The following is a 56,511-nucleotide window of genomic DNA, read 5'->3' on the forward strand; positions in this document are numbered from 1 at the left end:
TCCAAGTCGAGCGCGCGGGAGGGCTTCCGCTTCCTGCGCCACCTGGTCGGACTGCGCACCGCGTCGCCGGTCGCCCGCATGGTCGGCTTCGGGCTGATCGGGGCGACCGGGGTCCTGCCCAACCTGCTCGGGCTGTGGGCCCTCACCGCCGCCGGACTGCACTACGTGCCGGCCGAGATCCTCGCCAACCAGCTCGGCGTCGCCTGGAACTTCGTCCTCATCGAGCATCTGCTGTTCCGTGACCGCCGGGCCCATCGCCGCTGGTGGGACAGGGCCGGCCGGTTCGCGCTGCTCGCCAACGCCGATCTCGTGCTGCGCATCCCGCTGATCGCGCTGTTCGTGCACCGGCTCGGGATGGGCGCGCTGTCCGCGACCGCGCTGGCCCTGGTCACGACGTTCGTCGTGCGCTTCGCCGGTACCGAAGCGCTGGTCTACCTCCCCCGCCGGAGGCCGCGGGGGAGCCGCACCGCAAGGAGAGCCGTGTGAACAGACGCCGCAGACGGATCGCGATGCCGGCCGTGACCGGCCTCACCGCGGGCCTGTTGCTGACCGGCCCGCAGCCCGCGTCCGCCGCCGACCTCGTCAAGAACGCCGGCTTCGAGACGGCGGGCACGGACGGCATGCCGTACTGCTGGGAGAAGTCGGGCTGGGGCGACAACGACTTCGCCTTCGCGCACACCTCGGACGCGCACACCGGCGCCAAGGCGATGAAGGTGACGCTGACCCGCCGGGCCGACGGCGACCGCAAGGCGCTGATCACCGAGTCGGCTCAGTGCGCGCCAGCGGTGACGCCGGGCAGGCAGTACGACCTGTCGCTCTGGTACAAGTCGACGACCCCCGACACCTCCCTCACCCTCTTCCGGCACGACACGACGGCGGGCTGGCAGTACTGGACCGACCTCAAGACGCTGGACATGGCGTCCGCCTACACCGAGGCCACCGTCCGCACCCCCGCGGTGCCGGCCGGCACCGACCGCGTCACCTGGGGCGTCTCCGTCTACGGGACGGGCTCGGTGACCACCGACGACTACACGATGGATCAGGTGCCGGACGTCCTCCCGCCCGCGACCTGCACGGGCACCGCCGACAGCTGCGCGAACGGCCGGTGGGACGTGCTGTCCACCCAGAACCCGGTCCGCTCCATGCACTCCGTCGTCCTCAACAACGGCAAGGTGCTGCTGATCGCCGGCTCGGGCAACAGCGAGGAGCAGTTCGACGCCGGCACGTTCACGTCGGCGGTGTACGACCCGGCGAACGGCAGCTACCAGGTCGTCCCCACACCGAAGGACATGTTCTGCTCCGGGCACGTGCAGCTCCAGGACGGGCGCGTGCTCGTGATGAGCGGCAACAAGGCCTACCCGGTGGCCGGCGGGCACGGCTACGAGGGCTTCAAGGACTCCTACGTCTTCGATCCCGTCACCGAGACGTACAGCAGGACCAACGACATGAACGACGGCCACTGGTACCCGTCGGCCACGGTCATGGGCAACGGTGACGTGCTGTCCTTCGGCGGGCTGCGCGAGGACTCCACCGGATCGGTGACGGCCGAGCTGTTCTCGCAGGCCGAGCAGCGGTGGCAGCCGCTGTGGAAGGTCAACCAGACCTGGTCGTACTGGGGTCTGTACCCGTCGATGATCCTGATGCAGGACGGCCGCCTCTTCTACTCGGGCAGCCATGTCTTCGGCAACAACATCCCGGGCACGGGCTCGGCGGTCTACGACTACGACGCCAACACGGTCACCCAGATACCCGGTCTGCAGAACAAGGACCAGCGCGACCAGTCGGCGAGCGTCCTGCTGCCCCCGGCGCAGGACCAGAAGGTCCTCACTCTCGGCGGCGGCAACATCGACTCCAACCCGGACGGCAACCGGCTCACCGACATCATCGACCTGAAGGCCGCGAACCCGTCCTACGTCGCCGGACCGCCGCTCCCGCAGGGCACGGTGGACCTCGGCAACGGCCCGGTCGCCGAGACGGGCAACCAGGGGAAGATGTACGTCTCCGCGGTGCTGCTGCCCGACGGCAAGGTGCTGGAGACGGGCGGCGCGCTGCACAACCGGGCCGACCCGGTCTTCGAGTCGTCGCTCTACGACCCCGGCACGAACACCTTCGACCCCGTCGCCGCCGACCCGCAGGCCCGCGGCTACCACTCGTCCTCGTTCCTGCTGCCCGACGGCCGGGTGATGTCGACCGGCGACAACCCGGGCAACGGCACCTGGAACCACAACGTGTCGATCTACAGCCCGCCCTATCTCCTCAAGGGCGCCCGGCCGGCCATCACGTCGGTCATCGACACGGAGTGGACGTACGGCGACACCCAGCGCATCACGGTCGACCGGCCCATCGCCAAGGCGGAGCTGATCCGCCCGGCGGCGGTGACCCACTCCTCCGACCCGAACCAGCGCTTCGTGGACCTCCCGCTGTCCGTCGACGGCGCCAACGTCGACCTCAACGTGACGAGCAACCCGAACCTGGCGCCGCCCGGCTGGTACATGCTCTTCGCGGTGGACGCGAACGGGGTGCCGTCGGTCGCGAAGTGGGTGCACCTCCAGGGCCCGGCCCAACTCGCCGCGGACTCCGCGTCGGCGTTCTCGGTGTCCTCGGGCACCGGGGTCGCACCGCACGTGCACTCCTTCGCCGACGACCTGACCGGCAAGGTCACCGGCCCCGGGAAGAAGAGGACCTCACAGCAGGTCTCACCCACCGTCTCCGGCTGCGACCGGCACTACGGGTCGATCAACGTGTGCGTGCCGACGGCGTTCCCGGCGACGGTGAAGAGGACGACGGCCGCCCGCTGTTCCTGGCTCAAGACCAACGACTACGGCCGGCTGAAGGTCAACGGCAAGGACGACCCGCTGGGGCTCGACCCCGACCGGGACGGCCTCGCGTGCGGGAAGGGAGATCTGCGCAAGGCCTAGGGCCTGTCCCGGCTAGGGCCTGCCCTGTCCCGCGAACTCCGCCAGGGCGCGCTCCACGATGGCCACCAGCTGCTCGTGGTGCGCGCCCTTCCAGTACGCGCGTCCGCAGGACAGGCACTGCGCGAACACGTCGTACGACTGCCGCGTGCCGTGGCGCAGCTGGTCGGCGACCTCCTCCTTGGTGGCCTTGCGCAGCAGACCGTTGCAGGCGGTGCACCTCGTCCAGGGAAGCAGCTCGGGCGCGAACCGGTCGAGGACGTCGCGGAGCTGCTCCTCGGGGTCGGTGCTGTAGACGAACGCGCCCGCCCACAGTTCGCGCCGCCGCAGCAGGCCCCGGTCCCGGCTCAGCATGACGCGTTGTTCGGCCGCCGACCGGGTGGCGAGCGCCGGGTCGCCGATGTCGGTCGACTCGTACGCCGTGTCCACGCCGAGCAGACGCATCCGGCGGGCCAGGGTGCCGAGGTGGACGTCGAGGAGGAAGCGCAGCGGCGCTTCCGGGATCCGCTGGGGGCGGGCCACCGGGCGGACGGTCACCGACTCGCCGGCTGCGGGGATGTGCGAGACCGGTACGGCACGGCCGTCGACGAGCAGGGTGCCGACCTCGGTGAGGGGCACCCCGAGCGACTCGACGACATGGCCGAGGGTGGAGACGCCGTCGACGGCGAGCGCGGTGGCTCCGGCGCGCCGCGCGGGCGGGACGAACAGGGCCAGCTCCGGGGCGACTTCGACGCGGATCTCGAATGCGTTCACCTGGTCAGGATGGCACGGCCCAGGGGCGGGGGGTCAGCTGTTCTCCTTGCTCAGGCCGTGCTCCAGGACGTCCAGGGTGCGGTCGAGGAGGGCGCCGAAGTCGCCCTCCTGGCCGTGCTCGCCCCAGTACAGGGCCGTCTCCATCAGGCCGCCGAGCAGGGACATCGTGTAGACGCGGACCTCCAGACTGTCGGGGTCGCGGCCGGAGCGCTCGCCGATCGCGACGCAGAGCATGCGGCCGAGGACCGACATGCTCTCCATCATCCGCGAGCGCACCGCCGGGACCTGGACCATCAGGTGGGTGCGCATCCGGGCCACGTCCGGGTCCTCGTCGAAGCCGATGCGGGCGCCTTCCCGCATCACGTACCGCATGGTGTCCGCCACCGCCTCGTGGGCGGGCCGGGAGCGCAGCAGCGCCAGCAGGATCGGGTCCTGCTCGTCGGTGAGGATGATGTCTTCCTTGGTCGGGAAGTAGCGGAAGACGGTCGACGGCGACACCTCGGCGCGCTCGGCGATCTGGTCGATCGTCGTGGCGTCGTACCCCTGTTCCTCGACCAGCGCGTAGGTCGCGGCGCGGATCGCCTCGCGGGTCTTGGTCTTCTTGCGCTCCCGGAGACCCGGCTGCGGGTGGTCGGCGGGAGAGCTGGTGCGTGCGGCCGTCATGGGCTCATTGTCGGGCATCGGCGGCGGGGGTGACCAAGCCGGGACCGGTGTCCGGGGCCCCGCCCTCCACCGCATCGCTCCTGTCGACCTGCGCCGTTCCCGGCAGGAACGCGGCCGCCAGCAGCGCGGAGGCCAGGGCGGCGATGCCGCACACCAGCAGCACCAGGCTCATGCCGTGGACGTAGGCGGAGTTGGCGGAGGCGGCGAGATCGGTCAGGTTCGCCTTCTCGGCGATCACATGGGCGGCCACCACCGAGTCCCCGGCGGTGCCGGCGGCCCCCGCGGGCAGACCGGTGACGTCGAGGCGGTCGCGGAAGGCGCTCGCGAGCAGGCTGCCGAGCAGCGCGATGCCGATGGCGGCGCCGACCTGGCGCAGGGTCATCAGCAGGCCGGAGCCGCTGCCGGCGCGGTCGGTGGGCAGGGTGCCCAGGGCGCCGGCCATCGCGGGCACGATCGAGAAGCCGAAGCCGAACCCGACGATCGACAGCCACAGAGCGGTGAAGCCGTAGCCGGAGTCGACCGTCGTCCGGCTGGCCAGCAGCATGGCGAAGGCCAGCACCACCAGGCCCGCGCTCACCACCGCGCGCGCCCCGAACCGGACCACGACGGGCTGCGCGGCCCGCGCGGCGACGATCAGACCGCCCATCATCGGCAGCAGCCGCACCCCGGTGCCGAGGGCGTCGTTGCCGAGGACGGCCTGGAGGTACTGCGGCAGGACGAACAGCAGGCCGGACAGCACGAACATGAGAAGCGTCGCCGCGAGCGTGTTGAACAGGAAGCCGCGGTGGGCGAGCAGCCCCATGTCGAGCATGGGCCGCGCGGCCCGGCGCTCGCGCAGGACCAGCGCGGTGATCAGGACGACGGCGGTGGCGTCCAGCGCGAGGACCAGCGGGTCGCCCCAGCCCCGGGTGGGCGCCTCGATGATCGCGTAGATGAGGGCGCCGAGACCGGCCGCGGTGAGCGCGGTGGAGACGATGTCGACCCTGGGGGAGGCCGGGTCGCGGGTCTCGGGCAGCAGGAAGACGCAGGCGGCGATGCCGATCGCGGCCATCGGGATGTTGATGAGGAAGACCGAGCCCCACCAGAAGTGGTTGAGCAGCCAGCCGCCGATGATCGGCCCGAGCGGCAGGCCCAGCGTCGAGCCGGCCGAGACGATGCCGACGGCCTTGGTGCGCTCCTCGGGCGCGAACAGCGAGGGGAGCACCGACAGCGCGAGCGGCGTGACCAGCGCGGCCCCGACGCCCATCACGGCACGGGCGGCGATCACCGCGTCCACGTCCGCGGCCAGGGTGCCGACCAGCGAGCCGACGAGGAAGATCCCCAGCCCGGTGATCAGCATGTTCCGTCGGCCGAAGCGGTCGCCCAGCAGGCCGGCCGGGAGCATCAGGGCCGCGAAGACGACGATGTACGCGTCCGCCATCCACTGCTGCTGACCGGTGCCGGCGCCGAGCTGTTCCGCCATCGTCGGGAGGGCCACGTTGAGGATCGTCGTGTCGAAGCCGAGCGTGAGCATGCTCGCGACCAGGGCCCCCAGGGCCCACCAGCGGCGGGGGTCGGGCCCCACCGCGGCAGAGTTCGTGACAGTAGCCATGAAATGGGAGTAGCTCTCAAAAGATGGCGTGTGTCAATCGCTATGGACTCCCGGTATGCGGAACCGGCGCACGGAAAAGGGCCACGGCTCGGAAGCCGTGGCCCGGAGGGGGGCGGAGCGAAGGCGCTGAGGGGGGAGCGGAGACGCTATCCGTGCTGGTAGGCCACCAGGGAGATGCCGACGTAGTGCACGACGAAGGCGGCGAGGGTCAGTGAGTGGAAGACCTCGTGGAAGCCGAACCAGCGCGGTGACGGGTTGGGGCGCTTGATGCCGTAGATCACGCCGCCCGCGCTGTAGAGGAGGCCGCCGACGATCACCAGGACCATGACGGCGATGCCGCCCGCCCGCATGAAGTCCGGCAGGAAGAAGACGGCCGCCCAGCCCATCGCGATGTAGCACGGGGTGTAGAGCCAGCGCGGGGCGCCGACCCAGAAGACCCGGAAGGCGATGCCCGCGATCGCCGCGGCCCAGATGCTCCACAGCAGCCACTGCCCCTTCGACTCCGGCAGGAGCAGCAGGGTGAGCGGTGTGTAGGTGCCCGCGATGATCAGGAAGATGTTCGCGTGGTCGAGTCTGCGCAGGACGCCGTCCATCCGCGGGCTCCAGTCGCCGCGGTGGTAGAGGGCGCTCACCCCGAACAGGAGGCAGGCCGTCAGGGCGAAGATTCCGCAGGCGATGCGGCCGCGGGACGAGTCCGCCAGGGCGGTGAGGACCAGTCCGGAGACGAGAGCGGCCGGAAACATGCCGAGGTGCAACCAGCCGCGGAGCTTGGGCTTGATCTCTTCCGACAGGGAGTGCGCGACGGACGCGGGGCCGACGGCCGGCGAGTCCGTGGGCGCGTCGGGGACGGACGCAGTCATGGACGAATCGTACCTACGGAACCGTAACTTACGTGTCGGTCCGGCGTATCCGGGTGTCAAGAGTGGCCATCGTCTCACGGGGCCGGGTCAAGAGGCCGTCGGCTGAACGTCATGTGGACGCAAAACGGCGCCGCTACACGTGGCCATCCTCACTCCGCTCACCTGTGAGGCCCTCTGGACATATGGGCGGTACCATCGGATGATCAAATGAGTGCGGTCGACACCGGATGAGCGCCAAGGTCACCATCCGAAGCATCCGGGTCGCAGCCCCCACGGGGCCTCCAGACAAAAAATCCCTCATTTAGGAGCAATCGTGGCGCGCGACATCGCGGCTCCCCCCGTCATCCCCACCGACCACCAGGAACTCGTCTCCTGGGTGAACGAGATCGCCGAACTGACGCAGCCGGACAACGTGGTCTGGTGTGACGGATCCGAGGCCGAGTACGAGCGACTGTGCGACGAGCTCGTGGAGAAGGGCACCTTCAAGAGGCTCGACCCGGTCCAGCGCCCGAACTCCTACTACGCGGCCTCCGACCCCACCGACGTCGCCCGCGTCGAGGACCGCACCTTCATCTGCTCCGAGAAGGAGGAGGACGCCGGCCCCACCAACCACTGGAAGGCGCCCGCCGAGATGCGGGAGATCTTCTCCGGGGAGAAGGGGCTGTTCCGCGGCTCCATGCGCGGCCGCACGATGTACGTCGTCCCCTTCTGCATGGGCCCGCTGGGCTCGGACCTCTCCGCGATCGGCGTCGAGATCACCGACTCCGCCTACGTCGCCGTGTCCATGCGCACCATGACCCGCATGGGACAGCCGGTGCTGGACGAACTCGGCACCGACGGCTTCTTCGTGCGTGCCGTGCACACGCTCGGAGCGCCGCTGGCCGAGGGCGAGGCCGACGTCCCGTGGCCCTGCAACAGCACCAAGTACATCTCCCACTTCCCCGAGAGCCGCGAGATCTGGTCCTACGGCTCCGGCTACGGCGGCAACGCCCTGCTCGGCAAGAAGTGCTACGCCCTGCGCATCGCGTCCGTCATGGCCCGCGACGAGGGCTGGCTCGCCGAGCACATGCTGATCCTCAAACTGACCCCGCCGCAGGATGATCCTGAGGCCCGAAGGGCCTCGTTCGAGGGTGGTGGTGGGCGACGGGAGAGCGAGTCCAAGTACGTCGCCGCCGCCTTCCCGAGCGCCTGCGGCAAGACCAACCTCGCCATGCTGGAGCCCACCGTCTCCGGCTGGACCGTCGAGACCATCGGCGACGACATCGCCTGGATGCGGTTCGGCGAGGACGGCCGCCTGTACGCCATCAACCCCGAGGCCGGCTTCTTCGGCGTGGCGCCCGGCACCGGTGAGCACACCAACGCCAACGCGATGAAGACGCTCTGGGGCAACTCGGTCTTCACCAACGTCGCCCTCACCGACGACAACGACATCTGGTGGGAGGGCATGACGCAGGAGACTCCCGCCCACCTCACCGACTGGAAGGGCAACGACTGGACGCCGGAGTCCGGCACCCCGGCCGCCCACCCCAACGCCCGCTTCACGGTCCCCGCCGCGCAGTGCCCGATCATCGCGCCCGAGTGGGAGGACCCCAGGGGCGTGCCGATCTCGGCGATCCTCTTCGGCGGCCGACGCGCCTCCGCGGTCCCGCTGGTGACGGAGTCCTTCGACTGGAACCACGGCGTCTTCCTCGGCGCCAACGTGGCCTCCGAGAAGACCGCCGCCGCCGAGGGCAAGGTCGGCGAGCTGCGCCGCGACCCCTTCGCCATGCTGCCGTTCTGCGGCTACAACATGGGCGACTACATGGGCCACTGGGTCGACGTCGCCAAGGGCAAGGACCAGTCGAAGCTCCCGAAGATCTACTACGTCAACTGGTTCCGCAAGAACGAGGCGGGCAAGTTCGTCTGGCCCGGCTTCGGCGAGAACAGCCGCGTGCTGAAGTGGATCGTGGAGCGTCTGGACGGCAGGGCCGAGGGCGTCGAGACCCCGATCGGCATCCTGCCGACCAAGGACGCCCTCGACACCAAGGGCCTCGAACTGGCCGACTCCGACCTGGAGTTCCTCCTCACCGTGGACAAGGAGGTCTGGCGCGAGGAGGCCTCCCTGGTCCCCGAGCACCTCAACACCTTCGGCGACCACACCCCGAAGGAGCTGTGGGACGAGTACCGCGCGCTGGTGCAGCGCCTGGGCTGAGGCCCACCGAGAACTCCGCGGCCGGCACGGGATTGCCCTGACCAGTGATCGTCACGGCCGGCCGCGGTGCGATGCGGCGAGCCGCGTACAACGGCGTACGCGGCCATGGGCCTGTCGTCGTCTCCCCGTCCGCCCCGACGAGGAGACGACGACAGGCCTTCGCCTATGTGGGGCCCTGGTCGGGCGAACGGTCCCGCAGGTACCGCGTGTGCGTCTCCTGGCGGCGCGCCTCGATCTCCCGCAGCCCTGCCGTCAGCCGCTCGGCCTCCTCCTGGAGAAGCGTCAGCTGGCGCTCCAGGTGCCGCTCCGGTGGTTCCTGGCCGGGGGCCATCCGCGTCCACCAGCGCGTCCGCACGAAGCTGTCCACGGCCTCGGGCAGGTCCTGCCGTACGGTCCGGGAGAGCGCGTGGACGCCCTCCGGGTCCTGGGCGAGGACCTCGGCGACCCAGCCGGGCTCCAGCAGCGCGGCCAGCAGGCCGGTGAGTTCGGCGAGACGGCCGGCGGCGGCCGGCGGCAGCTCGATCTTGGCGAGATACCCGCCGAGCCGCTCGAAGTCGTCGCGCACCGCGTCCAGCTGGGCCGACGGATCCGGGAAGTCGGGCAGCGGCGGCCGCTCCGGCGGGGCGACCAGCGCGCCCGCGCCGTACAGACCGGCCACCACGACGGGCCAGTACGCGCCCGCCGCCCCCGTGAAGGCCGGCACCAGTGCGGCCAGTCCGGCCGCGCTGCCCGCGATGTTCTTGCGGGACTCCAGGTACCCGACGAACCTACTGGTAGCCACGGATCTCCTCGAAGGCGCCGTCCAGCGAGCCCTGCTGAGCGTCGAAGAGCCGGCCGCCGGTCAGCTCGGCGATGTGCTCCAGTTCCGAGCGGTCGGAGTCGCCGAAGAGAATGGGGAAGACGGGGATCGCCCTTGCGGCCGGGGTGAGGTCGTCCCGGTAGAAGGCGTCGAAGTCGTCGGCGTCGTCGCCCTTGGTGTTCTCGCCGTCCGTCATCAGCACGATGGAGGTGAAGGTGTCCCGGTCGGTGCCCAGATGGCCGTAGGCCTTCTCCAGCGAGGTGTAGATCGCGGTCTCGCCGTCGGCCGTGAGCTCCTCGGTGTCCTCGCGGATCGCGGCCAGTCCGGACTGCGGGTCGGCGGGGCTGACGACATGCGTGGCGACGCTCTTCACGTCCGACCCGAACGGCATCAGCGTCACCTCCTCGCGGTCGCGGAAGTCACCGGTGAGGTCGGCGAGGGCGTCCTTGAGCCGGCTCAGCCGGTCGCCCTCCATCGAGCCGGAGGTGTCGAGGACGTACACGGTCCGCGACGGGCGGCGCAGCTCGTTCTCGTAGGCGTCGAGCAGCCCGTCGGCGACGGAACGGCTGCCGGGGAAGGGCAGTTCGCGCCGGCGGGCGGTGTCGAGACCGGCCGCGGGCGGTACGGAGGCGACGACCGGACGGCGGTGCGTCCGGGTGGTGATCAGCCGCTGGACGGCCTCGGTGCGCAGGGCGTCGGTGACCCGCTTGACGTCGTTGCGGGTCGTCGCGTCGGTCCCGGCGAGGGAGGAGAGCGGGTAGTCGGCGGTGACGACACCGTCCGTGGGGCGGATCACGGTCAGCCCCGGGACGCCCTTCAGCACGGACTCGTAGTTGAGCAGCGCGTCGACGTCACCGCGCCGGGTGTACGCAGCCGCCAGCCAGCCCGACGACCCCGAGGTCAGCTGCTGCCCCTCGAAGAACTCCTTCAGCCTCGGCGTCGCGGCGGTGACGTCCGCGCCGGTGAGCGCCGACTGGGCCCCCGAGAGCGCCGAGGCGACCGAGATCAGCGTGGCGAAGCCGGAGTTGGAGCGGGCCGGGTCGGTCATGCCGTAGGTGAGCTTCCCGTCCCGCACCGCCTGCTCGATCTGCGTCCAGGTGACCTGGCCGGCCTGCCAGCCGAGGGCGCCGAGCTTGGCGGTCCGCACGCCGAGGGCCACCGGGCTCGACATGATCGGTGTCTCCGAGACGACCTTCCTCGCCGCGTCGGGGCGCAGCCGCAGATAGTCGTCGGAGGACAGCCACAGGGCGTCGTACTTCCCGTCGGCGCCGCCCTTCGCCAGCAGGTTCACGGCGTCCAGAGTGCCCGTGTAGGTCGGCCTGACCTTGACGCCGGTGTCCTTGCGGACCTGTTCGAGCACCGGCGCCATGTCGCTCAGCTCGCTGGAGGCGAGGATCCGCAGGGTGCCCGGCTCGTGCGCGCCGGGGTCCTCGGCGCCGCTCTGCGGCGAGCAGGCGGTCAGCAGGAGGGCGAGGGCCGTCCACGCCAGGAGGGAACGTCTCATGCGGGCCCGCCTTCCAGGGCGCCCCGCGAGCGGCTGCGGTCCAGACAGGCGCTCGCCTGCCGGAGTTCGGCCGTCAGGTTCTCCACGGTCACCGCCATCGCCTCGGTGGCCTGCGCCTTGTAGGTGTCGATGGCGTCGAGGGTGCGGTAGATCTGCTGGAAGGCGGAGCGCAGGGTCTCGGCGCCGACCGCCGGATCGGCGGCGATGCGCTGGATCTCCCCGCTCTGGGTCGCCAGCATCTCCGCGTTGCCCCGGACGAGGTCCTCGGTGGTGCCGCGCAGCGCGTCGACCTGTTCGACGACCTTCTTCTGGTGGTCCAGCGCGGAGGCCAGCATCACGGAGATGCGCAGCGCCGCGACCGTGGTCGTGGCCGCTCGGTCGACGCCCTTGATCAGCTCGTCGTTGTTGCGGCGTACGACGTCCATGGCCAGGTATCCCTGCGCGCAGACCGCGAGCTGGGTGAGCAGGTCCTGGTGCTTCTGCCGGACCGGGAAGAGGACGTCGGCGCGCAGGCCGCCGGCCCGCTCGGGGTCGGTGGCCTCGGCGTCGGCGATCCGCTGCCCGACCGCCGCGTCGAGGGCGTCGGTCAGCACCACGTACTCCTGGAGCTTGCCCATCGTCTCCCAGAGCCGGACGCGTTCGGTCTGCAACGCGGCGTTGTCGCGCCGCAGTTCGTCCTGGCCGCCGCGCAGCGAGCCCACGATCCGGTTGAGCGTGCCCTGTGCGGAGGCGTACTTGGCGACGTGGTCGCGCAGCCTGTTCCCGCCGGGCAGCCGGGACAGGAACTTCCGCCCCTTGGAAGCCGGCAGGTCACGCGGGTCCAGGTCCTCGACCACGCGCCGGAGTTCGACCAGCGAGCCCGCGACCTGCGACCGGGCGTCCCCGCCCTGGTCCGGCAGGCTTCTGAGGGTCCGCTCCAGCATGCGGTTGGACTGCGCGGCGGCCGTGCGCATCTCACCGGCGCCGAGCGCGGTGATCTCGCCGACCTTGCCGGCGAACTCGGGCGAGCGGGCGTCGAGTGCGGCGAGCCCCTCGACGTACGCGGCGGCCTTGGCCGCCATGTCCGTGACGACGCGGTCGTCGACGGGCACGAGCCCGCCGGCCTTCTCGCGCGGCACGGCGGCGACGGCCTCGGGCGGCGTGAGGGTGAAGGTGCTGTCGTCGGTCATGTGCTGTTCCCCCTATCCGCGCGCCCGTCGCGCCAGCTCGTGCAGCACCGTGGAGGTGGGCACGGGCGCCTGGCGGACGCCGGTCAGTTCCTGCTTGAGGTAGGTGCCGGCCGAGGCGAACTCGGCGGTGACGCCCTGCGGACGGAACCCGTGCCGGATCTCCAGCTTGCGCAACTCCGGCTCGCTGGAGAGGAGTTGGGCGAGTGCACTGCCGTTCTCGGTGAGCGGCACCGCGGTGTGGTCGCTGTTGACGGTGGTGTCCGGGTAGAGCACCACCAGGTCGTCCGGCTGCTGCCCGTCGGCCAGGAGTGAGGCGACCTGCGACTCGTAGACCAGGACGAGCGGGTTGCCGGCGCCGCTGACGAAGTCCCGGAAGGCCGCGTCCGTGCTGGACTGCTGGGCGCCCTGGACGCTGACCAGCTTGTGCAGCAGGGGCGCCGTGCGCTCGACCTCCGCGTCGCTCGCGACCACCTTGCCGCCGCCTGCCACGTAGGACGCGGCGGCCAGGTAGAGGGCGCCCGAGCTGGAGGTCTCCGGGTCGGTGCTGGACAGGTAGAGGGTGCCGGTCAACTCCCCGTACTTCTGAGCCCCCTTGAGCTGCTGCCAGGTCCGGTCGGCGCGGGCCGCGTCGAGGTAGCGGGCCATCTTCAGCGTGCCGCGGTGTGCGGCGTCGAGCGTTGCCAGGCCGTTGCCCGCGAGCACCCCGGCGGCGTTCTTGTGCGCCACGACGACGAGGGGCGAGTAGAAGGGGCGCGGGAGGGTCCCCCGCACCTTGTACTTCGCGGCCAGCTCGGTGGCGGGCGCCTGGCTGGAGGGGAAGGCGAGGTCGTACCCCTCGAGGTCCAGCCCCTCCATGGCCCAGGACCCGGAGGTCTCGGCCTCGACGGTGAAGCCCTTGGCGGCGAGGGCCTTCACCACGTCCGGATCGGCGAAGAACTCCGCCTTCTCCGACCCGATCACCATCCGCACGGTCTTCGTTGCCGTGCCCTTGTCCTCATCACTGCGGCCCGCGACGACGGCGACCACCACACCCGCCATCAGCAGTACCGCGAGGACGATTCCTGCGATTCGTCTCACAGGGGGAGCGTGCTCGCGGAACCCCACGTTCCCGGGTGGTCCGGGTGAACGGGGGGTGAAGGGGGTGCCCCGGAACGCAACAGGAAGGGGAGGTTCCCGTTGGTTCGTGACGGCCGCTCAGTCCGTGCGGTCGCAGGCCTTGCCGTAACGCCGGAAGTCGTCGGTCTCCACGGTCCAGGGGCCGAAGGGGACCTTGTCGCCATAGATGTAGGAAACCGTGCGGGTGTAACGGCCCGCGCACGGCTCGGAGTGCACTTCGACCGTGCCCTTGCGCGGGTCGACGATCAGGTAGTGGGGGATTCCCATGGCGGGATAGTCGGCGATCTTCTCGCGATAGTCGTTGTCCGGGTTCGACGGCGAGACGATCTCGACGGCCGCGAGCACCTGGCCGGCGTCGACGGCGATGCCCTCCTCGTCGAGGGCGTCCTCGGGGATGACGACCGCGTCGGGCAGACGCATACGCCCGGCCGCGGGGTTCTCGATCTCGGGACCGGACGCGCAGATGTAACCAGGGTGAGTGGTGAGGAGCTGTTCGTCCAATTGCTTGCAGATACGGCGGATCGTGCCCTCGTGACGCTTCGACGGCCACACCATCGCCAGTATCGGACCGGCCGGACCGATCTCGACGCTCCAAGCCCCTTCGAGCCCCTCGGCGTAGGCCCCGAGTTGTTCGGCGATCGCGCGCATCTTCGCGTACTCCATGCCCATATCCGCATGGTAGGGAGAAAAGATGGCGCCCGGTCCGCGCGTCGCTGCGGGTGCACGCGGACCGGGGCCGTTCACGGTCCCCGGAGGGGAGCCCCGGCCAGGGGTGGTGCCGGGGAGGGGCTCACCGGGAGGGTGACCCCGGTGAGGGGGTTCAGCCGGCGGTGCTCAGCTCCTTGTTCTCCGCCAGGGCGGCGGCGTGCGCGTCCATGCGCTGGGCCGCCAGGATCGCCGCCGCGGTGTCCGCGCGGGACGCGGCGACGAGGAGGGCGCGGCCCGCCAGGGCGTGCGCCCGCTCGTGCAGGACCGCGAGGCGCGGGTCCGCCGGGTCGGCGGCGAGGGCGGAGCGGACCGGAGTCCGACCGTCCCGCAACCGCGTCACCTGCTGCGCGAGCCGTGCGGCCGCGGTGTCCAGGTCGGCGGACGGTGCCGCCGCGCGGAGCTCGTCGGTGACGGCGAGCAGCGCCGCGAGATGTGCTGCGAGCTGGATGTCCAGCTCCTCCTCGCGGGAGCGGTGGGGGAAGTCCGAGGGCTTGCCGGCCATCGTGGTGTGGGCGGACCCACGGGAAGCGGGGGTGCGGATCGGCTCGTACATGAGGATGGCCTCCTGTGCTGTCAGGAAACCATCCTAGCTTAGATCTCGTCTAAAGTTGAGTCGTCCATAAAGCCGCCGCTAGGGCTGGCTGTACCCGTCCAGGAAGCGGGCGATCCGGCCCACCGCGTCCCGCAGGTCCGTCGCCGTCGGCAGGGTGACGACCCGGAAGTGGTCCGGCTCCGGCCAGTTGAAGCCGGTGCCCTGGACGACCATGATCTTCTCCTGGCGCAGCAGGTCCAGGACCATCTGCCGGTCGTCCTTGATCTTGAAGACGGTGGGATCCAGCCGCGGGAAGAGGTACAGCGCCCCCTTCGGGCGGACGCACGTCACGCCCGGGATCTGCGTCAGCAGCTCGTACGCCGTGTCCACCTGTTCCTTGAGCCGCCCGCCCGGCAGCACCAGGTCCGTGATCGTCTGGCGCCCGCTGAGCGCGGCCACGACCCCGTGCTGCCCCGGCATGTTCGCGCACAGGCGCATGTTCGCCAGGATCGTCAGACCCTCGATGTAGGAGTCGGCGTGCGCGCGCGGACCGGAGATCGCCATCCAGCCGACCCGGTAGCCGGCCACCCGGTACGCCTTCGACATGCCGTTGAAGGTGAGGGTGAGCAGGTCCGGGGCGACCTTGGCGGTCGGGGTGTGCGTGGCGCCGTCGTAGAGGATCTTGTCGTAGATCTCGTCCGAGCAGACCAGGAGGTTGTGGCGGCGCGCGATGTCCGTCAGTCCCCGGATCATCGCCTCTTCGTACACCGCGCCCGTCGGGTTGTTCGGGTTGATGATCACGAGCGCCTTGGTGCGGTCGGTGATCTTGCGCTCGACGTCGGCGAGGTCGGGCATCCAGTCCGACTGCTCGTCGCACCGGTAGTGCACGGCGGTGCCGCCGGACAGCGCGACGGCGGCGGTCCACAGCGGGTAGTCGGGGGCCGGTACGAGGACCTCGTCCCCGTCGTCGAGCAGCCCCTGCATCGCCATGACGATCAGCTCGGACACGCCGTTGCCGATGAAGACGTGCTCGACGTCCGTCTCGATGCCGAGTGTCTGGTTGTGCATGACCACGGCCCTGCGCGCGGCCAGCAGGCCCTTCGCGTCGCCGTAGCCGTGTGCCGTCGAGACGTTGCGGAGGATGTCCTCCAGGATCTCCGGCGGGCAGTCGAAGCCGAAGGCGGCCGGGTTGCCGGTGTTCAGCTTGAGGATGCGGTGACCAGCCGCTTCCAGGCGCATCGCCTCCTCGAGAACCGGGCCCCGGATCTCGTAACAGACGTTGGCGAGCTTGGTCGACTGGATCACCTGCATGTCTGGGAGCTTACGGCCCGGTAATGCTTCCGGGGGCGTGTTTCCCGCCACGTGAGACGGGTGGTTTGGGTCGTTATCGCCGGTAGCTGTCCCAGGAGTCGCTCCTGTCCCTACAATCCGCGGCATGTTCAGGCCAGGTGAGAGTGGCGTGCCTCCGGTGCGGCCGATCGTGTACGACCCGTCCGCCGAGACCGATCCGGCCTCGTACGAGCGGTACGCCGATCCGGCGGCCGCCCATGGGTGGGAGAACGCCTACGACGAGACCGCCGAGCTGCCTCGGGTTCGCCCCGCGGAGGGGGAGCCGGGCGGCCGCGCGGACCGTCGGCGCGCCGCGCGCCGTACGGTCGGCCGGCCTTCGCGCCGCGTGCTGGCCGCCGCCGGGGCGGTCGGGGCGGTGGCGCTGGCCGCGGTGGTGGCGGGGATGTCCTTCTCCGGGGATCCGGCCGGTGACCAGCGCGGCAAGCAGGGGGGCACGCGCTCGGCGCCGGACGACGCGGTGAGCCCGTCGGACGGGCCGGCTTCGGCCGCGAGCGGCTCCGCCGGGTCCGCGGGGGCGACTCCGTCCGCCTCGGTCGCCCCGGTGCCGTCCTCGGGGGGCACGGCGTCCGAGGGGCCCTCCGCCGGGTCGTCGGCCGACGCCGTCACGAGCCCGGCGGCGAGTGTCGCGCCCTCCGCCTCGGCGCCCGGCTCCGCGAAGGGCAATCCCGGGAAGGGCCGGGGCCGGGACAAGGGGGGCAGGTAGGCCGGGGCGCCCCCGGAGCCGCGCCCCCCGCGGCTGAAAAGCGACCCTTGTTCTCTCCCCTCCATGCACTAACAATGCGCATGACAAAACAGCGGGCGGCCGGAAGATCTCCGGTCGCCTTGTCGTAAGAGGGGACCCCCACATGAGAAAGCCTCTCGTTGCCGCGCTCTTCGCCCTGGCCATCGCCGGGGCGGGGGCGGCACCCGCGGTCGCCGCGCCGGTGAGCGCGAAGCCCGCCACGGCTTCCGCGGCCTCGGCCTCCGCGATCGCGGTCAAGGCGGACACCAAGGCCGCCGCGCCGACGCTCCAGGCCGTCAACCTCGCCGGGACCGTCGCGCTCAGCAACTGTTCCGGCTCGGTCGTCCGCTTCCCCAACTCCCTGGACACCGACCCGGCGCTGGTGCTCTCCAACGGCCACTGCCTGTCGACCGGCTTCCCGGAGCCCGGCGAGGTGCTCGTCAACCAGGCCTCCAGCCGCACCTTCGGCCTGCTCAACTCCGCCGGCACCCGGGTCGCGACGCTGCGCGCCAGCAAGCTGGCCTACGGGACGATGACCGACACGGACATCTCGATCTACCAGCTCACCAGCACGTACGCCACGATCAAGAACTCGTACGGGATCTCCGCACTGACCGTGCAGGACACCCACCCGACCGCCGGCACCGCCATCACCGTGGCGTCCGGCTACTGGAAGACGCTCTACAACTGCAACATCGACGGGTTCGTGTACCGCCTGAAGGAGGGCGACTGGACCTGGAAGGACTCGGTCCGCTACACCTCCGCCTGCCAGACCATCGGCGGCACCTCCGGCTCGCCGGTGATCGACCAGTCCACCGGCAAGGTCGTCGCCGTCAACAACACCGGCAACGAGGACGGCGCGCGCTGCACGGAGAACAACCCCTGTGAGGTCGACGCGAGCGGCAACGTCACCGTCCGCCAGGGCATCAACTACGCCCAGGAGACCTACCTGATCCCGGCCTGCTTCACCACCGGCAACCAGCTCAACCTGAGCGCGAGCGCCTGCACCCTGCCCAAGCCGTAGGGCTCGGGCCACCGGGCGCGGCGTTCCGTCACATGGGACTGCGACGGACCGCCCGCCCCGCCAGTGCGTCCGTGCGCCGGCCGTCCTCGATGACGAAGCGGCCGTCGATCAGGACGTGGGGGATGCCGGTGGGCAGGGTGCGCGGGGCTTCGTAGGTGGAGCCCGCCGCCACGGTGTGCGGGTCGAAGAGCACCAGGTCGGCGCGGTGGCCCTCGCGGACCAGGCCCCGGTCCGGCAGGCGCAGGCGGGCCGCCGGGCGGCCGGTCAGGTGGGCCACGCACTCCTCCAGGGACAGGACCCCCGACTCCCGTACGTAGTGGCCGAGGTAGCGCGGGAACGTGCCGTACGCCCGCGGATGCGGCTTGGCGCCCGTCAGGACGCCGTCCGAGCCGCCCGTGTGGACGCGGTGGCGCATGATCGTGCGGACGTTCTCCTCGTGGCCCACGTGCTGGAGGATCGTGGGGGCCAGCCGGTCCTCCAGGAGCAGCCGGCGGGCCGTCGTCCAGGGCTCCTCGCCGCGCAGGAGCGCCGACGCGTGGACCGTGCGGCCCACGTGGTCCGCCAGCCGTTCGTCGCCCACGCCCGAGATCTCGATCGTGTCCCAGTCCACCGGCACCCCGTGGCAGCCGTCCGCGCCGGTCACCTCCAGGTCGTGGCGGATGCGGGCGGCCGTGTCGTCGTCCGCCAGGCGGCGCAGGATCTCCGGCGGGCCGCCCTCGCTCGCCCAGCTGGGCAGCAGGGCCGCCAGCGTCGTGCAGCCGGGGGTGTAGGGGTAGGTGTCGAGGGTGATGTCGGCGCCCGAGTCGAGGGCTTCGTCCAGCAGGGTCAGCAGCTCCGGGGCGCGGCCCTCGTTCACGCCGAAGTTCATGGTGGCGTGGGCGAGGTGCAGCGGGCAGCCCGCCTCGCGGGTCAGCTCGATCATCTCCGCGTACGCCTCGAGTGCGCCGGCCCCGTAACTGCGGTGGTGGGGGCAGTAGTAGCCGCCGTACCCGGCCACCACCCGGCACAGTTCGGTCAGTTCGGCGCCTCGCGCGTACATGCCGGGCGTGTACGTCAGCCCGGAGGACAGGCCGACGGCGCCCTGTTCCAGTCCCTCCGCGACCAGCCGGCGCATCCGGTCCAGCTCCCGGTCGGTGGCCGGGCGGTCCTCCCAGCCGACGACCAGGGCGCGGACCGTGCCCTGGGGGATGAGGTAGGCCGCGTTGACGGCGATGCCCCGGCCCTCGAAACCGTGGTCGAGGCGGTCCAGGTACTCGCCCACCGAACGCCAGTCGAGGTCGAGGTCGTCGCCGTAGCCGTTCCAGCCCGTGATGGCCCGGCGGACCCCTTCGAGGGTGCGGTCGTCGACCGGGGCGTACGACAGCCCGTCCTGGCCGAGGACTTCGAGGGTGACGCCCTGCGCGGCCTTCGCGCTGTGGTCGGGGTCGCGCAGCAGGGCGAGGTCGCTGTGGGCGTGCATGTCGATGAAGCCGGGGGACAGGACCAGCCCCTCCGCGTCCAGCTCCCGTACCGCCTTCGGGCGCTGGCAGCCGGCGGCCGCCGCCTCCTTCACGATCGAGACGATCCTGCCGCCGTCGACCACCACGTCCGCGCGGTAGGAGTCCGCGCCGGTGCCGTCGACGACGTCCGCGTCCCGGATGACGAGGTCTTCCACGCTGCCACTCCCTAGAAGAACGTGCGGATGTAGTCGACGACGGTGCCGTCCGCCTCGGCCAGCGGGATCAGCGGCCACTTGTCGAAGGACGTGCAGGGGTGGGAGAGGCCCAGGCCGACCCAGTCGCCGACCTCGACGTCCGCCCCGGCGTCGGTGCGCAGCCAGGCGTGCTGGTCGGAGAGGGCGGTCACCGAGACGCCGGTGGCGGGGCGTTCCGTGCCGTCGCGGCGGATCACCTGGGCGAACGGCAGGTCCAGGTCGTAGGCCGCGTCCCGCTTGCCCGCGTTGACGAAGGCCTGGTCGGGCGCGGGGCGGGAGACGACCTGGGTCCACAGCCGGAACGCGGGCTCCAGCGCGCCCTCCTCGGGGACCCGGTTGAACGGGGTCAGCCTGCGGTAGTGGCCGTCGTCGTGCGAGACGTACGCGCCGGAGCGCAGCAGCTTCAGCACCGGCAGGGAGAGTCCGGGGATCCGGGCGAAGACCTCGGCGACCGTGTCGAACCAGGCGCTGCCGCCCGCGCTGACGACGATCTCCTCGGCGTCCGCGAACCGTCCGGCCTCGTCGAAGCCGACGGCGAGGGCGACCAGGCGGTCCAGCCAGGCCCGCACCCGCTCCGGGTCGGCCCGCGGCACCTCGCCCTCGTAGCCCGCGACCCCGACCAGCCGCAGCGTCGGCGCGGCGGCCACCGCGTCCGCCACCGCCGCGCACTCGGCCTCCGTGCGGACCCCGGTGCGGGCGCCCTCGCCCGCGGCCAGTTCGACGACGACGTCCAGGGGGCGCCGGGCGCCGCGCAGGGCGGTGTCCATCAGCTCGACCCCGCGCACCGAGTCGACGTAGCAGACGAGGTGGAAGGCGGGGTCGGCGTCGGCTTGCGCGGAGATCCAGCGCAGGGCGGCCCGGTCCACCAGTTCGTTGGCGAGGAAGACCCGCTGGACGCCGTGGGCGCGGGCCACCCGCACCTGGTGCGGGACCGCGAGGGTGATGCCCCAGGCGCCGCGGTCGATCTGGCGCTGGAAGAGCTGCGGGGCCATGGAGGTCTTGCCGTGCGGGGCGAAGGCGAGCCCGTGGCGGGTCGCGTAGGTCTCCATGAGGGCGAGGTTGTGTTCGAGGCGCTCGGCGGAGAGGGCCAGCACGGGGGTCGCGAAGCCGTCGGTGAAGAGGTTGCGGCGCTGGGCGGCCAGCTCGCCGACGGTGAGGCCGTCGGCGTCCGGCGGGAGGCCCTTGAAGCGGTGGTCGACGCGTTCCCCGGCCAGTCGGGCGAGCGCCTCGAGTGCCTCGGTACTCATGGAACCTCCTGATCAGGAGCGTTGCACAGGTTGCAACGTCCATTGCATATATCGCTTACTGCTGTCTAACATCTCGGCCAACGCGGGGTCAACGGAGCATCCCCCAGCCTTCGGCCGGGGGGACCCCCATCTCGCTTCGCCCGCCCGCACCAGCACAGGAGCCATGACGATCGTGACCGCCACCGGACCCTGCAACGCCCCCGACGCCGTGGACGTCGTCGCGCTCGGCGAGTCCATGGTCACCTTCCTGCCCTCCCGGCCCGGCCGCCTCGCCGACGTCCCCTCCTTCGAGCGGGGCATCGGCGGCGCCGAGTCCAACGTGGCCTGCGCGCTGGCGGCGGCCGGACACGCGGTGCGCTGGGTCAGCCGGGTGGGGGCGGACGGGTTCGGCGACCATCTCGTCGAGACCATCGGCTCCTACGGGGTCGACGTGACCTCCGTACGGCGCGACCCCGACCGCCCGACCGGCGTCTACTTCCGCACGGCGGGCGACCGGGCCACCGACGCGCACGAGGTCGCCTACTACCGGGCCGGGTCGGCGGCCTCCGCGCTGTCCGTCGACACCGTCGGCCTCGACGCCGTACGGGCCGGCCGGGTGCTGCACCTCACCGGGATCACCGCGGCCCTCTCCGCGGACTGCCTGGGCCTGCTGCGGGAACTGACGGCCCCCCGGCCCGGCGGCCGGCCCCTCGTCTCCTTCGACGTCAACCACCGGCCCCGGCTGTGGACGGACGGCAACAGCCCCCGGGTCCTCCTCGAACTGGCCCGCGGCGCCGACCTGGTGTTCGTGGGCGAGGACGAGGCGGCCGAGGTGTGGGGCCTGGGCGGCGTCGACGCCGTGCGGGCCGCGTTCCCCGACCCCGAGACGCTCGTCGTCAAACAGGGGGCGCTGGGGGCGACCGTCTTCGACCGGGAGCGCGTCCTGCACGTCCCCGCCCCGCACGTCGACGTCGTCGCCGCCGTCGGCGCGGGGGACGCCTTCGCCGCCGGGTTCCTCTCCGCCACCCTGCGCGGGCTGCCCGCGCGCGACCGCCTCCGGCACGGGCACCTGATGGCCGCCGCGGCCCTCACCGTCCCCGGTGACCTGGCCGTGCCGCCTTCCCGCGACCACGCCGACCGGCTCGCGGCCCTCGACGACGCCGCGTGGGGGAGACTTCGACTCGGCCCCGGCTGGACGCACGCCGAAGACCGGGCCGACGAGGAGGTACCCACCCCATGAGCCAGACCGTCGACCGAGCGCTGAGCATCCTGCCGCTGCTCGCCGAGGGCCCCGCCGACCTCGGACAGGTCGCCGACCGCCTCGGCGTGCACAAATCGACGGCCCTGCGGCTGTTGCGCACCCTGCACGAGCACGGCCTCGTCTACCGCCAGTCCGACCAGCGCTACCGCCTGGGCGCCCGCCTCTTCGCCCTCGCCCAGGAGGCGATGGAGAACCTCGACATCCGTGAGATCGCGCATCCGCACCTCGCCCGTCTCAACGAGACCTGCGGGCACACCGTGCACCTCGCCGTCTACGAGGAGGGCGAGGTCCTCTACATCGACAAGGTGGAGAGCCGCTACCCGGTGCGCATGTACTCGCGGATCGGCAAGCCCGTCGCCATCACCGTGGCCGCCGTCGCCAAGCTGCTCCTCGCCGATCTGCCCGAGCCCGAACGACGGGTGATCGCCGAGAAGCTCGACTACCCCCTCTACACGGCCCGTTCGACCCCCAACGCCCCCGCCTTCCTGCGCGAGCTGGAAAAGGTGCGCGAACAGGGCTGGGCCACCGACCTCGGTGGCCACGAGGAGTCCATCAACTGTGCCGCCGCGCCGATCCGGGGCGCCGACGGCCGGGTGGTCGCCGCGATGTCGGTCTCCGCGCCGAACGTCGTCGTCACCGCCGACGAACTCCTCGCCCTGCTCCCGCTGGTACGCCGCACGGCGGACGCGATCAGCGGCGAGTACTCCGGCAGAACCCCGATCGCGGAAGCCCCGAAGGAATGAGCCCGGCATGACCGAGAAGACCGCCCTCACCCCCAGGACCCACACCACCCCGCCCGCGAGGTTCTCGCACGGGGTGAGGAAGGGCAACATCCTCCAGGTCGCGGGCCAGGTCGGCTTCCTGCCCGCCGAGGAGGGCAGGCCCCCGACGCCCGCGGGCCCCACCCTGCGCGAGCAGACCCTCCAGACCCTCGCCAACGTCAAGGCGATCCTGGAGGAGGGCGGCGCGAGCTGGGACGACGCGATGATGATCCGCGTCTACCTGACGGACACGGCGCACTTCGCCGAGTTCAACGAGCTCTACAACGCGTACTTCGGGGAACAGTCCCTCACCGCCCCGCCCGCGGCCCGCACGACGGTCTACGTCGGCCTTCCGGCCGGGCTCCTGGTCGAGATCGACGCACTCGCCGTCCTCGGCTGACGCACACATCGCCGACCTGACCCGCCCGACCTGACCTGCTCGACCGGCCTGATCGGCCCGGCCTGTCGACCGGCCTGACGGTCCGTCCGGTCCGGCCGACGCTCCGGCAACTCCCGCACACCGCACCGCCTCTCACCGCACCGCCTCTCACCGCACCGCCTCACGGCGTGGCGTCCCCGTTCGCAGGGGACGCCGCGCCGCGATCCCCCCTGCCCCAAAGCACCGTGAACCCCAGCAGAGGACCCCCGAATGCCCCTTCCGCTCGCGGCATCCACCCCCGCGGAGACCCCACCCCACACCGGCGGACTGCTTCTCCTGATCGACGGCACGGCGGGCCTGCTGACGGTCGCCGCCCTCGGCATAGCCCTGCTCCTCTTCCTGATCATCAAGGTCAGGATCCAGCCCTTCGTCGCCCTTCTCGCGGTCTCCATAGCCGTCGGTCTGCTGGCCGGGCTCTCCGTGACCGAACTCTTCGGCACCGTTCAGCGGTCGGACGCCGTCTCCACCATCGAGTCCGGGATGGGCGGCATCCTCGGCCATGTCGCGATCATCATCGGGCTGGGCACGATGCTCGGCGCGGTCCTCGAAGTCAGCGGCGGCGCCGAGGTGCTGGCGTCCCGGCTGCTCGGTGTGTTCGGCGAACGGCGGGCGCCCCTCGCGATGGGCCTGACCGGCCTGATCTTCGGCATCCCGGTCTTCTTCGACGTGGGCATCTTCGTGCTGGCCCCGATCGTCTACGCGGCCGCCAAGCGGGGCGGCAGGTCGATCCTGCTGTACTGCCTGCCGCTGCTCGCGGGGCTGTCGATGACCCACGCGTTCCTGCCCCCGCACCCCGGCCCGGTCGCGGCCGCCGGCCTGCTGCACGTGGACCTCGGCTGGGTCATCCTCATGGGGGTCGTCTGCGGCATCCCGGCGGTGCTGGCGGCCTGGGTGTTCTCGGCCTGGGTCGGCCGCCGCATCTTCGTCGCCGTGCCGCAGGACATGGTCGAGGCGGCGGCGGAGGCGAAGCGGGCGGTCGTCGAGGAGCAGCGGGCGCAGGGCGTCGTCCCGCGCGAGGACCCGGTGCCGCTGGGCACGGTCCTCGGGATCATCGGTACGCCGCTGGTGCTGATCCTGGCCGCCACGTTCTCGTCCATCGCCCTGGACCCGTCCACCTTCCGCTCGGTGATCGAGTTCTTCGGCAGCCCGTTCGTGGCGCTGACCATCGCCCTGCTGCTCGCCTACTACCTGCTCGGCATCCGGCGCGGCTGGTCCCGCAAGTCGCTGGAGACGGTCTCGACGGCCTCGCTGAAGCCGGTCGGCAACATCCTGCTGGTGGTCGGCGCGGGCGGGATCTTCGGTGCCGTCCTGAAGGCGAGCGGGGTGGCCCAGGCACTGTCGGACACCTTCAACGACGTGGGCCTGCCGGTGATCGTCCTGTCCTACCTGATCTCGGTGGTGCTGCGCGTCGCCCAGGGCTCGGCGACGGTGGCGATCGTGACGACGGCGGGCATCGTGGCGCCGCTGCTCGCCGAGGGGGACCACTCACAGGCCTTCGTGGCCCTCGTCATCATGGCGATCTCGGCGGGCTCGATCTTCGCCTCGCACGTCAACGACGGCGGATTCTGGATGGTGGCCAAGTACTTCGGCATCAGCGAGCGCGACACCCTCAGGACGTGGACCGTGCTGGAGACGGTGCTGTCGGTGGCCGGCTTCGTGATGGCGGCCGGAATGAGCCTCTTCGTGTAGGACTCCGGTAACGAAGTCAGGGGCTGACTGTGTCCGGCACAGGATCTTCGACCATACTGCCCGCTGTGGAGCAGCGCATAGGTTCGAGCAGCCAGCCCCTGGAGGGCGCCGGGTTCGACCCGGCATTCATCCCCGGGCTCACGTCGCCCGTGACCGCGGAGCCGGAGGACACGAGGCCGGCCGAGGACGACGGCGTCGACGCCGTCGAGCCCGAGGCGGGGAAGGGGGAGTCAGCGGCGTCGGAGCGCCCGGACGCGTCGGCGGAGCCGGACACGTCCGACGGGTCCGACGACCGGTCCGACGGGTCCGACCGGTCCGAAGAACCGGACGGCTCCGCCGAGTCCGCCGACTCCGTCGAGGGCCCCGTCTTCGAGGCCTCCGACCGCCGTGCGCGGATCGCCGCCGACGCCAGGGGCGTCCGGCTCCGCCTCGACGAGGAGTCGTGCGAGTTCCGCTGGGACGAGATCGGCGCGGTCGAGACCGAGACGCCGCGCTTCGGCAAGCGGTTCACCATCACGGTGCACACCCCTGACCGCCGCTGGTACCCGATCGAGATCGAGGCGACGGCCAGGTCCCGCTTCAAGGAGTGGGAAGAGCAGCTGGACGCGGTCCTCGACGCCTACTTCGAGGACGGGGAGGCCGAAGCGGAAGCGAACGCCGACGACGAGGCCGTCGAGGCCGACGCCGCGAACGCCGCCGACACCGACACCGACGCCGACGCCGACGCCGAGGACACCGGGACCAAGGCCGCCGAGGCCGAGGACGACGAGGTCAAGGACGCCGGCGCCAAGGCCGCCGACTAGACGCAGTACCGGACGCGGTACCTAGACGCAGTACTGCGACTGTTTCCCGATGGACCGGTACATACAGTCCGCGTTCTCGAGAAGCTGGAGCACCGCGTCCCGGTTACGGGAGGTCTCCCGCTCGATGATCTCGTCGGGCGGGTAGAACCCCCCTCCGGAGGCCGACGACGGGTACATCTCGAAGGTGTACGAGAAGATCTTCTGCGTGCCCCAGAGATAGTCGTCGATCGACCCGTCGGTGATGTACAGGTCGCTCGACTGCTCCGGGGTGTACCCGTTGCTCGCGGCCATCTTCTGACCGACGGCCTTGAACGCGGCGTTGTCGTCCGCGGTCATCCCGGTCGCCGTGTCCGCGGTGGTGTAGCCGAACGGCCACAGCACCAGCTGGCTGTACGTGTGGAAGTCGATCCCGGCGGTGATCTGCTGCTTCCCGCCCACGATCCGGCTGCGCACGAAGTCGGCGACGACCTTCACCTCGGGCGCGGACTCGGCGGCCGCGCCCCGGTAGGTCTCGGAGGACGTGGACCCCGAAGAGCCGCCGCAGCAGCCGAACCTGTAGTTCCAGTTCCGGTTGAGGTCCGTACCGACGTACGAGCTGCCGGAGTTGGGCTGCCGGTTCTTGCGCCACGAGCGGTAGGAGCCGGAGGCGATGTCGTACTCGCCGCCGTCCGGGTTGAGGTCGGGGACGATCCAGATCTCGCGGCCGTTGACCATGCTGGTGACGCGGGAGTCGGAGCCGTAGCCGGCGCCCAGCTCGCGGATCAGGTACAGCGCCATCTCGACGGTGAGGTGCTCGCGGGCGTGCTGGTGGTGGGTGAACAGCACCTCCGGCTCGGCCTCGTCGGTGGCGACGTTGTCGCTGATCTTGACGGCCACGATGTCCCGGCCCTGGTACGACTTGCCGATGACCCGCTTGCTCATGATGCCCGGGTAGGCGGCGATGCGCTGGTCGATCTCCGTCGTCATCTCGGCGTAGTTGTGGTACTTCGAGTCGGCGGTCGGGAAGTCGAAGAGCCGTACCTCGTCCTCGGCGACCCGGTCGGGCGCCGAGCCCAGCAGGGACACCTCGTACCCCTGCGCACGCAGCTTCCTCACCTGGTCCGCGCGGCCGGAGACCACGACGGTCTCCTCGTCGGCCTCGTCGACGCTCACCCCGGACGCGGCGATCGCGGTGCGCATCCGGGGGGTGCTGTGGTGGACGTGGATCTCGTACTGGCGGATGTCGTCGGCGGAGGGTGCCGCCTTCGGTGCGCTGCCCGCCGCCGCTTCGGTGACCGTCGCCGAGACCGGTGCGGCGAGAGCGAGGGCGAGCAGTGCGGCGAGGACGGCGGTCCGTTTGCCGCTGCGGGCGCTTGTGGCGCCGGCGCCTGAGCCGCGAATGCGAAGTCGCATGAACTCTCCTTGTGGGGAGCCGGGTCGTGGGGGGCTGTGCGCTTGCTGTGTGCGGCGGTGCGGTGCCGCTCATCGTCGGGGCGTGGCATGAACAGGTCAAGGGGCGACAAAGGGCCGTTGGCCGAAATCATGCGGAATGCGACGAGCGACCGGCCGCGCAGTTTATCCGCGCCCGCGCGGGCCGGCCGGTATCCGGGGTTTGACCGGAGTGTGGGCACATCGGGTGGAGATCCCGCACGCACCCTTGCCGGAGCGGCCGCTCTGGGTTTTCTTGACCTCCATGGCGGACACCACGGGACCCCCCACGGGAAACTCCACACACACCGAGGCACCATCCGGCATCGACAACACCTCCCCCCGCAGATCCAGTTGGAAGTACATCGGCCCCGGCATCGTCGTCGCCGCGACCGGCGTCGGCGCAGGCGACCTGGTGGCCACGCTCATCGCCGGCAGCAACTTCGGCTACACCCTGCTCTGGGCGGCGGTCGTCGGCTGCCTGGTCAAGATCTCCCTCGCCGAGGCGGCCGGCCGCTGGCACCTCTCCACCGGCCGCACCCTCTTCGACGGCTGGGCGAGCCTCGGCCGCTGGACGACGTGGTTCTTCGTCGTCTACGTGGTCGTCTGGGGCTTCGTCTACGGCGCGGCGGCGATGTCGTCGAGCGCGCTGCCGCTCCAGGCGCTGTTCCCGGACGTGATGGACCTCGAGTCGTGGGCCATCGCCTGCGGTCTGGTGGGCCTGGTGTTCGTCTGGTTCAACAAGTACGCCGTCTTCGAGAAGGTCATGACGGTCCTGGTGGGCGTCATGTTCGTGGTGACGGTGTACCTGGCGATCCGGGTCACCCCCCATCTCGGCGACGCCTTCGCGGGCCTCCTCCCGGTCCTGCCGGACGAGAAGGACTCCGTCCTCAACACCCTCGGCCTGATCGGCGGCGTCGGCGGCACCATCACCCTCGCCGCGTACGGCTACTGGGTGAACGCCAAGGGCTGGACGGACACCGGCTGGATGAAGGTGATGCGGCTCGACAACCGGGTCGCGTACGTGACGACGGGCGTCTTCGTCGTCGCCATGCTCTTCGTCGGCGCGGAGCTGCTGCACTCCGCGAACGTGGCGATCGCGAGCGGCGACAAGGGGCTCATCCAGCTGAGCGACATCCTGGAGGCGAAGTACGGCACGGCGACCGCCAAGTTCTTCCTGATCGGCTTCTTCGCCACCTCCTTCACCTCCCTGATCGGCGTCTGGCACGGCGTGAGCCTGATGTTCGCCGACTTCGTGGCCCGTTACCGCGGCCGCGGCGACGCGAGCGGGGCGGAGGTCGCCTCCGGTGAGCGGGAGCGCTCCTGGCCCTTCCGGGCGTATCTGCTGTGGCTCACCTTCCCGCCCGTCGTGCTGCTCTTCCAGGGCGAGCCGTTCCGTCTGATCATCCTGTACGGCGTGCTGGGCGCGGCCTTCCTGCCGTTCCTGGCCGGGACGCTGCTGTGGCTGCTCAACTCCTCCCGCACGCCCGGGGAGTGGCGCAACGGACCGGTGAGCAACGCGATGCTGGCGCTGGCCGGCCTGCTGTTCCTGGTGCTGTGCGTCAAGCAGGTCTGGGACCAGCCGTGGTCGGAGTTCTTCTGATGATCGCCACGGCTCGAACTTGCGTAACTCAAGTTTGAGTTTCGCAAGCATCTCTCCTAGGCTGCTGCTCCCCTAGGAGAGGTGCCGTCGCCGTGGCTGTGACCGTGCTGGACGACAAGACCGCGCTCGTGCTGATCGACCTCCAGGCCGGCACGCTCGCCGCCCCCACCGTGCCGTACCCGGCGGCGGACGTGGTGGCCCGGGCCGCCGAACTCGCCGACGCCTTCCGCGCCGCGGGCGCCCCGGTCGTCCTGGTCCGCATGTCCACCTCGCCCGACGGCGCCGACGCGGTGCCCGGCCGCAGCGAGGCGGCGCGGCTGGCCGGCGGCCGTTCCCGCCCCTACGACCTCGGCCCGATCGCCGAACCGCTGACCGGTCACGAGGGCGACATCCTGGTCACCAAGCGGGCCTGGGGCGCCTTCCACGCCACCGACCTGGACCTTCAGCTGCGACGCCGCGGAGTCACCCAGATCGTCCTCGCCGGCATCGCGACCAGCCTAGGCGTCGAGTCGACCGCCCGAGCCGCCCACGAGCACGGCTACCACGTCACGTTCGCCGTCGACGCGATGACCGACATCGACGAGGACGCGCACCACCACCGGGTGTCGTACCTGTTCCCGCTGATCGGCGAGCCGGGCACGACGCGGGAGATCCTCGACCTGCTGGCGGGCGTCCGAGCCTGAACCCGAGGGCCAGTCCATTCGCAGGCGCGCGGACCGGTACAGACGCCCGGTGCGCGCCGCCGCGAACTCGGCGTACTCGTCCGCGCGGGCGGCCTGCCTCATGAGTGTTCCCCCTGTGTCGGTGCCGTGCTGCCCTCAACTCCCTGATGCGGTGGGGCGCGGGAAATGTTTCAGGGGAGACCGAAAGTGGCCGCACAGGATCGCGGGGGTACGTTTTCGTTGTGACAGACCAGCCGCCGTCCCCGCCGCCGCCGGGCTTCGGCCCGCCCCCGCCGCCGTATGCCCCGCAGCACCCGCAGCACCCGCCGCACTACGCCCCGCAGTACGCCCCGCAGGCGGAGCCGCCGCCCGGTCCGGAGTTCCTCGCGGTCGACAAGCACAACTCGGTCGTCGTGGACGCGGCGGGCGTCGCCTTCGAGACGTACGACATCACGGTCGAGTTCCCCTGGCCCGAGGTCCGCAGCGTCCACTACAGGGCGAGCCCCAACGGCAAGGCCCTCATGGTCGCCGTCGTGCACGTGGACGGCAGGGTCTACGAGTGCGTGGTGACGGCGAAGCCGAGGGAACGGCTGCAGGGCTGGTTCGCCCAACTGTCCTGGACGCTGGGCCACTACCGGCCGGCGGGGTACTGACCCGGTACCAGGCGGCGGCCGCGCCGACGTACGGGAGGGTGCCGCCCACGGTCGTCCCGTGGATGACACCCTCGGCTACCGGCTACCGGCTACCGGCTACCGGCTACCGGCTACCGGCTACCGGCTGCCCGCACCTCGGCCGCTGTCCGTGACTCCGCCCGGCCCCGCCGCTACGGCAGCCCGTGCACATGCGGGCCCACGGCCGCCGACCAGGCGTTGCCCGCCGACGCGTCCCAGTTCGTCGACCACGTCATCGCGCCGCGCAGCGCGGGATAGGTCTTCGACGGTTTGAAGGAGCCGCAGCCCGTGCCCTTGGTGAGGCAGTCCAGGGCGTTGGCGACCACCGTCGGCGACACGTATCCGCTGCCCGCGCCGCTCGTCGAGGCCGGCAGGCCGAGGCCCACCTGGGACGGGTCCAGGCCGCCCTCCAGCTGGATGCAGGCCAGCGCCGTCAGGAAGTCCACCGAGCCCTGGCTGTAGACCTTGCCGTCGCAGCCCAGCATCGAACCGCTGTTGTAGTACTGCATGTTGACGACCGTGAGGATGTCCTTCACGTTCAGCGCCGTCTGGAAGTAGCCGTTCGACGTCGACTGCATGTCGATCGTCTGCGGGGCCATCGTCAGGACCAGCCCGGAGCCCGCCTTCGACGACAGCGACCGCAGCGCCTGCGACATGTACGTCGCGTTCAGGCCGTTCTCCAGGTCGATGTCGACACCGTCGAAGCCGTACGTCTGCATCAGCGTGTACACCGAGTTGGCGAAGTTCGTCGCGGACGTCGGGTCGCTCACCGACACGGTGCCGTTCTGGCCGCCCACCGAGACGACGACCTTCTTGCCGGCCGCCTGCTTCGCCCTGATGTCCGCCTTGAACTGGTCCACCGTGTAGCCGCCCAGGCCCGCGGAGTCCAGGTTGAAGGTCACGGCGCCCGGCGTCGTCGTCGCGTCCGCGAAGGCCACGGCGATGATGTCGTACTGGGAGGAGACGTCGGAGATCTTCTGCACGGTCGCGCCGTTGTCGAAGTTCTGCCAGTAGCCGGTCACGGCGTGCCTGGGCACGGTCCCGCCCCCGGTGTTGCCGGTGGTCGTCGTTCCCGTGACCGCCGTCGACTTCACCGACTCGCCGGCCGCGTTGGTCGCCGTGACCTGGAAGCTGTACGACGTCGAGGCCGCGAGGCCGGTCACGGTCGCCGAAGTCCCGGTCACCGCGGTCACTTTGGTGCCGCCGCGGTAGACGGAGTAGCCGGCCGCGCCGGAGACCGCGTTCCACGAGAGGGACACGGACGACGAGGTCGCGCCGGACACGGCAAGACCGGCCGGGGCGCCGGGCACCGTCGGGGCCGGGTCGGTGCCTCCGCCGCCGTCGGGGCCGTACACCGACACGTCGTCCGCGTAGTACGCCGCCTGGCCGTACCAGCCGTGCGTGTACACGGATACCGATGTGGTCGACGCACCGGTGGTGAAGGTCGTCGACAGCTGCTTCCACGACGCCGAGCCGGGCGTCCAGGTCGACACGTCCGTCGTGCCCGTGCCGGTCACGCCCAGATAGGTGTAGCCGCCCTGGACCCATGCGCTCAGCGTGTAGGTCGAGTTGGGCTTCACGGCCACCGTCTGGGCGCACCGGGCGTTGTCCTGCCCCGCCGGGGTCGCCTTCAGCGCGGCCGCGCCCGCGTGCGCCGGCGCGGAGACGGTCGTACCGCTGGCCGCCGAACAGGTCCAGTTGGTCAGGCCGGACTCGAAGCCGGCGTTCCTCGCGTTGTTCAGGTCCGCGGCGGACGCCTGAGCCGCGCCCGTCATGGACAGGGCGAGGGCGGCGGCGAGGACGCCCGCGGCTCCCGACCCGAGTCGTGTCGTTCGTTTCAGTGGGGACATGACAGTAAGTTGGTCCAGACCAATTCCGTTGTCAAGAGGTCCGGCCGTGGAGGGCCGGTGGAGGGCGCGCGTGCGTAACCTGCCCCGATTTGGCGGTACTTGCGCGAAGAAGAGTTGCTTGGCAGCCGGGGAAAGCTGTTCTCCGGCCACAGAGGCGTGGATACAGTGCTGAGGTAGTCACGCAATGAAGTCACCCCGGTGCACCGGAGTAACGCCGGTGGGCCGGACCGCGGGAATCGGGGAGCTGCGCGTGCCAACAGCCATTGCCGTGACCGGAGCCGACCTGGCGCTGCCGCCGCAGGACGAGCGCACCCTGCCCGCCACCGTTCTCGCCGACCTCGACCGACAGCCGCTGGACCGTGCCCTCGCCGCCGTCCAGGCCCTCGTCGATCAGTACGGACACGTGATCGTCGTGTACTCGCGGTCCGTCCCCGCCGCCGTCGAGCAGCGACTGCACACCATCCGCTCCCTCCTGGAGAGCGACCGCATCGCGCTCTTCCGCCCCGACCTTCCGCCGCTCGCGACGGCCGTCCTCGCCCGCCAGCTGCGTCAACTGGCCGGCTGTGACCTCGGCCCCGGCGTCCTCGCCTGTGCGGGCCGGCTGCTCACCCACTACCTCCACGCGGGCGCGCTGCTCGGCTCGGTCGCCCGCCTCGACCGGGTGCCAGTGGTCGGCCTGACGTCGCATGCCAGGTCATGGGTTCCGGGTAGTCAGTTCGGTGTGCTCGCCCACCCGCAGCCCGAACTGGTCAAGGCCACCCCCGAAACAGTGCTGCCCGGACCGGAGTTCGGCACCTGGCTGCTCGTCGCCCGCGGACAGTTGCAGTCCGACTGGGTCACCGACGTCCTCGCCCCCGCATGGAAGGTCCAGGGGCTGCGCGAGACCCACCTGCCCGCCGAGTCCGCCGACTGGTGGGGCACCGGCAAGGCGATCGAGTTCTGCGCCTACCTGCCCGACCTGTCGGTCCTCTACCAGCTGGTCACGTCCGTGCGGCAGAGCGTCTGCCACTGGTGCGGCATCGACGTCATCGGCGACCGCTGCGTCTTCTGCTCCGCGACCCCGCCGCCCGCCTCCGACCTCACCGCCCGTCCCGCCGCCCGCGCGCTCACCGCGGGCGACTGAACCCGCTCGACCTGCTCGACCACCCGACCCGCATGCCTGTTCCCGTCCGCTCGACCCGACCCCCAACGAGGTTGCACGGTTCATGAACTCCCGTCAGCGCCGCGGCGTGATTCTCCTGCTCCTGTCGGTCCTGTGCGCCCTCGGTGCGTTCGCCGGCGTCCTCTCCGTCATCGACGACGTGAAGTCCAAGGTCGGCCCCGAGGTCACGGCGTACGAGCTGCGCTCCGACGTGGCGCCCTACACCACCCTGGACGCGGGCCAGTTCAAGAAGATCGAGATGCCGGAGCGCTGGCTGTCGGAGAACGCGGTCACCGACCTCGCCGCCATCCGCGGCAAGATCGCCGTGACGACGCTGAAGAAGGGCTCCCTGCTCCAGACCGACATGATCGTCGACCAGCCAGCCCTCCAGCCGGGCCAGCAGGAGGTCGCCATCATGGTCGACGCGGCCACCGGCGTCGCCGGCAAGATCACCCCGGGGTCGTCCGTCAACGTGTACGCCACCTTCGAGGGCGCCCGGGAGAGCGACCCGGACCAGTCGAAGATCATCGTCACCAACGCCCGGGTCCTCGACGTCGGCCGGATCACGGCCCTCGAGCCGGACGAGAGCGACCGGAACCGGTCGGCCACCGACGCGGTCCCCATCACCTTCGCGCTGTCCACGCTCGACGCCCAGCGCATCACGTACGCCGAGTCCTTCGCCAAGCGCGTCCGCCTCGCCCTCGTCGCGCCCGGCGGCGACACCACGGTCCCCGACCAGGACCGTACCTACGAACTCGTCACGGACAAGTGAGAGGCCGCCGCCCATGCCCACGAGGATCCTCCCGGCCGTCGGCGACGCGGACGCGGTCCGTTCCCTCACCACCCTGCTCAGCCAGCTCCCGGACGCCGAACCTGTCGCCCCCGTCTCCGACTCCACCCAGCTCGTGGACACCCTCGCCCGGCTCGCCGCCGAGTCGGTCGACGAACTGCCCGAGGTCGTCGTCGTCCACGAACGCATCGGCCCCGTACCGGCGCTCGAGCTGGTCCGGGAGGTCGCCCTGCGGTTTCCCGCGGTCGGCGTCATCCTCGTCACCACCGACGTGGGGCCCGGACTGTTCGCCGCCGCCATGGACTCCGGCGCCCGCGGCCTGGTCACCCTCCCGCTGAGCTACGAGGACCTCGCCAACCGCGTCCAGGCCGTCGCCCAGTGGTCGGTCGGCGTACGGCGCCATCTCGGCCACGGGGCCGACGTGTTCACCGGCGTCGGCGGCACCGTCGTCACCGTCAGCGGCGCCAAGGGAGGCGTGGGCACCACCCTCACGGCCGTACAGCTGGCCCTCGCCGCGCAGGCGTCCGGCCGCCCCACCGCCCTCGTCGACCTCGACCTCCAGTCCGGCGACGTCGCCTCCTACCTGGACGTCCAGTTCCGCCGCTCGGTCGTCGACCTGGCCGCCATCACCGACATCTCGCCCCGCATCCTCGCCGAGGCCGTCTTCCGGCACGAAAGCGGCGTGGCCCTCCTCCTCGCCCCCGCCGAGGGCGAACGCGGCGAGGAGGTCACCGACCGCGCCGCCCGCCAGATCATCGGCGCCCTGCGCTCCCGCTACGAGGTCGTCGTCGTCGACTGCGGCGCCCAGCTGAGCGGCGCGGGCGCGGCCGCCGTCGAACTGGCCGAGCGGGCCCTGCTCGTCACCACCCCCGACGTCGTCGCCGTCCGCGGCGCCAAACGCACCGTCCGCATGTGGGACCGGCTCCAGATCCGCAAGGCCGAGGAGACGACCGTCGTCGTCAACCGCCACACCCGGAGCACGGAGATCCAGCCCCCGCTCATCCAGAAGATCACCGGCACGGCGATCGCCGCGACCACGGTCCCCGCCAACTTCCGGGAACTCCAGGCCGCGGTCGACGCCGGCCGGGTGCACGCCCTCGACGGCAAGGGCGCCGTCCGGCAGGCCCTGTGGGCGCTCGCGGCGGAACTGGGCCTGGTCAAGGCGCCGGAGACCGCCCTCGTGCGCAGGGCGGGCGGCCGGGCGCGCGGCGGGGACCGGGGCGCGGCCGGGTTCCGGCGGCGGAGGGAGTGAGCGGCATGCGGGGACATCGGGCACGCGACCGGGGCCAGGTCACCATCGAGTTCCTCGGCATGACACCGCTGATCATCGTGACCTTGGTGGTGGTGTGGCAGTTCGTCCTCGTGGGGTACACGTTCACGCTCGCGGGGCATGCTGCCGACGAGGCGGTGCGGGCGGGGACGGCCGCCCCACCGGGGGAGCGGCTCGCGGCGTGCCGGCAGGCGGGCCTGGACGATCTCGGGGACGCGTGGAAGGGGAACGCCGTGGTCGATTGCGGTGGCAGCGGCTATGTCACGGCGGACGTCTCCCTCAAGGTCCCGGTCCTGTTCCCCGGCACCATCGACTTCCCGTTCACGGTGCACGCTCACGCGGGCGCCGTCGAGGAAGAGGACGGCGACTGAGATGGCCCACGGACGCCGCGCAGGCGCAGGAGCAGGCGCAGGAGCAGGCGCAGGACGACGCTCCCGCGACCGGGGCCAAGTGGCCCTGGAGTACCTGGGGTTCCTGCCCCTCCTGCTGCTGGTCGCGCTCGGTGCCGTACAGCTCGGCCTGATCGCGTACGCGGCACAGCAGGCGGGTACGGCGGCCAGGACCGGGGCGCGCAGCGCGTCCCTCGACGAGGACTACGGCGCCGACTGCGCGCAGGCGGTGAGCAGCTGGCTGGACGTGAGTTGCGGCGCGGCGGGTCTGGGCGACGAGGTCCGGGTCACCGCCACCGTCACCATCCCCTCCGTCATTCCCGGCGTCGGGGACTTCGGCCAGGCCCACAAGACGGCCACGATGCCGGTCGACCACTGAGGGAAGGGCATCCGACATGAGCCTGCGGGCACGCATCACCTCCCCCGAGGAGAACGGCGGCCGGGGCGAGGACGGCCACCTCGTGACCTCCTACCGCGCCAAGCTGCTGGAGGAGATCGACCTCGCCGAGATGAGCTCGCTGGCAGCCGCCGAGCGCCGGGCGCGCCTCGAGCGGGTCCTGGGGCACATCATCAGCCGCGAGGGCCCCGTCCTGTCCACGGTGGAACGCTCACAGCTGATCCGCCGGGTGGTCGACGAGGCACTGGGCCTGGGCATCCTGGAGCCGCTCCTCGAGGACGCGTCGATCACCGAGATCATGGTGAACGGCCCCGACGCGATCTTCGTCGAACGGGGCGGCAGGGTGGAACAGCTCCCCATCCGCTTCGCGTCGAACGACCAGCTGATGCAGACGATCGAACGCATCGTCTCCACCGTCAACCGCCGTGTCGACGAGACGAACCCGATGGTCGACGCGCGGCTGCCGTCGGGCGAGCGGGTCAACGTCATCATCCCCCCGCTGTCGCTGACCGGCCCCACCCTCACCATCCGCCGCTTCCCGCGGTCCTTCACCCTCCACGAACTGATCGGCTTCGGCTCGCTGGACGAGCAGATGCTGTACCTGCTGGCGGGCCTCGTGCAGGCCAAGTTCAACGTGATCGTCTCGGGCGCGACGGGCACCGGCAAGACGACGTTGCTGAACGCGCTCTCCGGCCTGATCCCGGACGGCGAACGCATCATCACCATCGAGGACTCGGCGGAACTCCAGCTCCAGCAGTCGCACGTGATCCGCCTGGAGTCCCGGCCCCCGAACGTCGAGGGAAACGGTCGCATCACCATCCGCGACCTGGTCCGCAACTCCCTGCGGATGCGCCCGGACCGGATCGTGGTGGGCGAGGTCCGGGGCGGCGAGTCGCTCGACATGCTCCAGGCGATGTCGACCGGCCACGACGGCTCCCTGGCCACGGTCCACGCCAACAGCGCGGAGGACGCCCTGATGCGTCTGCAGACCCTCGCGTCGATGTCGGACGTCGAGATCCCCTTCGTCGCCCTGCACGACCAGATCAACAGCGCGGTGGACGTCGTCGTCCAGCTCACCCGCTTCGCCGACGGCGCCCGCCGCATCACCGAGATAGCCGTGCTCGACAGCCACGGCGGAGAGCCGTACCGGCTGGCGACGATCGCCCGTTTCAACGCCCGGCCGACGGCCGCCGACGGCCGCGTCCACGGCGCCTTCGAGTACTTCCCCCTGCCACGCCGCACCGCGGACCGCCTGTACATGGCGAGCCAGCCGATCCCGCAGGCGTTCGGGGTGGCGCGCGCGGCCCACGAACTGACGACAAGGGAAGCCCGGTAACGCTGATGGACCTCGACACCCTGATTACCCTCACCACCGGCGGCACCCTCCTGACCTGCGCCCTGGCCGTCGCGGGCCTGCACGCGTACGCACGGGGCCGGGACCGGCGGGCCGAGCTGGTGGAGCGCCTCTCCTACACCGGCCAGCTCCCCGGCACCGGCCGCCGACGCCGCTTCCGCACCCTGGACCGGCGACTGCGCCGTACGACGACGGGCCGCAGGCTGGAGCTGAAACTGGCGGCGAACGGCCTGGACGTGACCCCCGGCGAGTTCTTCGTCTACATGCTGGCGGCGGTGGCCGGCCTGTGGCTGGTCGGCCAGGCCACCCTGGCCCCCTTCTTCGGCCCGATCGCCGGCCTCCTCGGCGTCTGGGCGGCCTGGCAGTTCCTCAACTGGCAACGCCAGAAACGCATCGAGAAGTTCATCAACCAACTGCCCGAACTGGCGCGCATCCTGGCCAACGCCACCCAGGCGGGCCTGGCGCTGCGCACCGCGATCGGCATGGCGGCGGAGGAACTGGAGGCCCCGGCGGGCGAGGAACTCGGCAAGGTGGCGAACCAGTTGGCGGTGGGCCACTCCATGGACGACGCCCTGGGCGAGCTCGCCGACCGGCTTCCCTCCCGCGAACTGGTCGTCCTCGTGACCACCCTGGTCCTCTCCAACCGGGCCGGCGGCCAGGTCGTCGGCGCCCTGCGCAACCTCACGGAGACGCTGGAGGAACGCAAGGAGACCCGGCGCGAGGTCCGGACCCAGCTGTCGCAGGTGAACATGACGTCCTACGCGGTGCCCGCGCTGGGGGTCGGGGCGTTGTTCCTCATGAACAGCGTCGAGGACGGAACGCTGGACCGCATGACGGGCTCGGCCGTCGGCCAGGCCTGCGTGATCATCGCGTTCGGCCTGTACGCGGTCGGCTTCGTCCTCATCCGCCGCATGTCCCGTATCGACGTCTGAGCAGGAGGTGGCACAGGAGATGGAACTTCTGCTCGCACTCGCCGTGGGCCTCAGCGTCTGGGGCATGTTCGCCGGCATCCGCATGTACCGGGCCGACGTGAAGCTGCCCAGCGACCTCGCGCTGGCCCTGGAGGTCGGTTCGACGCGCACCGGTGCCGTCGGCTCGCTCGTCGACCGCATGGGCATGCGGTACGCCCCCGCCGTCCTGCGGCTGATGGGCCCCAAGCAGGTCACCCGGTACCGGCGCAGGATAGACCTCGCGGGCAACCCGGGCGGCCTGACCATCGACCGCTACGCGGCCCGGCGCGCCGTCTACGGTGCGATCGGCGCCCTCGGCGCGTTCGCCGCGCTGCTCCAGGGAAGCTTCTTCGTCGGGCTGCTCATGCTCGCCTTCGGCGCGTTCTGGTCCGAGGTCGGCATCTGGTCCGCGATCCGGGTCCGCAAGGACGCCATCGAACGGACCCTGCCGGACTTCCTCGACGTCCTCGCCGTGGTGGTGAGCGCGGGCCTCGGCTTCCGGCAGGCCCTCGACCGGGTGGCGTCCCGCTACGAAGGCCCCTGGGCGGACGAGATCCGCATCACGCTGCGTCAGATGGACCTCGGCGTGAGCCGCCGCGAGGCCTTCCAGGAGCTGCGCCGCCGCAACGACTCCGAGCAGGTCGCCATGTTCGTCACGGCGCTCCAGCAGGGCGAGGAACTCGGTGCGCCGATCGTCGACACGCTCGTCTCGATCGCCAAGGACATGCGCCGCACGGACGCGCAGAACGCCCGCCGCAAGGCGGCCCGCGCGGTCCCCAAGGCCACTTTGATGATCACCACGTTCATGGTCCCGGCGACGATGCTCCTCCTCGGCGCGGGGATGCTGCTCGGCTCCGGCACGGACTTCACCTCGATCACGGGCGAGTAGGCGGACGGGATGACGGCCATGACGACGGCGACGACGAGCGTGACGGTGAGGGCGCGGGCGCGGGCCCGCGGCGGAGTACTGAGGCGCCGACGCCCGGAGCGGGAGGCCGGCCCGGCACCGGCGGACACCATGCAGACCGGCACCGGCACCGGCACCGGGCTGCCGAAGGCCGGGCTGCCGAAAGTCGGGGTGCTGAAGGCCGAGGTGCCGAAATCCGACGTGCCGAAAGTCGGGGAGCTGAAGGCCGAGCTGCCGAAAGCAGGGCTGCCGAAGGCCGAGGTGCCGAAATCCGAGGTGCCGATACTGGAGGACGTCCCTCTTCAGGTCAACGCGCTCCAGGCGATGTGCCGACAGGTGTTCGGGTTCCGGCTGGCCATGATCGCGGTAGCCGCGCCCGCGGCCCTCCTCAACGCCGCCCCGGGTCTGGGCACCCGCCTGGTGGGCGCGGCCGTGGTCGTCACCTTCATGGGGTCCTACGTCCTGTTCCGCGACTGGGAGCGCTTCGGCCCCCTCCTCCTGCGCCACCCCTCGCTGCTGGCCGTGGACACCCTGTTCGGCACGCTGCTGCTGATCTCGGCGGGCCCGGACACCACGCTCGCCTACGTCAGCGTCTGCACCCCGCTGCTGGCCGGCATCGTCTACGGCTGGCGGGGCGCCGCCTGTTTCGCGTCCCTCCAGTCACTGATCCTGCTGCTGGTCCACGCGACCCTCGTGCAGGAGCCCGGCGTCGGCCCCGCCGAGAGACTGCTGCTGCCGGGCCTCTGCGTCATCACCGGCGCGATGGGCTCGTCGCTGCGCCACCTGATGCTCCGCTTCGGCGCGGCCACCCAGGCCCTGACCGCGGTCAAGGCCCGCCTTGCCGGAACCGAGGCGGTCGCCGCCGAACGCGCCCGACTGGCCCGGGAGATGCACGACTCCGTGGCCAAGACGCTGCACGGGGTGGCCCTCGCCGCGGACGCCCTGGCCCATTCGGCGGGCTCGCCGGGCATGGACCCGGTCATCGTGCGCCAGCACGCCGAGCTGGTCGCCCGCGCCGCGCGCCGCGCCGCCGCCGAGTCCCGCGAACTCCTCACCGACCTCCGCCGGGAGTCGGACCCGGCGCAGGACGTCGACCTCCTGCCCGAACTGGCCGCACACGCAGGCGTGTTCGAGGACCGGACGGGCCTGCCGGTCAGCTACCGGGCCTCGGGCGACCGCGCGACGCTCCCCGTCCCGCCCACGGTGGCCCGACAGCTCCTCACGATCACCGCGGAGGCCATGGAGAACGCCCACCGTCACGCGGCCCCGACCCACGTGGAGGTGCGAGCCGCCGTGAACGGCGAACTCCTCACCCTGAGCGTCCGTGACGACGGCCGTGGCCTCCCGCCCGGCGCCACCCTCGAACAGCTGCGCCGCACCGGCCACTTCGGCCTGGTCGGCATGACCGAGCGGGCCGCGTCCGTCGGCGCCCGCATCCGCATCGGCCACGGCCGCGACTCCCGGGGCACCGAGGTGTGCCTCGAACTCCCGCTGGCCGCGCTCACGGAGGAGGTCGTCTGATGCCGGACCGACCGCCTCGCCGCCACGGCGCCGAGCAGCCGCTGTTCCCGCCACCGCCCAGGCCCTCCCCCGTGCGCGTGGTGGTGGCCGACGACAACCCGGTGGTCCGCGCGGGCCTGACGGCCCTGCTCTCCGGCCGGGAGGACATCACGGTCGTCGGGCAGGCGGCGGACGGCCGCGAGGCCTGCGAGACGGCCCGCCTGCACCGCCCCGACGTGGTCCTCCTGGACGTCCGCATGCCCGGCGTGGACGGCCTCTCGGCCCTTCCGCACCTGGTGCGGATCGCCCGGGTCGTGATGCTGACGTACAGCCACGAGGCCGAGATCGTCCGGCAGGCCCTGCGCGGTGGAGCCGGGGGTTACCTCGTCCACGGGGAGTTCACCGTGGACGAGTTGGTGTCGGCGGTGCGGGACGTCACCCGGGGTCGGGCCCACTTCACCCCGACGGCGGCGACAGCGGTACTGGCACACCTACGAGGCGATGCGACTGCACACGCCAAAGCGGACGCATCTCCCCTATTTTCCGCGACTTCCACGGAAGCGCTTTCGCAGTTGCAACCAATCGTGAGACAGTCGTCGTCTGTATTGAGGGCGGGGTTCCAACTCAGCGCGAGGGAGGCGGAGATCATGGACCTCATCGCGTCGGGCATGAACAACCAGCAGATCGCCGCCACCTGCTTCATCAGCGAGAAGACGGTCAAGAACCACATCAACCGCATCTTCGCCAAGCTGCACAGCAGCAGCCGCTCCGAGGCCGCGGCCAAGTGGCTGGGCACGGCGGTGACCTCATGAGACGCCGCCGGACTCTACGAAGGCCCTCCGAGTGGGCCCGGAATTGGGCCCAGGGGCCCTTCTCCGAGGCGGACCCGCGGTCTTACGTTGCCGGTCACGCCACCGATGGAGAGGAACGCCATGAGCGACCTGCTGCTGAGGACCGCCGTCGCGGCCAGGGTCCGGGTGAGCGGCTGGACGAACACGACGGTACGGGCCGTACGGCGCCGCGCCGACAACGACAGGGGACAGACCGCCGTCGAGTACCTGGGCATCATCGCGGTGGTGGTGGCGATCGTGGTCCTGATCGCCAACACGAACCTGGGCCAGACGATCGTCGACAAGCTGAGGGCCCAGATCACCAAGGTGGCCCCCTGACACGACTCCCCAGGCGCACGTACGGCGACGCAGGGCAGGTCTTCCCCATCTACATCGTGGTGGTGGCGGGCCTGCTCTTTCTGGCGTTCGCGTACTTCGCGGTCGGCCAGGCGGCGGTGAACCGTAACGGCGCCCAGACGGCCGCCGACGCGGCGGCGCTGGCGGCGGCTCAGGAGACCAGGGACGACCTCGCCGACTTGTGGAAGTCGGACGTCCTGGACCCGACGAAGTGGCAGGACATCTTCGAGGGAAACGGTGGGGACAACGCGTGCTGGCGGGCGGACCAGCTCGCGGCGCTGAACGACGCGGGCAACGTTCAGTGCCTGCCCAAGGGACTCCTGGGCTATCGGGTCACCGTCCGGGCGAACAAGTCGGCGGGTGACTCCGTGATTCCTGAGACGAGCACTACGAAGGCACACGCCACCGCCACCGCTGTGATCGACTCCCTGTGCACGTTCGAAGCGCCGGACCCACCGTCGGGCGAGCCGTCGGGTGAGCCATCGGGTGAGCCGTCGGGCGAACCGCCGGGTGAGGAGCCGGAGGACGCCGTGCTGCCCATGCTGACCTGCGAGGACGGGGAGAAGTGGGAGCTGGACCCGGACGATCTCACCGATCTGCCCGGCCCCGAGGACCTCTTCGCCGTCCACCTGGTCACCGACTGACATGCGATCGACGAGTTCAGAAAGAAGCGGAGTGATGAGCATGCGGTTCACCGCGAAAGCCCGCAGGGGGATGGTCGCGCTCGCGGTCGTGACCGGGCTGGCAGTCGGCGCGGCCGCCTGTGGCGGCGGAGGCGACGACGACAAGAAGCCGCAGAGCTCGTCGTCCGCCTCGCGAACCGGTGGGTCACAGCCGGACCCTCAGGAGGGTCAGTCGAAGGATCCGATCGCCGAACTGAAGGGTCCGAGCGGCCTGCTCCTCCAGATCACGTCCGCCGTACGCGACTCCGGGGGCTTCGTCACGGTGAACGGCGCCCTGAAGAACGACAGCGGGTCGGAGGCGGTGATTCCGTCTGCCCTGAGCGGCAACGAGACCGAAATCATCAACAACGGCCTCTCCCTCGGCGGCGCGACCCTAGTCGACTCCAAGAGCAAGAAGCGCTACTACGTCCTGCGTGACACCGAAGGCCGTCCCCTCACCACCACAGGCTTCTCGACGATCAAGGCCGGGGAGTCCATCGACGTCTTCCTCCAGTTCCCCGCGCCCCCCGCGAGCTCGACGGACGTCTCCTTCCAACTCCCGCTGTTCCCCAGCGGGGTCATCAAGATCTCCGGGTGAGGCCGATCATGACCCCACGTCTCACTCTGGTGGTGGCCGCGGCCACCCTCGTGATGGTCGGGATGGCGCCCGCCGCCGAAGCCGACACCGCCCCCAGCGTTCCCCCCGGTACCGAGCCCACCGCCACCGCGCCCGTGGAGGTCGACCCCAACGACCCCGACCTCAAGCTCCCCGAGGGCGGCACCCTCGCCGAGCCCAAGGTGCTCGACATCAAGCAGGTCGTCGAGGACGAGTCGGGTGACGAACGCCGGGAGGACACCAACGCGGACGTGACGTTCGCGCTCCAGGCCGAGGTCCTCTTCGGCAAGGACAGCGCGAAGCTCGGCACGGAGGCGAAGTCCCGTATCGCCACCATCGCCGCGGAGATCAAGAAGCAGAACGACACGACCGTGGTCCGGGTCTTCGGCTTCACGGACAACCTGGGCTCCTCCGCGCACGGCGACGTCCTGTCGAAGCAGCGGGCGGACGCCGTCCAGGCGGAACTCGCGGGCGACCTCAACGACCCGGGCATCACCTTCGAGGTCCGCGGCTACGGCGAGCAGTACCCCATCTCCGACAACTCCACCGAGGCGGGCCGCAAGAAGAACCGCCGGGTGGAGGTCACGTTCCCGCGTACGGCGAGCTGACCCGCACCTCCACCCGCACCCCCACCCGCAATCCCCACCCCTCCATCGCCCCGGCCGCCGACTCCAGCACATGCCGGGACCGCGGCCGGGGCAGGCCCAGCCGCCCCGGCCGCATGGTGCGTACCGCGATGACGCGGAGCCGCCGGTCCAGGTACGCGACGTCGATCGGCATGCGCATCCGGAAGGTGTGCACGCTGCCGGCGGGTGACAGCAGCATCGCCCCGTCCACCGAGTCCCGCCCGAGCAGCCCCCGGGTACGGGCCCGGTAGGAGGCGGCGATCTCCAGGGGCACCCGAAGAGCACCCCCGTCTCCGCCGCTTCCGTCCCCGCCGCCCACCACGAGTTCTCCCCACCCGTCCCGCCAGCGCGCCATCCCCGTCTCCCCTCGGTCGTGTCGCTACCCTCTTGACCCTCTGGATCCTCCGATCCATCGCACCGTAGCGAGCCGGAACACGAAGAGGGGACCTTCGTATGGGGAAGATCGTCCTGATCATGTCGATGTCCCTCGACGGGTACATCGAGGGCCCGGACCGCGACATCTCCTGGAGCCAGGTCGACGACGAACTGCACCAGCACTTCAACGACACGGTCGGAGAACTGGGCGCGCTGCTCAGCGGCCGGACCACGTACGAGCTGATGGCCGACTACTGGCCGACCGCGGACGCCGACCCGGACACCCCCGCCACGCTGGCCGAGTTCGCCCCGATCTGGCGCGAGAAACCCAAGTTCGTGTACTCGCGGACGCTGGAGCACGCGGACTGGAACACCACGATCGTCCGGGCCGTCGTCCCCGAGGAGGTCGCGCTGCTCAAGGAACAGGTGAGCGGGGACCTGGGGCTCAGCGGCGCCGACCTGGTCGCCGAGTTCCTGCGCCACGACCTCGTCGACGAGTTCCGCGTCTACGTCCATCCGGTCCTCGTGGGCCGGGGCAAACCCCTGTTCCCACACACCGACGTGAGCATCCCTACCGTGCTCCGCCTCACCGATTCCCACGCCTTCGGCAACGGGGTCGTGCTGCTGCGCTACGCGTGACGGGCCGTCGTAAACCGGCGGCGCCCCGGCGACCCCTCTGCCACCATCCCCGTATGGACGACAAGGGCCGGGACACCGGTGACGACAGCGACCACGCGGACCCCGCCTTCGAGGCACTGCTCGCCGAAGGAGCCGCCGTCCCCACCGAGGGGTGGGACTTCTCCTGGTTCGAGGGACGGGCCACCGAGGCACGGCCCTCCTGGGGGTACGCGATGTCGCTGGCCGGACGGCTGGCGGGCGCGAGCGCCGCGCTCGACGTGCAGACCGGGGGAGGCGAGGTCCTGGACTTCGCGCTCGGCCGGGCAGCGCCCAAGGCCCCCGTGCTCACCGTCGCGACCGAGGGCTGGCCGGCGAACGTCGCCAAGGCCACCGCCCTGCTGGGCCCGCGTGGCATCGCGGTCGTCGCGTGCCCGGAGGACGCCCCGCTGCCCTTCGCGGACGCCACCTTCGACCTGGTCGCCAGCCGGCACCCGGTGCGGCCTCTCTGGGAGGAGATCGCCCGCGTGCTCCGGCCCGGCGGCACCTACTTCGCCCAGCACGTCGGTCCGCGCAGCGTCTTCGAGCTCGTCGAGTACTTCCTCGGGCCGCAGCCGGAGGAGGTGAGCGGCGCCCGGCATCCCGAGCGCGAGCGCGCCGGGGCGGAGGCGGCGGGGCTGGAGGTCGTCGGGCTGCGGACGGAGCGGCTGCGTGTCGAGTTCCACGACATCGCCGCCGTGGTCCACTTCCTGCGCAAGGTGGTGTGGATGGTCCCGGGCTTCACGGTGGAGGCCTACCGGCCCCGACTCCGCGCCCTGCACGAGCGGATGGAGGCCGAGGGCCCCTTCGTCGCGCACAGCACCCGCCACCTCTTCGAGGCCCGCCGCCCGTAGCGCGGGACCGGCCAGGAACCACCCTCCGCCTCCCCGCGCCCCGACCGGTGCCGGCCGCACCCCGGATCCCGCCTCCACAGAGTTTCCACATCGTTATCGCGATCGGTTCATATCCCCGGTCGACCTCGCGTAAGTTCTCCTTCAGGCAATTCGCGTGCGCAAAGCTGCGTGGACGTCACCGCGCAGTGGAGGGGGCTGCGCGGTGACGCCCGCGTCAAGCGGACGTTCGCGGCCGGGGTAGCCCGTCGGGGGGACGGTCGGGCGACGGGTCGACAGAGCCTCAAGCTGCTCCAAGGCCTCAGCTTTCCCTGGCGATCGTGCCCATTCCCCTGGGAATCCGTTGCGTTCCGGCCATGAGCCACCCATGAACCACGCATTCCGCGACCACCGGCGCGTCGCCGGACGACTCCGGAGAGTAGTTGTGGCGCGCCGATGCACGCAGCATCACTTACGAAGGGTTATGGTGGAAACCCCCCCTCGGGCCGGTCCGTCTCCCCCCCACGGACCGGCCCGTTTTTCTGCCCCGGCGCAGCCGCTCGGGCAGGGCCGACGCCTCCCACCCCTGTCAACGGTCCAAGCCCCGCGGGGGTAGGCTGCGCCCCGCGGGGACCGCACCGTACGGAGGGGCTGACAATCACGTGAACCTGCGCGACAAGCTGCGCGGCCTTCTGGTCAGGCTGTACGCACGCCGGGTGGAAGGTCACCTGGACCACGCTCAGGTGCCGAAGCACATCGGCGTCATCATGGACGGCAACCGACGCTGGGCGAAGGCCTCCGGTTCCACCACCGTGCACGGTCACCGCGCCGGCGCGGAGAAGATCGAGGAGTTCCTCGGCTGGTGCACCGAGACGGACGTAGAGGTCGTCACCCTCTGGCTGCTGTCGACGGACAACCTCGACCGCCCCGACGACGAACTCGTCCCGCTCCTCGGCATCATCGAGGACGTCGTCCGCACCCTCGCCGCCGACGGCCGCTGGCGCGTCCACCACGTCGGCACCCCCGACATCCTCCCCTCCCATGTGCAGACCGCGTTGAAGGTCGCCGAGGAGTCCACCTCCCACGTCGACGGGATACTGGTCAACGTCGCCATCGGCTACGGCGGCCGCCAGGAGATCGCCGACGCCGTGCGCTCGATGATCGTGGACGCGGCGGACCGGGGGACCTCCATGGAGGACCTCGCCGACTCCGTGAGTGTGGATCTGATCAGCCGCCACCTCTACACCGGCGCCCAGCCGGACCCCGATCTGGTGATCCGTACCAGCGGCGAGCAGCGGTTGTCCGGATTCATGCTGTGGCAGACGGCCCATGCGGAGTACTACTTCTGCGAGGTCTTCTGGCCGGCCTTCCGCAAGGTCGACTTCCTGCGGGCCCTGCGCGACTACGCGGCCCGTCACCGGCGTTACGGCGGCTGAGGCGCAGGTCGGCGAACGCCCCCCGCGCGGGCGTCCCTTTTACCCCGTCAGGGGCGGAAGTAACGAGGAGTTCACCGGCGCGCCGTCATATGCCGTGGCATGGCGGCGCATGTTCGAGGGCATAAGCCAAGCAGGTCGATGCCCGAACCACGGGTGTCGGATCTCAGCGGGCGGCACGGGGCCGTCCGCCCGGGAGGCCCTTTTGCACCAGCCCGACCGTGCGGTCACGGCACGGAAGAAGCAGCGGGGGGCCGGTTCTCGGCCCGTGCGAAGCGGCCGGAAACCGGTCCAGCTCCACTCCGTCGCTCCCCGACCTCATCCGAGGGGGTACGTCCTTCCGTGGTGACCAGCACAAAGCGCCGTCTGCCAGACCGGCGCACCTATGTTCTCGACACCAGCGTTCTGCTGGCCGACCCGAACGCCCTGACCCGCTTCGACGAGCACGAGGTAGTGCTCCCCATCGTCGTGGTCACGGAACTGGAGGCCAAGCGGCACCATCCGGAGCTCGGCTACTTCGCCCGGCAGGCGCTGCGCCTGCTGGACGACTACCGGGTGAAGTTCGGTCGCCTCGACGCCCCCATCCCGATCGGGGAACTCGGCGGCACCGTCCGTGTCGAGCTCAACCACTCGGACCCCAGCGTGCTGCCTTCCGGCTACCGCCTGGGTGACAACGACTCCCGCATCCTCGCGGTGGCCCGCAATCTCCAGGCCGAGGGTTTCGACGTCACGGTCGTGTCGAAGGACCTCCCGCTCAGGATCAAGGCGTCGTCGGTCGGTCTCCTCGCGGAGGAGTACCGCGCGGAGCTCGCGATCACGGGCTCCTCCGGCTGGACCGGAATGTCCGAACTGACCCTGTCCGGTGAGCAGGTGGACATCCTCTTCGAGGAGGGGCACATCCACGTGCCCGAGGTCGCCGGCCTTCCCGTGCACACCGGCCTGACCATCCAGTCGGAGCGGGGCAAGGCCCTGGGCCGGGTCACCGCCGACGGCGACGTCCGGCTCGTGCGCGGTGACCGTGAGGCCTTCGGCATCAAGGGCCGCAGCGCCGAGCAGCGCATCGCGCTCGATCTGCTGCTCGACCCGGACGTCGGGATCCTGTCCATGGGCGGCCGGGCCGGCACCGGCAAGTCCGCGCTCGCGCTCTGCGCGGGTCTGGAGGCGGTCCTGGAGCGCCGCCAGCACCAGAAGGTGATGGTCTTCCGGCCGCTGTACGCGGTGGGCGGACAGGAGCTGGGCTACCTGCCCGGTTCCGAGGCCGACAAGATGGGCCCGTGGGCGCAGGCGGTCTTCGACACGCTGTCCGCGGTCACCAGCCGCGAGGTCATCGAGGAGGTCACCGCGCGCGGGATGCTGGAGGTGCTGCCCCTGACCCACATCCGGGGCCGCTCCCTTCACGACGCCTTCGTGATCGTCGACGAGGCACAGTCGCTCGAACGGAATGTCCTTCTCACCGTTCTGTCCCGGATCGGTGCGAATTCCCGGGTGGTTCTGACCCACGACGTGGCACAAAGGGACAATCTGCGGGTCGGGCGTTATGACGGCGTGGTCGCCGTCGTCGAGAAACTGAAGGGCCATCCGCTCTTCGCGCACGTCACGCTGAACAGGTCCGAGAGGTCCCAGATCGCAGCACTTGTGACCGAAATGCTGGAGGATGGGCAGATCTGAATGACCCGCCCCGATTGGCCGGGGACAAGCGGTGGTTGGCGCCGTCCGACAAAGGCTGTGAGCCTAGTCGGGCGGCGCCGGCGTATGTGGGGGTTTCGCGAAATCCCCAGGGTCCTCACGGGTGTGAGCTTTCACACGCAACTCGGAATTGCCCTGCGCGGTCTGGTTACGGCAAAGTCTCAGTCCTGTCAGGCCCCGCATGCGACACATCTGTGCCCCGAGCAGTACGGCACCGCTTGAGCATCACCTTCAACTCCATACCGACCGTCGTATGCCGCCCGTGCACCATGTGGCACTTCCTCACCGGGAGTTGCCCACCGGGCCCGTGTCTCCTGTGACCCCGCAGTTCGGAGACCAGCGACAAGGGCACGATTGCGTCCGCCAGGGTCACCGAAGCGGGCGACGCTGGAAGGAAAACCGTGTGAGCCGGATCTCGGTCCGGGGATTCGCAGTGGCCTCGGCCACGGCGGTCACCGCTGTCGGAAGCGTCGTAGGCGTTGCCTCGGGCAGCGTCGCGCAGCCCAACGACGCTGAAGCGACGGCCAGCGACGCGACGCTCCTCGCCGACATACCTGTGGGCCAGCAGGCCCAGGTGCAGACGGCGTCCCTCACGCAGCAGGCCAACGTACAGGCCATCGCCGCGGACGAGGGCGCGAAGAAGGACGCCGAGGAGTCGGCCCGCAAGGCCGCCGCCAAGTCGGCGATCGCGAAGAAGGAGGCCGCCGAGAAGGCTGCCAAGGACCGCGCGGAGGCCAAGGCCAAGGCCAGCCGCAGCGCGGGCGACTTCCCGATCCAGAGCTCCTACTCCATCGCCCAGATCCAGGCGATGGCGGCGCAGATGGTGCCCAGCGGCCAGTTCCAGTGCTTCAGCAACATCGTGGACCACGAGTCCAGCTGGAACTACCACGCCGTGAACGCCTCCTCCGGCGCCTACGGACTCTTCCAGGCCCTGCCCGCCGGCAAGTACGCGTCCGCCGGCTCCGACTGGCAGACCAACCCGGCCACCCAGATCAAGTGGGGCCTGAACTACATGGACAGCCGGTACGGCAGCCCCTGTGAGGCGTGGTCGTTCTGGCAGGCCAACCACTGGTACTGATCCCACGCGGCCCTGGTCGTGCAGTTCTCCACCCGACGGCACAACGGAAGGAAACCGCGTGAGCCGGATATCGGCCCGGGGATTCGCCGTGGCCTCGGCCACCGCGGTCACCACTGTGGGCGCTGTCATGGGAGTAGCCCAGGGCAGCGTGGCCCAGTCCAACGACGACGCCGAGGCGACGGCGGGCGAATCGACCCTCCTCTCGGACTTACCCGTAGGGCAGCAGGCCCAGGTGCAGACGGCCTCGCTGACGCAGCAGGCCGACGTCCAGGCCATCGCCGCGGACACCACCGCCAAGAAGACGGCGGAGGAGTCCGCCCGTAAGCAGGCGGCCAAGGACGCCGTGGCCAAGCAGAAGGCTGCCCTGGCCAAGGCGAAGGCCGCCCAGGAAGCCAAGGACAAGGCGGCCGAGGCCGTGAAGACCAAGGCCACCACCGAGGTCGCCTCGACCTCGTCGGCCGGCAGCTTCCCGCAGCAGGCCTCGTACACCGTCGCCGAGGTCCAGGCCATCGCGCGCCAGATGGTGCCCAGCGGCCAGTTCCAGTGCTTCAGCAACATCGTGGACCACGAGTCCACCTGGAACTACCAGGCGGTCAACCCCTCCTCGGGCGCCTACGGTCTCGTCCAGGCCTATCCCGGCTCGAAGATGTCGTCCGCCGGCGCCGACTGGCGGACCAACCCGGCCACCCAGATCAAGTGGGGCCTGAACTACATGAACGACCGCTACGGCAGTCCCTGCGACGCATGGGACTACTGGCTGGCCAACGGCTCGTACTGAGCCGCGGCCGCCCTCGGCCGCTCAACCCCGCGCAGCCCCTCCCCGTCCTAGGGGGAGGGGCTTTCGCCCTGTACGGTCGGTACGGCCGGGGCTGACGACTCCAGGGGGAGTGGTGGGGGAAGACGGGGGAAGAGGACGGATCATGTCGAGAGTTCCAGGGTGGCTCGGCCGGCTCGGTGCCGGACTGAGCGAGATGGGTGAGCGGCTCGACGAACGGCGTGCCGAGGTCGAGCGGGAGCGGCGGGAGAGCGCCGCCGAACCGGAGCCGACACCGCCCGACACCGCCGTACCGGCCGCCGAGGCCCACCCGGACGATCTCGTGCCCTCCGTCCCGCGCCCCGACCCCGCCCAGGCCGTGCCGTGGGGGGTCCGGGTCGCCGCCGAGGCGGGCTGGCGGCTGCTGGTGCTCGCCGGGACCGTCTGGGTGCTGATGAAGGCCATCAGCGCGATCCAGCTGGTCGTCATGTCGTTCGTGGTCGCGCTGCTCCTGACCGCGCTCCTCCAGCCCACCGTGGCCCGGCTCAAGCGGGCCGGGGTGCCCGGCGGTGCGGCCACCGCGCTGACGGCGATCCTCGGGTTCGTCGTCATCGGGCTGATGGGCTGGTTCGTGACCTGGCAGGTCATGGCGAACATCGACAACCTCTCCGACCAGGTCCAGGACGGCATCGACGATCTGCGCCGCTGGCTGCTCAACAGCCCCTTCCACGTCACCGACAAGCAGATCAACGGCATCGCCAAGAACCTGCGGGACGCCATCGGTGACAACACGGACTCGATCACCTCGGCGGGCCTGGAGGGCGTCACCGTCGTCGTCGAGGCGCTGACCGGCATCCTCCTGGCGTTCTTCTCGACGCTCTTCCTGCTGTACGACGGCAAGCGCATCTGGGAGTGGACGCTCAAGCTGGTCCCGGCCGCGGCCCGGCCGGGCGTGGCGGGCGCGGGCCCGCGGGCCTGGGCGACGCTCACGGCGTATGTGCGCGGCACGGTGATAGTCGCGTTGATCGACGCGATCTTCATCGGCCTCGGCATCTACTTCCTCGACGTTCCGATGGCCGTCCCGCTCGCCGTCTTCATCTTCCTCTTCTCCTTCATCCCGCTCGTCGGCGCGGTCGCCTCCGGCGCGCTGGCGGTCGTGGTCGCGCTGGTCACCCAGGGTGTGTTCACCGCGGTGATGACCCTGGCGGTCGTGCTGGCCGTGCAGCAGATCGAGGGCCACATCCTCCAGCCGTTCATCCTCGGGCGCGCGGTACGCGTCCATCCGCTGGCGGTGGTCCTGTCGGTCGCCGCGGGCGGCATGGTGGCGGGCATCGGCGGCGCGATCGTGGCGGTGCCCCTGGTGGCCGTCACCAACACGGTGGTGGGCTACCTGCACGCCTACTCCCGCGAACAGGCCCTGCGGCACGCACCACGGCCGAGGGGCGCGACAGCGGCGGGGGTGGCGCCGGTGGCTGCCCCGACGGCCTCCCCGGCGGCTCCTCCGGCGGGCTCCGCGGGGCCCGAGTCGCCCGGGACGCCCGGGACGCCTGGAACGCCCGCGGACAAGGCTCCCTGAGGGAACGGTCTTGGTCTTTCAATCGGTCAAATGGGCTCCGAACAAAGCGAATTGAGTCCCTCGGCGGAGCAACTTCCGTCAGCTGAGAGCAGGTCGGAAATCCCTCGCTGGGATATGCGCACGGACTGATACACATTCCCTCCTCAGCGCTACGCGTCAGGCGTATGTGCGAGAGGTCCAAGGGGAGTGATGTCGGGCTACCAGCTGCTGGCACGCGACCTTGCCGCGTGCGGCCGGGACGGTTTCACCGGGCAACTGCGCGTCCTCGGCTCGCCCGGCGGCACCTTCCATCTGCACGGTGGGCTGGTCGTCTCGGTCGAGTCGCCGGGCGCGCCCGCACCCGAGGCGCTGCTGCTGCGCTCCGGCCGGATCGGCGGGGAGGAGTGGGCCGGGCTGGTGCGTGAGTCGGGCGGCGCGCGCTGGCCGGCCGCCGGGCTGATCGCCCACGGCTACGCGGGGGCCGCCCAGCTCCGGGTGGTCTGCGCGATGGCTCTCCAGGACGCCGTGTTCGCGGTCGTCGCGGGCAGCGTCGACGGCTGTGAGCGCGGCCCGGCGGCCGGGGCGCCGCCCGCCCCGGTCGCCGTGGGCGAACCGCCCACGCGGCTGCTCCAGGTGGCGTCCCGCAAGCTCGGCGCGCTCCTGGAGCAGCCGTACCCCGTGCGCCCGGACCGGGAGCGGCCCGTGCCCGCGTCCCTGTCCTACGCGGCCGGCCGGCTCGGTGTGCTCCAGCGCGAGCTGCTGGCCCACGCCGACGGCCGGTGCACCTCCCGGGACCTCGCCTTCCGTACCGGGCGCGGGGTCTACACGGTGACCGTCGAGGTGGCCCGGATGCTGGGCGAGGGGCTCCTGGAGTGCGTGGAGGCACCCCGGCCGATCCCGGTCAGGCTGCCGCCCGACGGGCACGGCATACGCCCCCGCGAACCGGCTCCGCCCCGGCAGCCGTCGGTGGCGGTGCCGGAGGCGACGGCCCTGCCGCGCCGCCGTCCCGGTGCCAGCGGCATCAACGAGGCCCTCACGACGGAACGGAACGGCACCGGCTGGAAGGAGTTCTTCCGCCTGCGGAACCCCACGGCGAAATGACAGCCCCCCGCGGGAAACAGGCAGAACCGCACGCAGAAACCCGACGCGGAGACCCGACGCGGAGACCCGACGCAGAAACCCGACGCGGAGACCCGACGCGGAAACCGCACGCTGAATACGCGGAAACCGCACGCTGAATCCGCCCGCCGAAAACTCCGGCGGAAGACCGGCAGTAGACCCGGCGGAGGACGCAGCGGAAATGCCCAGGTAAGCCCCCACGTAAGCCCCCACGTAGACCCCCACCAAGAAGACGGTCATATGCGATCAGAATTAGGGGAGTTGCAGTCATGGACCACACAGCCCTCGCGCGGGAGATGCGCGGCCTGCGGGAGCAGGTGACCGGTATCACCGACACGGCGCTGGCGGCGGCGGACGGACTGCTCATAGCCGCCGACACCGCCGACACCATCGACCCGGAGGGACTCGCCGCCCTCGCCGCGGCCGGCCTCGGCCTCGCCCGCCGCACCGCGCAGGCGACCGCCCGCGGCGCCCTGCACCGCACGGTGGCCTACGGCAGCCACGGCTGCGCCGCGTTCTACGCGGTCGGCGACACCGCGCTGATGGTCGTACTCGGCGACGAGGGCATGGACGTGGAGCGTCTGCACCGGGCGACCCAACCCGCCCTGCGCCGCATCGATCTGATCCTGACCGACCGCACCGAGACGACCGTGAAGACCGCCGAAGGAGTCTGAAGGGATGGCGACGAAACGTATGACCCCAGGTTTCTCCGACCAGGTCATGGGCCTGGTCAAGTCACTGCGCACCGATGCGCCCGACTGCGTCGCCTCCGGCGTCGTCGACATGTCCACCGGAATGCTGCTCTCCTACGAGACCGTCGACAACCATCCGCCCGAGGTCCTGGACCTGCTGGCGGGCGCGACGCTCGACCTGTTCCAGGGCCGTACGGTCGTGATGATCGAGGACGTCTTCAAGGAGCGGCGCGGGGTCCAGAGCGACAACCACTTCTTCCAGGAGATCCTCGTCAACAGTGAGAACCTCACTCACCTGTTCGTGCGGATGACCGAGCAGCAGGACGTCGTCGCGGTGGTCGTCTGCCGCAAGTCCGTCAACGTCGGCATGCTGTTCGCCCAGGTGCGCAGGGTGGTGCGGGAGTACCAGCTCTGAACGCGGAACGGTCCCTCCCCGGGCGGGGAGGGACCGTCTGCTCATGGCGTGCTCACCGGCTCACCGGCTCACCGGCTCACCGTGCTCATTCGGTGCGCAGGCCGTCCGGCCGCAGCAGTCTGAGCAGCGGGGGCAGACTCAGCAGCGTCACCAGCAGGACGACGGCCGCGCCGCAGCCGGTCATCGCGAGCACGCTCGCCCAGTCCACGCCCACCGGCGTGTCCGTCATCTTCAGCAGGATCGCGCCCAGGGTGATCCCCACCCCCATGGCCAGCAGCAGGCCCAGCCCGATCGGGATCGCCGTCTGCCACAGCACCGACAGGCCCAGGGTGCGCCGCCGGGTGCCGAAGGCGACCAGGGACGACAGCAGCTTGCGGCGCTCGCGCAGCTGCTCCAGCTGGGAGACCAGCAGGCTCGCCCCGATCAGCAGCAGCACACAGGCGGAGCCGACGAGCAGACCGGTGCGGATGGTGGTGAACTTCGTGTCCTGCCGAGTGGACGCCCACGTCATCGGTGCGGCCAGCGGATCCACCCGGAACGCCGTGTTACGGGCGTACTCGTAGGCGTCGGGCACGGACTCGTCGATCGACAGGTAGATCTCACCGGTGACCATCTTCTCGGCGGCCTCGGGCAGCGCGCTCGGCGTCATCAGGAAGCCGCCGCGCTTGTAGTCGGTGAGGCCCTTGACCGAGTGGGCCTCGGTGATGCCCGCGGGGACGGTCCAGACGACCTCCTGGCTCTCCCCGGAGCCGGACGGTTCGATGTACAGCTTCTTGCCGGGCTTGTTCATCTGCGGCCCGTCGGCGGAGTACTCGTCGCCGTCGAGGACGAACATGTCGCCGTCCTTGCACGAGGGCAGTTTCGCCACCTCGCGCAGGGCGGGACAGGCGCCCACGGTCAGCTCGGTGGAGAGGTTCGGGCCGTTCTCGTTGCTCCAGGAGGAGTCGCCCAGGTAGCCCTCCCACAGGGCGGTGACCTTGCTGACGGCCTTGGTGTCGGCGAACTTCTTGGCGGTCGCCGCCAGCGGGGCGCCGTCCGGCACCCGGACCTGCATCTGCGCCCGGGTGAGGTCCTGGCCGGTGGGCTCGGTGTAGGCGCCGTCCACGCCGGCGAACAGCATCTGGAGCGCGATCGCACCGGCCACCGCCACCGCGATGCCGTTGACCATCCGGGCCGCCGTACCGCTGCTCAACTGGAGCCTTCGTACGGCCAGTTGCCAGGCCACGCCGCCGGAACCGAGCCGGCTGACGACCGTCTCCACCAGCCACGGCAGCAGCGCGGTGATGCCGACGAGGATCAGTACGACGCCGCCGCTCACCATGTACTGGTTGAAGTCGCCGTTGCTCTGGCCCTGCCCGATCATCGGGTAGAGCATCGCGAAGCCGCCGAGGGGCAGCAGCAGCCGCCACCACAGCCGACGCCGTGCGGGCTTCGCCGTGCGCACCACGCCGAGCGGCTCGATCACCACACCGCGCAGGGCGAAGAGGGTGACCAGGACCGCCGCGGCGGGCACCGCGAGGGCGACCAGCGCGGCCAGCGCGGGGGAGGGGTCGAGGTAGCTGGGCCAGACGCTGATGCCCATCACCTCGACCGAGCCCGCCACCTGGCGGCCGATGAGGAAGAACACCGTGCCGAGGACCAGGCCCAGCAGCGCCCCGGCCATCGCCTCGCCGGCCGCGATACGCCGGGTCATCCGGCCGTCCGAACCGATCAGCCGGAGGGCAGCGAGCCTGCGGTCGCGCCGCTCACCGCCGAACCGCACGGCCGCGGCGATGAACACGGCCACCGGCATCAGCAGCACCACGATGATGACGAGTACCAGCAGGAGCAGTACCGGGTCGGTCTCCTCCTTCGAAGGGTCCGGGTTCCCGAACTCCTTCAGCCGGGTCGCCCCGTAGTCCTCCATATGCGCGGCGAGCTCGGTGGAGCCCGAGTAGTAGGCGAGTTCCTGGGAGCCGACCAGCCCGCTCTCCCCGATGGTCCCGGCCACGCGGTACGGGAGACGTTCCCGCAGCAGCGCCGAACCGTCGGCGGCGAGCAGCTTCTTCAGCGCGGGTGAGACCACCATGTCGCCCTCGGCCGGGAACCGGCTCAGGCCGGGCGGCAGCGGGGCGCGCGCTCCTTCCGGCTCCACCAGCCGGCCGCGTACGTCCTTGTCACGGAACGTCGT

Annotated in this window: 54 protein-coding genes and 1 pseudogene (2 of these 55 running past the window's edge); 37 read left to right on the forward strand and 18 right to left on the reverse strand. The window is 71.0% G+C overall.

Annotated elements, in window-relative coordinates; translation table 11 throughout:
• A protein-coding gene (locus QQM72_RS14235; protein ID WP_314221231.1) for a glycosyltransferase family 2 protein crosses the window boundary here: on the forward strand, nucleotides 1-486 show its end. The gene continues 714 nt to the left of window position 1, outside the view; 486 of the gene's 1,200 nt are visible here — the last part of the coding sequence; its start codon lies beyond the left edge, outside the window; its stop codon occupies nucleotides 484-486.
• A gap of 23 nt (nucleotides 487-509) precedes the next feature.
• Nucleotides 510-2,918 carry a galactose oxidase-like domain-containing protein gene (locus QQM72_RS14240; RefSeq protein WP_314221400.1) on the forward strand — a complete coding sequence of 803 codons (2,409 nt, stop codon included), beginning with the start codon at nucleotides 510-512 and terminating at the stop codon, nucleotides 2,916-2,918.
• 12 nt (nucleotides 2,919-2,930) lie between these two features.
• Here QQM72_RS14240 and QQM72_RS14245 read toward each other — a convergent pair whose 3' ends face one another.
• The 4 genes from QQM72_RS14245 to trhA form a co-directional block, all read right to left on the reverse strand.
• On the reverse strand, nucleotides 2,931-3,668 hold the full coding sequence (locus tag QQM72_RS14245) for a Mut7-C RNAse domain-containing protein (protein WP_020128081.1): 738 nt from the start codon (nucleotides 3,666-3,668) through the stop codon (nucleotides 2,931-2,933).
• A gap of 33 nt (nucleotides 3,669-3,701) precedes the next feature.
• Entirely contained in the window at nucleotides 3,702-4,331 is a 630-nt protein-coding gene (locus tag QQM72_RS14250) for a TetR/AcrR family transcriptional regulator (RefSeq protein WP_314221232.1), read from the reverse strand.
• Between the two features lie 4 nt (nucleotides 4,332-4,335).
• Nucleotides 4,336-5,922: a DHA2 family efflux MFS transporter permease subunit gene (locus tag QQM72_RS14255; RefSeq protein ID WP_314221233.1), complete on the reverse strand. Its 1,587-nt coding sequence runs from the start codon at nucleotides 5,920-5,922 to the stop codon at nucleotides 4,336-4,338.
• A 146-nt stretch (nucleotides 5,923-6,068) separates the two neighbouring features.
• A complete protein-coding gene (trhA, locus tag QQM72_RS14260; RefSeq protein ID WP_314221234.1) occupies nucleotides 6,069-6,782 on the reverse strand; it encodes a PAQR family membrane homeostasis protein TrhA in 714 nt (237 codons plus the stop codon).
• 313 nt (nucleotides 6,783-7,095) lie between these two features.
• On the opposite strand from trhA, the gene QQM72_RS14265 reads away from it, so the two are divergent.
• Nucleotides 7,096-8,973: a phosphoenolpyruvate carboxykinase (GTP) gene (locus QQM72_RS14265; RefSeq protein ID WP_314221235.1), complete on the forward strand. Its 1,878-nt coding sequence runs from the start codon at nucleotides 7,096-7,098 to the stop codon at nucleotides 8,971-8,973.
• Between the two features lie 163 nt (nucleotides 8,974-9,136).
• Here QQM72_RS14265 and QQM72_RS14270 read toward each other — a convergent pair whose 3' ends face one another.
• The 7 genes from QQM72_RS14270 to QQM72_RS14300 form a co-directional block, all read right to left on the reverse strand.
• The gene (locus tag QQM72_RS14270; RefSeq protein WP_314221236.1) at nucleotides 9,137-9,754 is read right to left on the reverse strand and encodes a hypothetical protein; all 618 of its coding nucleotides are present in this window, start codon (nucleotides 9,752-9,754) and stop codon (nucleotides 9,137-9,139) included.
• Nucleotides 9,741-11,276: a vWA domain-containing protein gene (locus QQM72_RS14275; RefSeq protein ID WP_314221237.1), complete on the reverse strand. Its 1,536-nt coding sequence runs from the start codon at nucleotides 11,274-11,276 to the stop codon at nucleotides 9,741-9,743. Before QQM72_RS14275 ends, QQM72_RS14270 begins: the two co-directional genes overlap by 14 nt.
• Nucleotides 11,273-12,445: a toxic anion resistance protein gene (locus tag QQM72_RS14280; protein ID WP_314221238.1), complete on the reverse strand. Its 1,173-nt coding sequence runs from the start codon at nucleotides 12,443-12,445 to the stop codon at nucleotides 11,273-11,275. Before QQM72_RS14280 ends, QQM72_RS14275 begins: the two co-directional genes overlap by 4 nt.
• Nucleotides 12,446-12,457: 12 nt before the next feature.
• Complete coding sequence (locus tag QQM72_RS14285) at nucleotides 12,458-13,522, reverse strand: substrate-binding domain-containing protein (protein ID WP_314221239.1); 1,065 nt, start codon at nucleotides 13,520-13,522, stop codon at nucleotides 12,458-12,460.
• A gap of 117 nt (nucleotides 13,523-13,639) precedes the next feature.
• Nucleotides 13,640-14,224, reverse strand: coding sequence for a Uma2 family endonuclease (locus QQM72_RS14290; protein WP_314221401.1), 585 nt, complete (start codon nucleotides 14,222-14,224; stop codon nucleotides 13,640-13,642).
• Nucleotides 14,225-14,381: 157 nt separating this feature from the next.
• Nucleotides 14,382-14,822 carry an SCO4983 family protein gene (locus QQM72_RS14295; RefSeq protein ID WP_314221240.1) on the reverse strand — a complete coding sequence of 147 codons (441 nt, stop codon included), beginning with the start codon at nucleotides 14,820-14,822 and terminating at the stop codon, nucleotides 14,382-14,384.
• Nucleotides 14,823-14,900: 78 nt separating this feature from the next.
• On the reverse strand, nucleotides 14,901-16,112 hold the full coding sequence (locus QQM72_RS14300; RefSeq protein WP_314221241.1) for a pyridoxal phosphate-dependent aminotransferase: 1,212 nt from the start codon (nucleotides 16,110-16,112) through the stop codon (nucleotides 14,901-14,903).
• Between the two features lie 124 nt (nucleotides 16,113-16,236).
• Here QQM72_RS14300 and QQM72_RS14305 point away from each other — a divergent pair, with 124 nt between their 5' ends.
• Nucleotides 16,237-16,854, forward strand: a complete 618-nt coding sequence (locus QQM72_RS14305; RefSeq protein ID WP_314221242.1) for a hypothetical protein — start codon at nucleotides 16,237-16,239, stop codon at nucleotides 16,852-16,854.
• 142 nt (nucleotides 16,855-16,996) lie between these two features.
• Nucleotides 16,997-17,896, forward strand: coding sequence for a S1 family peptidase (locus tag QQM72_RS14310; RefSeq protein ID WP_314221243.1), 900 nt, complete (start codon nucleotides 16,997-16,999; stop codon nucleotides 17,894-17,896).
• Between the two features lie 28 nt (nucleotides 17,897-17,924).
• Here the strand turns inward: QQM72_RS14310 and QQM72_RS14315 are convergent, their stop codons facing one another.
• Together QQM72_RS14315 and QQM72_RS14320 are read right to left on the reverse strand one after the other, a co-directional pair.
• Nucleotides 17,925-19,550: an N-acyl-D-amino-acid deacylase family protein gene (locus QQM72_RS14315; RefSeq protein WP_314221244.1), complete on the reverse strand. Its 1,626-nt coding sequence runs from the start codon at nucleotides 19,548-19,550 to the stop codon at nucleotides 17,925-17,927.
• A gap of 11 nt (nucleotides 19,551-19,561) precedes the next feature.
• On the reverse strand, nucleotides 19,562-20,836 hold the full coding sequence (locus QQM72_RS14320) for an amino acid deaminase (RefSeq protein ID WP_314221245.1): 1,275 nt from the start codon (nucleotides 20,834-20,836) through the stop codon (nucleotides 19,562-19,564).
• Nucleotides 20,837-20,999: 163 nt separating this feature from the next.
• Between QQM72_RS14320 and QQM72_RS14325 the strand changes: the two genes are divergently transcribed.
• From QQM72_RS14325 to QQM72_RS14345, 5 genes are all read left to right on the forward strand, one after another.
• Nucleotides 21,000-22,055, forward strand: coding sequence for a sugar kinase (locus QQM72_RS14325; protein WP_314221246.1), 1,056 nt, complete (start codon nucleotides 21,000-21,002; stop codon nucleotides 22,053-22,055).
• Entirely contained in the window at nucleotides 22,052-22,819 is a 768-nt protein-coding gene (locus QQM72_RS14330) for an IclR family transcriptional regulator (RefSeq protein WP_314221247.1), read from the forward strand. Before QQM72_RS14325 ends, QQM72_RS14330 begins: the two co-directional genes overlap by 4 nt.
• Before the next feature lie 7 nt (nucleotides 22,820-22,826).
• Nucleotides 22,827-23,237, forward strand: coding sequence for a RidA family protein (locus tag QQM72_RS14335; protein WP_314221248.1), 411 nt, complete (start codon nucleotides 22,827-22,829; stop codon nucleotides 23,235-23,237).
• Between the two features lie 249 nt (nucleotides 23,238-23,486).
• Nucleotides 23,487-24,965, forward strand: a complete 1,479-nt coding sequence (locus QQM72_RS14340; RefSeq protein ID WP_314221249.1) for a GntP family permease — start codon at nucleotides 23,487-23,489, stop codon at nucleotides 24,963-24,965.
• A 65-nt stretch (nucleotides 24,966-25,030) separates the two neighbouring features.
• Nucleotides 25,031-25,768, forward strand: coding sequence for a hypothetical protein (locus QQM72_RS14345; RefSeq protein ID WP_314221250.1), 738 nt, complete (start codon nucleotides 25,031-25,033; stop codon nucleotides 25,766-25,768).
• 21 nt (nucleotides 25,769-25,789) lie between these two features.
• On the opposite strand, the gene QQM72_RS14350 is transcribed toward QQM72_RS14345, so the two are convergent.
• On the reverse strand, nucleotides 25,790-27,160 hold the full coding sequence (locus QQM72_RS14350; RefSeq protein WP_314221251.1) for a M14 family metallopeptidase: 1,371 nt from the start codon (nucleotides 27,158-27,160) through the stop codon (nucleotides 25,790-25,792).
• A 280-nt stretch (nucleotides 27,161-27,440) separates the two neighbouring features.
• Here QQM72_RS14350 and QQM72_RS14355 point away from each other — a divergent pair, with 280 nt between their 5' ends.
• The gene (locus QQM72_RS14355) at nucleotides 27,441-28,778 is read left to right on the forward strand and encodes an Nramp family divalent metal transporter (protein WP_314221252.1); all 1,338 of its coding nucleotides are present in this window, start codon (nucleotides 27,441-27,443) and stop codon (nucleotides 28,776-28,778) included.
• A gap of 92 nt (nucleotides 28,779-28,870) precedes the next feature.
• Nucleotides 28,871-29,461 (forward strand): isochorismatase family protein, encoded by a 591-nt coding sequence (locus tag QQM72_RS14360; protein ID WP_314221253.1) that lies wholly within the window; start codon nucleotides 28,871-28,873, stop codon nucleotides 29,459-29,461.
• Between the two features lie 21 nt (nucleotides 29,462-29,482).
• On the opposite strand, the pseudogene QQM72_RS14365 reads toward QQM72_RS14360, so the two are convergent.
• Nucleotides 29,483-29,563, reverse strand: a pseudogene (locus QQM72_RS14365) (SigE family RNA polymerase sigma factor); the annotation flags it as partial.
• A 119-nt stretch (nucleotides 29,564-29,682) separates the two neighbouring features.
• Between QQM72_RS14365 and QQM72_RS14370 the strand changes: the two are divergent.
• Nucleotides 29,683-30,093, forward strand: a complete 411-nt coding sequence (locus tag QQM72_RS14370; protein ID WP_314221254.1) for a hypothetical protein — start codon at nucleotides 29,683-29,685, stop codon at nucleotides 30,091-30,093.
• Between the two features lie 170 nt (nucleotides 30,094-30,263).
• On the opposite strand, the gene QQM72_RS14375 is transcribed toward QQM72_RS14370, so the two are convergent.
• A complete protein-coding gene (locus QQM72_RS14375; RefSeq protein ID WP_314221255.1) occupies nucleotides 30,264-31,961 on the reverse strand; it encodes a chitinase in 1,698 nt (565 codons plus the stop codon).
• 250 nt (nucleotides 31,962-32,211) lie between these two features.
• Between QQM72_RS14375 and QQM72_RS14380 the strand changes: the two genes are divergently transcribed.
• The 14 genes from QQM72_RS14380 (at nucleotide 32,212) to QQM72_RS14445 (ending at nucleotide 43,732) form a co-directional block, all read left to right on the forward strand.
• Nucleotides 32,212-33,084: a hypothetical protein gene (locus QQM72_RS14380; protein ID WP_314221256.1), complete on the forward strand. Its 873-nt coding sequence runs from the start codon at nucleotides 32,212-32,214 to the stop codon at nucleotides 33,082-33,084.
• An 82-nt stretch (nucleotides 33,085-33,166) separates the two neighbouring features.
• Nucleotides 33,167-33,874 (forward strand): Flp pilus assembly protein CpaB, encoded by a 708-nt coding sequence (gene cpaB / locus QQM72_RS14385; RefSeq protein WP_314221257.1) that lies wholly within the window; start codon nucleotides 33,167-33,169, stop codon nucleotides 33,872-33,874.
• A gap of 13 nt (nucleotides 33,875-33,887) precedes the next feature.
• Nucleotides 33,888-35,144, forward strand: a complete 1,257-nt coding sequence (locus QQM72_RS14390; RefSeq protein WP_314221258.1) for an AAA family ATPase — start codon at nucleotides 33,888-33,890, stop codon at nucleotides 35,142-35,144.
• 5 nt (nucleotides 35,145-35,149) lie between these two features.
• Entirely contained in the window at nucleotides 35,150-35,533 is a 384-nt protein-coding gene (locus QQM72_RS14395) for a TadE/TadG family type IV pilus assembly protein (protein ID WP_314221259.1), read from the forward strand.
• Nucleotides 35,534-35,612: 79 nt separating this feature from the next.
• Entirely contained in the window at nucleotides 35,613-35,930 is a 318-nt protein-coding gene (locus QQM72_RS14400) for a TadE/TadG family type IV pilus assembly protein (RefSeq protein WP_314221260.1), read from the forward strand.
• A 16-nt stretch (nucleotides 35,931-35,946) separates the two neighbouring features.
• Nucleotides 35,947-37,284 carry a CpaF family protein gene (locus QQM72_RS14405; RefSeq protein WP_314221261.1) on the forward strand — a complete coding sequence of 446 codons (1,338 nt, stop codon included), beginning with the start codon at nucleotides 35,947-35,949 and terminating at the stop codon, nucleotides 37,282-37,284.
• A 5-nt stretch (nucleotides 37,285-37,289) separates the two neighbouring features.
• Nucleotides 37,290-38,234, forward strand: a complete 945-nt coding sequence (locus QQM72_RS14410; RefSeq protein WP_314221262.1) for a type II secretion system F family protein — start codon at nucleotides 37,290-37,292, stop codon at nucleotides 38,232-38,234.
• Between the two features lie 19 nt (nucleotides 38,235-38,253).
• Complete coding sequence (locus tag QQM72_RS14415; RefSeq protein ID WP_267018626.1) at nucleotides 38,254-39,141, forward strand: DUF5936 domain-containing protein; 888 nt, start codon at nucleotides 38,254-38,256, stop codon at nucleotides 39,139-39,141.
• Between the two features lie 9 nt (nucleotides 39,142-39,150).
• On the forward strand, nucleotides 39,151-40,680 hold the full coding sequence (locus QQM72_RS14420) for a sensor histidine kinase (RefSeq protein WP_314221263.1): 1,530 nt from the start codon (nucleotides 39,151-39,153) through the stop codon (nucleotides 40,678-40,680).
• Nucleotides 40,680-41,471 carry a response regulator transcription factor gene (locus QQM72_RS14425; protein ID WP_314221264.1) on the forward strand — a complete coding sequence of 264 codons (792 nt, stop codon included), beginning with the start codon at nucleotides 40,680-40,682 and terminating at the stop codon, nucleotides 41,469-41,471. Before QQM72_RS14420 ends, QQM72_RS14425 begins: the two co-directional genes overlap by 1 nt.
• 120 nt (nucleotides 41,472-41,591) lie before the next feature.
• Entirely contained in the window at nucleotides 41,592-41,828 is a 237-nt protein-coding gene (locus QQM72_RS14430; RefSeq protein WP_314221265.1) for a Flp family type IVb pilin, read from the forward strand.
• Entirely contained in the window at nucleotides 41,825-42,490 is a 666-nt protein-coding gene (locus tag QQM72_RS14435) for a pilus assembly protein TadG-related protein (protein WP_314221402.1), read from the forward strand. Before QQM72_RS14430 ends, QQM72_RS14435 begins: the two co-directional genes overlap by 4 nt.
• A 34-nt stretch (nucleotides 42,491-42,524) precedes the next feature.
• Nucleotides 42,525-43,106: a hypothetical protein gene (locus QQM72_RS14440; RefSeq protein WP_314221266.1), complete on the forward strand. Its 582-nt coding sequence runs from the start codon at nucleotides 42,525-42,527 to the stop codon at nucleotides 43,104-43,106.
• A gap of 8 nt (nucleotides 43,107-43,114) precedes the next feature.
• Nucleotides 43,115-43,732, forward strand: a complete 618-nt coding sequence (locus tag QQM72_RS14445; protein WP_314221267.1) for an OmpA family protein — start codon at nucleotides 43,115-43,117, stop codon at nucleotides 43,730-43,732.
• On the opposite strand, the gene QQM72_RS14450 is transcribed toward QQM72_RS14445, so the two are convergent.
• A complete protein-coding gene (locus QQM72_RS14450) occupies nucleotides 43,707-44,105 on the reverse strand; it encodes a DUF192 domain-containing protein (RefSeq protein ID WP_314221268.1) in 399 nt (132 codons plus the stop codon). The two genes, QQM72_RS14445 and QQM72_RS14450, sit on opposite strands and share 26 nt — an antisense overlap.
• Nucleotides 44,106-44,203: 98 nt before the next feature.
• Between QQM72_RS14450 and QQM72_RS14455 the strand changes: the two genes are divergently transcribed.
• The 10 genes from QQM72_RS14455 (at nucleotide 44,204) to QQM72_RS14500 (ending at nucleotide 54,341) form a co-directional block, all read left to right on the forward strand.
• Complete coding sequence (locus QQM72_RS14455; protein ID WP_314221269.1) at nucleotides 44,204-44,764, forward strand: dihydrofolate reductase family protein; 561 nt, start codon at nucleotides 44,204-44,206, stop codon at nucleotides 44,762-44,764.
• Nucleotides 44,765-44,817: 53 nt separating this feature from the next.
• Nucleotides 44,818-45,633 carry a class I SAM-dependent methyltransferase gene (locus tag QQM72_RS14460; protein WP_314221270.1) on the forward strand — a complete coding sequence of 272 codons (816 nt, stop codon included), beginning with the start codon at nucleotides 44,818-44,820 and terminating at the stop codon, nucleotides 45,631-45,633.
• A gap of 638 nt (nucleotides 45,634-46,271) precedes the next feature.
• Entirely contained in the window at nucleotides 46,272-47,045 is a 774-nt protein-coding gene (locus QQM72_RS14465; RefSeq protein ID WP_314221271.1) for an isoprenyl transferase, read from the forward strand.
• A 339-nt stretch (nucleotides 47,046-47,384) separates the two neighbouring features.
• Nucleotides 47,385-48,710, forward strand: coding sequence for a PhoH family protein (locus QQM72_RS14470; RefSeq protein ID WP_314221272.1), 1,326 nt, complete (start codon nucleotides 47,385-47,387; stop codon nucleotides 48,708-48,710).
• Nucleotides 48,711-49,131: 421 nt separating this feature from the next.
• Nucleotides 49,132-49,806, forward strand: a complete 675-nt coding sequence (locus QQM72_RS14475) for an aggregation-promoting factor C-terminal-like domain-containing protein (protein WP_020128031.1) — start codon at nucleotides 49,132-49,134, stop codon at nucleotides 49,804-49,806.
• Nucleotides 49,807-49,864: 58 nt separating this feature from the next.
• Nucleotides 49,865-50,584 carry an aggregation-promoting factor C-terminal-like domain-containing protein gene (locus QQM72_RS14480; RefSeq protein WP_314221273.1) on the forward strand — a complete coding sequence of 240 codons (720 nt, stop codon included), beginning with the start codon at nucleotides 49,865-49,867 and terminating at the stop codon, nucleotides 50,582-50,584.
• A gap of 142 nt (nucleotides 50,585-50,726) precedes the next feature.
• A complete protein-coding gene (locus tag QQM72_RS14485) occupies nucleotides 50,727-52,136 on the forward strand; it encodes an AI-2E family transporter (protein WP_314221274.1) in 1,410 nt (469 codons plus the stop codon).
• Between the two features lie 189 nt (nucleotides 52,137-52,325).
• Nucleotides 52,326-53,216 carry a MarR family transcriptional regulator gene (locus QQM72_RS14490; protein ID WP_314221275.1) on the forward strand — a complete coding sequence of 297 codons (891 nt, stop codon included), beginning with the start codon at nucleotides 52,326-52,328 and terminating at the stop codon, nucleotides 53,214-53,216.
• A gap of 287 nt (nucleotides 53,217-53,503) precedes the next feature.
• Nucleotides 53,504-53,908 carry a roadblock/LC7 domain-containing protein gene (locus tag QQM72_RS14495; protein ID WP_020128027.1) on the forward strand — a complete coding sequence of 135 codons (405 nt, stop codon included), beginning with the start codon at nucleotides 53,504-53,506 and terminating at the stop codon, nucleotides 53,906-53,908.
• A gap of 4 nt (nucleotides 53,909-53,912) precedes the next feature.
• Nucleotides 53,913-54,341 carry a hypothetical protein gene (locus QQM72_RS14500; RefSeq protein WP_054242616.1) on the forward strand — a complete coding sequence of 143 codons (429 nt, stop codon included), beginning with the start codon at nucleotides 53,913-53,915 and terminating at the stop codon, nucleotides 54,339-54,341.
• A gap of 85 nt (nucleotides 54,342-54,426) precedes the next feature.
• Here QQM72_RS14500 and QQM72_RS14505 read toward each other — a convergent pair whose 3' ends face one another.
• Nucleotides 54,427-56,511, reverse strand: partial view of an ABC transporter permease gene (locus QQM72_RS14505; RefSeq protein ID WP_314221276.1) — the 3' portion only. The gene runs 255 nt beyond the window's last position; 2,085 of the gene's 2,340 nt are visible here — the last part of the coding sequence; its start codon lies off the right edge, out of view; its stop codon occupies nucleotides 54,427-54,429.

Source organism: Streptomyces zaehneri, assembly GCF_032248645.1.
Taxonomy (GTDB): domain Bacteria; phylum Actinomycetota; class Actinomycetes; order Streptomycetales; family Streptomycetaceae; genus Streptomyces; species Streptomyces coriariae.

Coding starts and splice junctions, on each gene's coding strand:
- QQM72_RS14240 (WP_314221400.1), top strand. CDS start 510: ATGCCGGCCGTGACCGGCCTCACCGCGGGCCTGTTGCTGACCGGCCCG.
- QQM72_RS14250 (WP_314221232.1), bottom strand. CDS start 4,331: ATGACGGCCGCACGCACCAGCTCTCCCGCCGACCACCCGCAGCCGGGT.
- QQM72_RS14255 (WP_314221233.1), bottom strand. CDS start 5,922: ATGGCTACTGTCACGAACTCTGCCGCGGTGGGGCCCGACCCCCGCCGC.
- trhA (WP_314221234.1), bottom strand. CDS start 6,782: ATGACTGCGTCCGTCCCCGACGCGCCCACGGACTCGCCGGCCGTCGGC.
- QQM72_RS14275 (WP_314221237.1), bottom strand. CDS start 11,276: ATGAGACGTTCCCTCCTGGCGTGGACGGCCCTCGCCCTCCTGCTGACC.
- QQM72_RS14280 (WP_314221238.1), bottom strand. CDS start 12,445: ATGACCGACGACAGCACCTTCACCCTCACGCCGCCCGAGGCCGTCGCC.
- QQM72_RS14290 (WP_314221401.1), bottom strand. CDS start 14,224: ATGGAGTACGCGAAGATGCGCGCGATCGCCGAACAACTCGGGGCCTAC.
- QQM72_RS14295 (WP_314221240.1), bottom strand. CDS start 14,822: ATGTACGAGCCGATCCGCACCCCCGCTTCCCGTGGGTCCGCCCACACC.
- QQM72_RS14300 (WP_314221241.1), bottom strand. CDS start 16,112: ATGCAGGTGATCCAGTCGACCAAGCTCGCCAACGTCTGTTACGAGATC.
- QQM72_RS14305 (WP_314221242.1), top strand. CDS start 16,237: ATGTTCAGGCCAGGTGAGAGTGGCGTGCCTCCGGTGCGGCCGATCGTG.
- QQM72_RS14310 (WP_314221243.1), top strand. CDS start 16,997: ATGAGAAAGCCTCTCGTTGCCGCGCTCTTCGCCCTGGCCATCGCCGGG.
- QQM72_RS14320 (WP_314221245.1), bottom strand. CDS start 20,836: ATGAGTACCGAGGCACTCGAGGCGCTCGCCCGACTGGCCGGGGAACGC.
- QQM72_RS14325 (WP_314221246.1), top strand. CDS start 21,000: ATGACGATCGTGACCGCCACCGGACCCTGCAACGCCCCCGACGCCGTG.
- QQM72_RS14330 (WP_314221247.1), top strand. CDS start 22,052: ATGAGCCAGACCGTCGACCGAGCGCTGAGCATCCTGCCGCTGCTCGCC.
- QQM72_RS14335 (WP_314221248.1), top strand. CDS start 22,827: ATGACCGAGAAGACCGCCCTCACCCCCAGGACCCACACCACCCCGCCC.
- QQM72_RS14340 (WP_314221249.1), top strand. CDS start 23,487: ATGCCCCTTCCGCTCGCGGCATCCACCCCCGCGGAGACCCCACCCCAC.
- QQM72_RS14350 (WP_314221251.1), bottom strand. CDS start 27,160: ATGCGACTTCGCATTCGCGGCTCAGGCGCCGGCGCCACAAGCGCCCGC.
- QQM72_RS14355 (WP_314221252.1), top strand. CDS start 27,441: ATGGCGGACACCACGGGACCCCCCACGGGAAACTCCACACACACCGAG.
- QQM72_RS14375 (WP_314221255.1), bottom strand. CDS start 31,961: ATGTCCCCACTGAAACGAACGACACGACTCGGGTCGGGAGCCGCGGGC.
- cpaB (WP_314221257.1), top strand. CDS start 33,167: ATGAACTCCCGTCAGCGCCGCGGCGTGATTCTCCTGCTCCTGTCGGTC.
- QQM72_RS14390 (WP_314221258.1), top strand. CDS start 33,888: ATGCCCACGAGGATCCTCCCGGCCGTCGGCGACGCGGACGCGGTCCGT.
- QQM72_RS14395 (WP_314221259.1), top strand. CDS start 35,150: ATGCGGGGACATCGGGCACGCGACCGGGGCCAGGTCACCATCGAGTTC.
- QQM72_RS14405 (WP_314221261.1), top strand. CDS start 35,947: ATGAGCCTGCGGGCACGCATCACCTCCCCCGAGGAGAACGGCGGCCGG.
- QQM72_RS14410 (WP_314221262.1), top strand. CDS start 37,290: ATGGACCTCGACACCCTGATTACCCTCACCACCGGCGGCACCCTCCTG.
- QQM72_RS14415 (WP_267018626.1), top strand. CDS start 38,254: ATGGAACTTCTGCTCGCACTCGCCGTGGGCCTCAGCGTCTGGGGCATG.
- QQM72_RS14420 (WP_314221263.1), top strand. CDS start 39,151: ATGACGGCCATGACGACGGCGACGACGAGCGTGACGGTGAGGGCGCGG.
- QQM72_RS14425 (WP_314221264.1), top strand. CDS start 40,680: ATGCCGGACCGACCGCCTCGCCGCCACGGCGCCGAGCAGCCGCTGTTC.
- QQM72_RS14430 (WP_314221265.1), top strand. CDS start 41,592: ATGAGCGACCTGCTGCTGAGGACCGCCGTCGCGGCCAGGGTCCGGGTG.
- QQM72_RS14440 (WP_314221266.1), top strand. CDS start 42,525: ATGAGCATGCGGTTCACCGCGAAAGCCCGCAGGGGGATGGTCGCGCTC.
- QQM72_RS14445 (WP_314221267.1), top strand. CDS start 43,115: ATGACCCCACGTCTCACTCTGGTGGTGGCCGCGGCCACCCTCGTGATG.
- QQM72_RS14450 (WP_314221268.1), bottom strand. CDS start 44,105: ATGGCGCGCTGGCGGGACGGGTGGGGAGAACTCGTGGTGGGCGGCGGG.
- QQM72_RS14455 (WP_314221269.1), top strand. CDS start 44,204: ATGGGGAAGATCGTCCTGATCATGTCGATGTCCCTCGACGGGTACATC.
- QQM72_RS14460 (WP_314221270.1), top strand. CDS start 44,818: ATGGACGACAAGGGCCGGGACACCGGTGACGACAGCGACCACGCGGAC.
- QQM72_RS14485 (WP_314221274.1), top strand. CDS start 50,727: ATGTCGAGAGTTCCAGGGTGGCTCGGCCGGCTCGGTGCCGGACTGAGC.
- QQM72_RS14490 (WP_314221275.1), top strand. CDS start 52,326: ATGTCGGGCTACCAGCTGCTGGCACGCGACCTTGCCGCGTGCGGCCGG.
- QQM72_RS14495 (WP_020128027.1), top strand. CDS start 53,504: ATGGACCACACAGCCCTCGCGCGGGAGATGCGCGGCCTGCGGGAGCAG.
- QQM72_RS14500 (WP_054242616.1), top strand. CDS start 53,913: ATGGCGACGAAACGTATGACCCCAGGTTTCTCCGACCAGGTCATGGGC.